This is a genomic window from Geodermatophilus arenarius (genome assembly GCF_042654585.1).
In the GTDB taxonomy this organism is placed as follows: domain Bacteria; phylum Actinomycetota; class Actinomycetes; order Mycobacteriales; family Geodermatophilaceae; genus Geodermatophilus; species Geodermatophilus arenarius.
The window spans coordinates 1-55470 of record NZ_JBHSGR010000023.1; the positions used below are offsets into that span (position 1 = coordinate 1).

Genomic DNA, 55470 nt, shown 5'->3' on the forward strand with positions numbered 1-55470 from the left:
GCACACGACGGCGCCCGTCCCCTCCGGCCGGAGGGGACGGGCGCCGTCGTGTGCGCTACTGCTGGTCCGGGCGCGGGACGTCGCCGCGCCAGGCACCGGTCTCGGTGCCGCGGCTCTCGATGAACTCCTTGAACCGCTGGGCGTCGGCCTTGACCTGGCGGTCGTCGAAGCCGAGCGCGGCGCCGGCCTTCTCGATGACGCCCTGCGGCTCCCAGTCGATCTGGATCATGACCCGGGTCTTGTTGTCGTCGAGGCGGTGGAAGGTCACGACGCCGGCGTGCTTGGCCTCGCCGCCGGTGCTGGCCCAGGCCACCCGCTCCTCGGGGTGCTGCTCGGTGATCTCGGCGTCGAACTCGCGCTTGACGCCGTCGATGTTGGTGACCCAGTGGGTGAGCGTGTCGTTCACCTGGGTGATGCGCTCGACCCCGCCCATGAACTGCGGGAAGGACTCGAACTGCGTCCACTGGTCGTAGGCGACACGGATGGGGACGTCGACGTCGACGGATTCCTGCACGCTGGCCACGGGAACGCTCCTCCTTGCTCGGGACTCGTTGCGGTCACGGCTGGCCTACCCATGCCCGCTGGAGTGGACACACCGAGGTCAGCGCAGTGCCGCGGCCACGCTCCCCCGCACCGGGGCGCCCTCGAGCAGCAGCATCTGCGCCAGGTGGTAGGCGTCCGGCTGCCCGGCCCAGGTGCCGGTGGCCACCTCGCCCGACGGCGTGAGCTCGTGGTGCCAGTTGCCGGTGGCGGGGTCGGCGAAGCGCTCCTCGCCGTGCGCCCGCCAGGCCGCGGCCAGGTCGGCGTAGCGGTCCTCGCCGGTGACCGCGCCGAGCACGGTGGCCGCCGCCACCGCCTCGCACAGCACCCAGTGCATCCGCGCGGTCACCACCGGCCGGTCGTCCCAGTCCAGCGTGTACGGGAAGCCCGGCTGCCCGTCCGCGGCCCAGCCCCGGCCGGCGGCCGCCTCGAACAGCCCGACCGCGTCGTCGAGCAGCCAGGCCGGCGCGCCGTCGCCCAGCGCCGCGCGCAGGTGCAGGCACAGCCGCGACCACTCGAACTGGTGCCCGACGGTGACCCCGTAGGGCCGGAACGGGTCGGCCGGGCGGTCCCGGTTGTGCTCGGGCAGCGGCGTCCAGGCGGCGTCGTAGTGCTCGGGCAGCCGCCAGTCCCGCTCGCGGGCCCAGCCGTGCACGATCCGCTCCGTGCTGCGCAGCGCGTGCTGCCGCAGCCGGGGGGCCTCCGCACCGCCGAGGGCGTCGGCCGCGGCGAGGGTCGCCTCGACGCCGTGCATGTTGGCGTTGGCGCCGCGGTAGTCCGACAGCCGGGACCAGTCCGCGGTCCACTCCTCGACGGCGAGGCCCGCGTCGTCGTCCCAGAAGTGCCGGTCCCACACCGCCAGCGCCTCGTCGAGCAGCGCCGGGCCCCCGTCGACGCCCGCGGCGGTGGAGGTCGCGCCCGCGAGCACGGCGAAGGCGTGCACGTACGCGCTCTTCGTGTCGTCGTCCTCCGCCGCCCGCCAGCCGCCGTCCGTGCCGTCGTGCAGGGGCCCCTCGCGCAGCGCCGTGAGGCCGTGACGGGCCAGTTCCTCCGCGCCCGGCCGGTCCAGCAGGTGCGCCAGCGCGAAGACGTGGGTCATCCGCGCGACGATCCAGGTCTGCTGCGGGCGGTCGGGCACGAGGGCGCCGTCGGCGCCGAGGTAGCCGAACCCGCCCTCGGGCACCCGGGCGCGGGCGGCGGCGGTGAGCAGCCGGTCGAGGTCGGTCACCGGCGCACGGTAGCGCCGTTCAGCCGCCGGGGCGGACGAGTCCGGTCTCGTAGGCGCGCACGACCGCCTGCACCCGGTCGCGCACGCCGAGCTTGGCCAGCAGGCGGGTGACGTGCGCCTTGACCGTGGCCTCGGTGACGACGAGCGTGCCGGCGATCTCGGCGTTGGACAGCCCCCGCGCGACGAGCAGCCACACCTCCCGCTCCCGCGGGCTGAGGTCGGCGGCGGGGTCCGGCCCGGTCGCCGGCGCCGGCGCGCGCAGGTGTCGCTCGACGAGCCGGCGGGTGACGGCGGGGGCGAGCAGCGCGTCGCCGTCGGCGACGGTGCGCACGGCGTCGACCAGCCGGCCGGGCGGCGCGTCCTTGAGCAGGAACCCGGCGGCGCCCGCCTCCAGCGCCCGGAAGACGTACTCGTCGAGGTCGAAGGTGGTGAGCACGAGCACCTGCGGGCCGGCCGGGTCCCGGCGCAGCCGGCGGGTGGCCTCGATGCCGTCCAGGCGCGGCATGCGCACGTCCATCACCACGACATCGGGCCGCACCCGCAGCGCCACCTCGACCGCCTCCACGCCGTCGGCGGCCTCCCCGGCCACCTCGACGTCGCCCGCCTCGAGCAGGCCGGTGATGCCCGACCGGACCAGCGCGTGGTCGTCGGCCACGACGACCCGCAGCCGGCGCGGCGCCGTCACGACGACCCCACCGGGAGGACCGCGCGGACCAGCCAGCCGCCGTCCGGCTCCGGACCCACGGCCAGCGACCCGCCGTACACGCGGACCCGCTCGCGCATGCCCGGGATGCCGTAGCCGCCGGAGCTCAGGCCGGACGGCGCCGGCGGCGCGTCCCCGGACGCCGCGCGGCGACCGTGGTCGCGGACCGCCACGGTGAGCTCGTCCCCGGTGCGGCCGACGGTGACGGTGGTCCGGGCGCCCGGCGCGTGCCGCAGGACGTTGGTGAGGGACTCCTGCACGATCCGGTAGACGGCCAGGGAGGGCCCGTCGGGCACGGTCCCCGCGACGTCCACGGTGAGCGCCACGTCCAGGCCGGCGCCGCGCGCCTCGTCGACCAGGTCCGGCAGCCGCTCGATGCCCGGCTGCGGCAGGTAGACGGCCTCGCCCTCGCGCAGGACGTCGAGCAGGTGGCGCATCTCCGCCATGGCCTCGGTGGCGGTGCGGCGCGCCGTGCCGATGTGGTCGCGGGCGCGGTCCGGGTCGCGGCCGACGAACAGTTCCGCGGCGCCGGTCTGCAGCACCACGACCGACACGGCGTGCGCGACGACGTCGTGCAGCTCCCGGGCGATGCGGGCCCGCTCCTGCGCCACGGCCCGGTCGGCCGCGGCGGCCGAGCCGGCCTCGGCGCGCAGGGCGGCCAGCGCCCGGTGGTGGACGACGCGCCCGCCGGTCCAGGCGCCGGCGACGAAGAAGAACAGCAGGACCAGCGCGCGGGGACGGGACGCCTCGACGCCGAAGTAGCCGAGCTGCCCCGCCGCCGCCATGGCGGCCACCGGCAGCGCGCCCAGGCCCACGGCCGCGGGCAGGGAGCGGACGTGCACGGCGACGGTGAAGGCGGCCAGCAGCAGGCTCGGGAAGGGCGTGAAGGTCGCCGCCGCCTCCGCGGTCGCCGCGTGCACGACGAGCGCGGCCGCGACCACGGCGGTCACCGAGCCGGGGAACCGGCGGCGCACCGCCAGCGGGAGGGTCGACACCAGGACGAACAGCGCGCCCGGGACCGGTGCCAGGCCGGGTGAGAGGACCACCTCGACCAGCCCCCACACGGCCAGGCCCGCGGCGACCGCCAGGTCCAGCCCGCTGGTCCAGCGGGGCACCGCCGCCGCCGCGACCGCGGGGTGCCGGGCGGTCCCGGCGGTCGTCGTCACGGCACGGGAACCTACGGGTCCCGGAGCCGGCCGCGCGTCCCCCGGAAGGCGACACGGGGGTTCGACCGAGGTCGACACCGCGGTCGCGACCCGCCGCCGCCGGATGTGGACCGCAGGCCGACGCCGGCGTGCCCCGGCCGTTCCTAGCGTCCTCGGCGACCGCCTGACCAGGCGTCCCCACCGAGCCGAGGAGCCCTCGTGACCACCACGCTGCCCACCCCCGCCCCCGCCGCGACCCGGCCCCGGACCGGCGCCCGGGCCGGCACCCGGGCCGGCGCCGCCGCCCTCGTCGCCGCCGGCATCTCGGTCGCCGTCGGCGTCACCCAGCTGCTCCACCCGCAGGACACCGACCCGGCGATCGAGCCGCGCACCGCCGCCATCCTCGTCGGCACGGCCGTGATGCTCTGGGCACTGCCGGTCCTCCACCTGCACCTCGCCGCGCTGGCCGGCACCCGCTGGCCGGCCATCGCGGCCTCCACCGGGACGGTGCTGCTCAGCGGCGGCATGCTGTCCAGCGTCGTCAACGGCGAGGACCTGGCCTTCTTCCCCGCCGTGGCGCTGGTGGCCAACGCGCTGTGGTTCCTCGGCTCGGTCGCCCTGGCCGTCGGCCTGTGGCGCTCGGGGCGGGTGTCCCGCCCGCTGGTCGCGCTGCTGCCGCTGGTGACGCCGGTCTTCCTGTTCCTGTCCCAGACGGGCGGGGGTGTGCCGGTGGGCGCCTACCTCGCCGTCGTCGGCTGGCTGCTGCTGCGCGGGCAGCTCGACCGCCGCGCCTGAGCCCGGGTCGAGGGCCTGCCGACCGGTGTCGGCAGGCCCTCGGCCCGTGCCCGGGGTCAGAACGCGAGCGCCAGCCCGGGGTCGGCCAGGAGCGCGCCGACGTCGGCGAGGAACCGGCTGCCGAGCTCGCCGTCGATGATCCGGTGGTCGAACGACAGCGCCAGCTGCGTCACCTGCCGGACGGCGACCCTGCCCTTGTGCACCCAGGGCATCTCGCGGACCGCGCCGAAGGCCAGGATCGCCGACTCACCGGGGTTGAGGATCGGCGTCCCGGTGTCGACGCCGAACACCCCGACGTTGGTGATCGTGATCGTCCCGCCGGTCATGTCCGCCGGCGCGGTCCGCCCCGCCCGCGCCGTCTCGGTGAGCTCGGTGAGCGCCCGGGCGAGCTCGGCCAGCGACAGCCGCCCGGCGTCCTTGACGTTGGGCACGACCAGCCCGCGCGGGGTGGCCGCGGCGATGCCGAGGTTGACCTGCCCGTGGACGACGATCTCCTGCGCCGCCTCGTCCCACGAGCTGTTCACCACCGGGTGGCGCTGCGCCGCGAGCAGCAGCGCCTTCGCCACGAACAGCAGCGGGCCGACCTTGACCCCGGCGAACTCCGGGCGGGCGGCGACCCGCGCGCGCAGCTTCATCGTCCGGGTGACGTCGACGGTCAGGAACTCCGTGACGTGCGGCGCGGTGAACGCGCTGGCCACCATCGCCGCCGCCGTCGCCTTGCGCACGCCCTTGACCGGGATCCGCTGGTCGCCGGCGGCGGGGGCCACGGGCGCGGGCGCCGCGGCGGGGGCCGACGGCGCGCTCGCGGCGGCGGTGACGTCCTCCCGGGTGATGACGCCGCCGGCGCCGCTGCCGGTGAGCGCCGCGAGGTCGACGCCGAGGTCGCGGGCGAGCTTGCGCACCGGCGGCTTGGCCAGCGGGCGCACCGATCCCCGGCCGGGCGCGGCCGGCCGGGACGGGGCGGCCGCCTCGGCGCGGGCGTGCGCCTCGGCCTGCCGGCCCACCTCGAGGCCGCCGTGCCGCACGGGCTTGACCGTGGCGTCGGGGGCGGTGGCCAGCAGCGGCGGCCGCTCGAGGTCATCGGCCGCCCGGGAGTGGTCGGTGCCGGCCGGCGCGGGCGCGGCGGCGGGCTCGGCGGGCGCCGACCGGCGCGAGCGCCGGCGGGCCTCGGTGTTGCGCGGCCCGTAGCCGACGAGCACCGCCGTCCGCCCGCCCGGGGCGGCCCCGCCGATCAGCCCGGCCCCGGCCTCCCCGCCGTCCGCGGGAGCCGCGGGGGCGGGGGCGTCCTCGCCGCCGACGTCGATCGTGATGATCGGCGTGCCGACGTCGACGGTCGTGCCCGCCTCGTGCAGCAGCTCGGTCACCGTGCCGGCGTACGGCGAGGGCAGCTCGACGGCGGCCTTGGCGGTCTCCACCTCGCACAGCGGCTGGTTGACCGTGACGGTGTCGCCCACGGCCACCAGCCACTGCAGGATCTCGCCGTCGGTCAGCCCCTCCCCGACGTCGGGGAGCCTGAACTGGCGCAGCTGCCCCATCAGGACGCCACCACCCGGTCGACGGCGTCGAGCACGCGGTCGAGGTCGGGGAGGTACTCCTCCTCCAGCTTCGACGGCGGGTAGGGGGTGTCGTAGCCGCCGACCCGCAGCACCGGCGCCTCCAGCGAAAAGAAGCACTCCTCGGTGATCCGCGCGGCGATCTCCGCGCCGAGGCCGAGGGTCACCGGCGCCTCGTGGACGACGACGCAGCGGCCGGTGCGGCGCACCGACTCGAACACCGGGTCCAGGTCCAGCGGCGAGAGGGTGCGCAGGTCGACGACCTCCAGCGAGCGGCCCTCCTCGGCGGCGGCGTCGGCGGCCTGCAGCGCCGTCTTCACCATCGGGCCGTAGGCCAGCACCGTGACGTCGTCGCCGCCGCGGACCACCCGGGAGGCGAACAGCGGGTCGGGCGTGGCGTCGGTGTCGACCTCGGCCTTCTCCCAGTACCGCCGCTTGGGCTCGAGGAAGACGACCGGGTCGGGGTGGGCGATCGCCTGCTGGATGCCCCAGTAGGCGTCGACCGGGTTGCTGACCGCGACCACCTTGAGCCCGGGGGTGTGCGCGAAGTACGCCTCGGGGCTCTCGCTGTGGTGCTCGACGGCGCCGATGCCGCCGCCGAACGGGATGCGGATGACGATCGGCACGGCCAGCTTCCCGCGGGAGCGGGCGTGGATCTTGGCGACCTGGGTGACGATCTGGTTGTAGGCGGGGAAGACGAACCCGTCGAACTGGATCTCGCAGACCGGCCGGTAGCCGCGCATGGCCAGGCCGACGGCGGTGCCGAGGATGCCGGCCTCGGCCAGCGGGGTGTCGACGACGCGGTCCTCGCCGAAGTCCTTCTGCAGGCCGTCGGTGATGCGGAAGACGCCGCCGAGGCGGCCGATGTCCTCGCCCATGAGCACGACCTTGGCGTCGTCCTCCATGGCGCGGCGCAGGCCGAGGTTGAGGGCCTTGCCGATGGTGAGCGTCTCGGTGCCCATCAGGAACCCGCCCCCTCGAAGCTCGCCTGGTAGGCCTCGAAGGCCTGCTGCTGCGCGGCCAGGTGCGGCGTCTGCTCCGCGTACACCCGGTCGAACATCGCCGTGCCCGGCGGGTCGGGCATCTCCAGCGTGCCCTTCCGGATGCGCGCGGCCAGCTCGTCGGCCTCGGCCTCGACGGCGTCGAAGAACTCCTGGTCGGCGGTGCCGCTGCGGGACAGGTGCGCCTTCACCCGCGCGATCGGGTCGCGCAGCTTCCACTCCTCCAGCTCGCTGGCCAGCCGGTAGCGGGTGGGGTCGTCGGAGGTGGTGTGGGCGCCCATCCGGTAGGTGAACGCCTCGACGAACGTCGGGCCCTGGCCCTCGCGGGCGGCCTGCAGGGCGGCCCGGGTGACGGCGAGGACGGCGAGGACGTCGTTGCCGTCGACGCGGACGCCGGGGAAGCCGAAGCCGGCCGCGCGCTGGTACAGCGGGACGCGGGACTGCCGCTCCAGCGGCACGCTGATGGCGTACTGGTTGTTCTGGCAGAAGAAGACGACCGGGGCCGAGAAGCTGGCCGCCCAGATCATCGCCTCGTTGACCTCGCCCTGGCTGGTGGCGCCGTCGCCGAGGAAGGCGAGCGTGGCGGTCTCCGCGCCGTCGCGCTGCAGGCCCATCGCGTAGCCGGTGGCGTGCAGGGTCTGCGCGCCGATGACGACGGTGTAGAGGTTGAAGCCGGTGGCCACCGGGTCCCAGCCGCCGTTGTCGACGCCGCGGAACAGGCTGATGACGTGCAGCGGGTCGACGCCGCGCACCCAGGCGACGCCGTGCTCGCGGTAGGTGGGGAAGGCCATGTCGTCGGCGGCCATCGCGCGGCCGGCGCCGATCTGCGCGGCCTCCTGCCCCAGCAGCGAGGCCCAGATGCCGAGCTCGCCCTGGCGCTGCAGGGCGGTGGCCTCGACGTCCCAGCGGCGGACCAGCACGAGGTCGCGGTAGAGCCCGCGCAGCTCCTCGTCGCCGATCTCGAGGGGGTAGTCGGGGTGCTCGACCCGCTCGCCCTCGGGGGTCAGCAGCTGCACCAGGTCCGGTTGCTGGGGCAGGTGCGGCGCCGCTGCCCCGGGTACCGGGTCCACCGCCTCCGTGGTCACGCTCGGCACGCTCACGCGCTCCTCCTCGCCGTCGGCCGCGGCTGCCGGGGTCGCCGGCCGGTCGCGGTGCTGGACGTCCTGTGTGCGCCGGGGTGTGGCGGCACTCACACATCGTGGCACGACCGACCCCGTCCGGAGGAGATCACCCCCCTCCCGGATTGCGCAAGGTCGGGACGGCGGACTGCGCAGGATGACGACTGGTAGGACGTCCGAACGTGTCAGACTGAGCAGATGCCGCCCGGTCCGGACCGTCTGGACGCCACCGACGCCCGCCTGGTGCAGGCGCTGACCGACGACCCCCGCGCCACGGTCATGGCCCTGTCCCAGCGGCTGGGGCTGGCGCGCAACACCGTGCAGGCGCGGCTGGCCCGGCTGGAGTCCGGCGGCTTCCTGGCGCCGTTCGACGCCCGGGTGCGGCCCGAGGCGCTCGGCTACCGGCTCGGCGCCTACGTGACCGTGCAGGTCGTGCAGCGCAGCCTCGAGGAGGTCGCGGCCGCGCTCGCGGCGCTGCCGGAGGTGCTCGAGGTGACGGCGCTGTCCGGGGCCGCCGACCTGCTCGTGCGCGTGGTCGCGGTCGACGCCGACGACCTGTGGCGGCTCACCGAGCAGGTGCTCGCGGTCCCCGGCGTGGAGCGCACCGACACCGCGCTCGCGCTGCGCCGCTACGTCGACCACCGGGTCGCCCCGCTGCTGGAGCGGGCTGCGGGGGCGGACCCGGCGCCGGGCGGGTAGGACGGGTCGGACCGCCGTCACCGACCCGAGGAGCCCCGTGGCCACCCCGCTGCCCGACCTGCTCGACGAGCTGCTGCGCACCTACGGCCCCTGCGGGGAGGAGCAGTCGGTGCGCGACCTCGTCCGCCGGGAGCTCGAGCCGCTGGCCGACGAGGTGTCGGTGGACGCCGCGGGCAACCTGGTCGCGCTCCTGCACGGGCGGGACCGGTCGGCCCCGGCCGTCCGCGTCATGGCACACCTGGACGAGCTGTCGATGATGGTCAAGCGGGTCGAGCCCGACGGCTCGCTGCGGGTGAGCTCGCTGGGCGTCATGTACCCGGGCAACTTCGGCCTGGGCCCGGTCGCCGTCCTCGGCCGGCGGGAGACGCTCACCGGCGTGCTCACCCTCGGCTCGGAGCACACGACCACCGACAGCCCGCGGATCTGGGAGACCAAGCCGGACCAGGGCGACAAGGCCATGGACTGGTCGCACGTGTACGTCTTCACCGGGCGCCTGGCCGACGAGCTGGCCGCGGCCGGCGTGCACCCCGGCACCCGGGTGTGCGTGCACGCCGACCGGCGCGGGCTCACCCGCTTCGGCGACTTCGTCGGCGGCTACTTCCTCGACGACCGCGCCGCGCTGACCGCCCTCGTCGGCGCCGCCCGGCTGCTGCGCGGGCGCCCGCACGGCGACGTGCACCTGGTCGCGACCACCAGCGAGGAGATGGGCGGCATCGGCGCCTCCTACGCCGCCCGCACCCTGCCCGGCGACCTCACCGTCGCCCTCGACGTCGGCCCGGCGGAGGCCGAGTACCAGGTCACCGTCGACGGCGGCCCCGTGGTCGCCTACGCCGACGACGCCGTCGTCTACGACCGGGCCGTCGCCGACGCGCTGGTCGACACCGGCCGCGAGCTCGGCGTGGACCCGCAGACGGCGGTGTGGCAGTCCTTCGACTCCGACGCCTCGCAGGCGAAGGCCTCGGGCCAGACGGCGCGGGCGGCGCTGCTCAGCCTGCCCACGCTGAGCACGCACGGGTACGAGGTGCTGCACACCGGCACCGTCGACCGGACCGCCCGGCTGCTCGCCGCCTTCCTCGCCCGCCCGCTGCCGGTCAGCTGACCCGGCGGACGCGCACCGGGCCGCGGGCGGTGGCGACGTCGACCACCGCGCCGCGCTGGGTCACCTCGACCGCGCCCCGCCGTGCGAGCCGGCCCGCGGCGGCGCGGGCCTGCGGCATCAGGTCGCGCCAGCCCTCCGGGTCGACCGCGCGGGCCGCCTCGGAGGGGCAGATCGTGGCGCCCGGTGCGCGGGCGTCGAGCAGCGCGTCGATGGCCCGCTCGAGGGCCGCGCCGGCGTCGTCCACTCCCCCAGGATGCGCCCGTTTGCCCTGGTGAGCGCGGCGGGTACCGCGGGCGGCATGGCGAGACGCACCCCGGTGGGGACGTTCGGCAAGGGCAGGCGGGGCATCAGCACGCTCGGCTGGGCGCTGCGCGGTGCGGCGGCCGGCGCGGCGGGCTCCACTGCGCTCAACGCCGTCACCTACCTCGACATGACCGTCCGTGGCCGCGGGACCAGCTCGACGCCCGAGCAGACCGTGGAGAAGCTCGCCGAGAAGGCGCACGTGCCGATCCCCGGCGACGAGGAGCACCGGCAGAACCGGGTCCAGGGGCTCGGGCCGATGACCGGCCTGGTCGCGGGCGTCGGCGTGGGCGTCGTCGTCGGGCTGGCCCGCGCCTCGGGCTTCCGGTCGCAGCCGCTGGTCGGGACGCTGCTCACCACGCTCGGCGTCCTGGTGGCGGCCAACGGCCCGATGACGGCGCTGGGCATCACCGACCCGCGCACCTGGTCGGCCACCGACTGGGTGAGCGACCTCGTGCCGCACCTGGCCTACGGCGCCGTCGTCAAGACCACGATGGACGCCTTCGACCGGCCATGAACGGCATGGGGAGCTCTCCGCGCGTACGGGCCGTCGACACGTGCGGATCGCTTCCTACGCCTCGCCGGCCGTCGCCGACCAGCCGCGGGGGTCGACGTCGCCGGGGACGGGGGCGGCGGGGTCGTAGGGCGAGCGGGTGAAGACGAACGTGCCCAGGTCCAGGTGGTCGCCGGCGATCCGCAGCGGCTCGCCGGCGTAGTAGCCGTCCAGGCCCACCCAGGTGCCGTCGGCGTCGCGGCGGAAGCGGCTGGCCCGCCCCGACCGGCCGGGCAGCGGGCCGAGGTGCAGCAGGCCGCCGTCCACCGCGCGCAGGGCGTGCGGCGCGGGGCCCCAGTACCAGACGCCGAGCTGCTCCAGCGGCACCGGCGGCTCGGCCGGGCGCCACGGCTCGGCCACCCGCGGCTCGGCCGCACGGAGGTCGGCCAGCAGGCCGGGGACGAGCACGTCCAGGCCGCTGGTGGTGTTGGCCAGCGAGACGCCGCCGGTCCCCTCCTCGCGGTCGACGAAGACGCCGGCCAGGAAGCCGGGCATCGAGCCGCCGTGGCCGGTGAGCGTGCGGCCGTCGACCCGCAGCACCTGCAGGCCCAGCCCGTAGGCCGACCAGGCCGGTGAGGAGCCGTCGACGCCGGCCGGCACGGCCATCTCCTCGAGCGTCGCCGGGGACAGCACGTCGCCGGTGTCGCCGAGCAGGAAGGCGGCGAAGCGGGCGAGGTCGGCCAGCGTCGCCCACAGCTGCCCGGCGGCGGCCATCACGCCGGCGTCGTGCTCGGGCTCGGGCAGGACGACGTCGGCCCACGGGTGGACGGCGTAGCCCTGCGCGGCGCGGCCGGAGGGGCGCGGCGTCGTCCGGGTCATGCCCAGCGGCCCGAGCACCTCGGCGGTGACGACGTCCTCCCACGACCGCCCGCGCAGCCGGGCCACGAGCTCGCCGAGCAGGCCGAAGCCGAGGTTCGAGTAGTGGAAGCGCCGGGCCTCGCCCAGGACGACGTGCTCCCCGGACAGCCGCAGGTCGGCCAGCGGGCCGCCGGGCACCCGCTCCCACCAGCCGCCCGGGCTCTCCGCGGCGGCGCCGGCCAGGTGCGAGAGCAGCTGGCCGACCGACCGGTCGCCGAACGGCGTGCCGGGCACGTGCCGGTCCAGCGGGTCGTCCAGCGCCAGCCGGCCCTCGTCGCGCAGCCGCATGACCGCGACGGCGGTGACGGTCTTGCTGATGGACCCGAGCCGGTACTGGACGTCGGTGTGCGGCTCGGCGACGTCGCCGCGGCCGGCCGACCAGGCCAGCCCGCCGTCCCGGACCACCCCGGCGACCAGGCCGGGCGCCCGCCCCTCGCGCTGCACCCGGGCGGTGCGGGCCAGCAGGGTGCGGGCGGTCGAGGGCAGCACGGGCTCCGGCATGACCGGAACGGTAGGTCAGGCGCGGACGGGCGCCGCCAGCCGCCCGGTGCGCCCGGCCCAGCGCTCGAACACCACGGTGACCAGCGGCGGGATGGAGGCGGCCAGCGCGAGCAGCGTCGTCCACCGGGACCAGCCGAGCACCCGCGCGGCGACCAGCGCCACGACCACGTAGGCGATGAACACCGCGCCGTGGACCGGCCCGAACACCTGGACGCCGGCCTCCGAGGTCTCCGGCACGTACTTGACGTACATGCCGGCCAGCAGGCCGATCCAGGAGAGGGCCTCGGCGACGGCGACGACGCGGAAGGCCAGGGCGACGGTGCGGGGGTTCATCGGTGCGCGGTCCTCGGGTCGGGGGCGGTTCCGGAGGGTCAACGCGGCAGCGGGCGCCGGCGTCCCGGTCGCGGGGTGTGAGGTGCGTGGCAGGGTCGGGTCGTGCGGGGTCCGGCGCAGCGGGGGTCCCGTCCGGTCCTGCTGCGCCGGCTGGCCGACCTGCGGCCGGACCCGGTGGCCGCGGCGCTGCCCCGGCTGAGGCGCGACCCGCGTCAGCCGATGCGGCGGGCGCCGGCGTAGCCGCCCATCGCGTCGATGCTGGCGACCTTGACGACGTCGCCCGACGTCGGCGCGTGCACCATCTGGCCGTTGCCGATGTAGATGCCGACGTGGCTCACCGGGCTGTAGAAGAAGACCAGGTCACCGGGCTGCAGGTTCGCGCGGGAGACCGCGGTGCCCATCGTCGACTGCATCCTGCTGGAGTGCGGGAGGCTGATCCCCGCGGCGCGGAAGGCGTACTGGGTGAGGCCGGAGCAGTCGAACGAGCTCGGGCCGGCGGCCGCCCACACGTAGGGCTTGCCGCGCTGGGCCATGGCGGTGGCGACGACGGTCCCGGCGACGCCGCTGGCCGGCGCGGCCGCCGCGGCCGGCTCCTCGGCGGAGGAGGACGCGGAGGACGACGCAGTGTCCTCGCGCTCCTCGTCGCGGCTGGCGCGGGAGTCCTCGGCGGCGTGCGCCGCGGCGGCGGCCTCGAGGGCGGCGCGCCGCTCCTCGGCGCTCAGCCGGGCGTAGTCGGTCTGGTAGGCGGCGATCTGCGCCTCGAGGTCTGCCTGCTGGGCGGCGACGGCGTCGTACTGGCGCTGCGCCTCGGCGGCGGCCTCGGCGGCGGCGGCCTGCGCGGCGGTGGCGGTCTCGGTGGCGGCCGCGGCCTGGCCGAGCAGCTCGCCCTGGTAACCGGCGACGCCCTGCAGCAGGGTGACGCGGTTGACGAACTCGTCGGCGTCCTCGCTGGTCATGAGCGCCTGCAGCGAGCCCATGCTGTCGCCGGTGTAGGCCGACCGGGCGATCCCGATCACCTGCTGCCGCGCGGTGTCCACGGCGGCCTGGGCGGCGGCCAGCTGCGCGGCGGCGGCGTCGGCGGCGGCCTGCTGGGCGACGAGCGCCTCGCGGGCCTCGTTGAACTGCTCGGTGACGGCCTCGAGCTCGTGGCCCCGGGCGGCGACCAGCTGCGCGGCCTCGGCGGCCGACGTCGGCTCCTCCGCCCGGGCCGGCGCCGGGACGGCCCCCAGCCCGAGACCGATGCCGAGGGCGCCGACGAGCGCGAGGGCGGCGCGGCGGCCGCGGCCGGTCGCGGGCGTGCCGGGGACGGACGTGCGCAGGGACGCCACGCGGCGGTCTCTCCTTCTCCCAGGCCGCCTACCGGGTTAGCTGACGGGTTCGGGCGTGGAGTCGCCCGGCGCGTGCGGACACGCGCTACACCCCAGGACTGCGATGGGTCCCCGGCCCGGTCTCCGCTGCGGGAGGACCGGCTCGACGGCGTCCACGGGGTGTCACCCGGACTGGTGACGGAGCGCCCCGTTGGACACACTCAGCGTAAGGTCCGTGACCGGCGTGTGACAATCACCCCGGTGTAATTACATCAGTCACGGACGGTGACCAGGCGACTCCGGGAGGTTCCCGACCCCCGCCGGTTTGCGCGGCCGTGGGGACGTGTACCGATTGCTGCATGTCCTCTTCCACGCGGATGCGCCTGGCCCGGCCGCTCGTCGTGCTCGCCCTGCTCGGCTCCCTGGTCGCCTGTGGCGACAACACCGACTTCTCCCGCGGCCCGACCAACTGCGACTCCGCCGGCGGCAACGCCAGCAACGAGAACGACGCCAGTTGCCAGGAGACCGGCCAGAACCCGGGCAACGACGCCCCCACCACCGACGACGCGAGCACCGACGACTGAGCGCCGTCCGGTCCCCGGCGGGCGCCGGGCCGCCGGGACTGGTGGCATGGGCGGGTGAGCCCGGCACGCAGGTGGACGGCGGCCCGGTTGCGGGTCGAGACGCGCGCGCTGCTGGCCGGTGCCCGGCGCCTGCTGCGCGGCCGTGACCTCGCGCTGATCGGCGCGGGCCTGACCTTCTACGCCGGCATCGCGGTGGTGCCGCTGGTGCTGGTCTCCGTCCGGCTGACCGCGCTGGCCACCTCGGCCGGGGAGGTCCGCGGGCGCAGCGAGCGGCTGGCCGAGCTGCTGCCGGAGTCACTGGGCGCGCCGGACGCGGTGGCCCGGCTGGTCGACGCCGGCGTCCGGCTGGACCTGCTGGGGTTCGCGCTGGCGCTGCTGCCGCTGTCGCTGTACGGCGAGGGGCTGCGGCGGGCGCTGATGCGGTTCAGCCAGCGGCGGGAGAACCTCACCGGCTGGCGGGGCCGGCTGCTCACGCTGCCCCTGGTCGTGGTGACGCCCCTGCTGCTGTACCCGCTGCTGCTGGCCGCCACGGCCATGGCCGACCTGGCCCGCGAGGACGGCGCCGGGCCCCTGATCGGGCGGTTCGCCGTCGGCTACTACTCGGTGCTGTTCGTGCTGACCGTGCCCATCCTCTGGGGCTACGGCGTGGTGGCCGGCGGCCGGCGCCGGTGGGGCGCGCTGGTCAGCGGCGCGCTGTTCACCGCGGCCTGCCTGTCCGGCTTCCTGCAGGGCTTCGTGCTGTTCCTGTCGCTGCCCCTGGACCTCGGCGCGCCCTTCGGCGGCCTGGTGGTCGTCGGTGCGGTGGTCGCCATCGGCCTGTGGCTGTTCCTGCTGCACCTGGTCCTGCTGGCCGGGTGGCTGCTCACCCAGTCCCTCGACGCGCGGCTGGGGCGGCGTCAGGCCGTCGGCCGCCAGGGGGAGCCGGGCGGCGGGGCCTCCGTGGCGGGCGCGGCGGGCGGGGGCGGCGGCGTGGCCGGTGCGGTCGGCGGCTCCGTGGCCGGTGGCGGCGGCTCCGGCGTCTGGGGCGGCTCCGGCGCCGGGGGCGGCGGCGGGGACGTCGGCGGGGACGTCGTCGGCGGCCTCGTCCCGGGCGCGGGCGGCGGCCCGGTCGGGGGCGCGGGCGCCGGCTCCGTGGGGGGCGCGGGCTCGGGCGCCGGTTCCACGTAGTCGCTGCCGTTGCTCACCAGGATCGACACCAGCTGGCCCGGCACGGCGCGGCCGCCGCGCGGCGGGCTGGTGCCCAGGAGGGTGCCGGCCGGCTCGTCGCTGTCGACGCGCACCGTCCGCGCGGTGAACCCGGCGTCGGTGAGGGCCCGCTCGCAGGCCCGGACGCCGGAGCAGCCGGGCACCGGGCGGGTGTTGCCGTTCTGCACGGTCTCGTCCGCGGGCGGGAACTCGCCGCTGCCGCGCGCGGTGAGGATCGGCTCCATCGCGTCGTGCCAGATGGTGGCGCCCTTGCCGCCACCGAAGCCGCCGACGTCCTCGTTGCGCTTGGGGTTGAGGACCATGACGCTCGCGGTGATCTCGGGCGTGTAGCCCACGAACGCCACCGAGTAGTTGTCCTGCGAGGTGCCGGTCTTGCCGGCGATCTGGTGGCCGCGGACGTAGGCGCGCGCCCCGGTCTGCCCCGGGTTCCCCGGCTCGACGTCCTTGCGCAGCATCTGGTTCATCGTGTTGGCCACGCCCGGTGGGATCGCCTCGGGCGTGCACCGGTCGCCGACCGCGAGCGGTTCGCCGTCGGCGCCGACCGCCGGCTCCCCGTTCCGGTCGAGGACGGCGGTCACCGGGACGACGTCGCACTGCGTGCCGCCGGCGGCGAACGTCGAGTAGGCGCTGGCCAGGGCCAGCGGGCTGGTCGCCTCGGCGCCGAAGGTGAACGACCCGCGGTTCTCGTCGATGATCTGCTGGGCCAGCCCCGGCGGGCTGAACTGGAACAGCCCCGCCGCCTCGGCCATGCGCACCGGCTCCTCGACGCTGCCCAGGGCGTCCTCGAGCGCGAGGAAGTAGGTGTTGGAGGACTGGTACAGCGCCGTCGTCAGGTCCAGCGTCGAGCGGTAGCCCGACCCGGCGTTGCGGACGCAGTACCGGCCGTCGGTGTCCCGGCCCTCGCACGGGCCGGAGTAGACCCGGGAGACGTAGGGGTCGGGCGCGGTGAGCGTGTAGTAGGACGAGTAGCCCCGGGCCAGGGCCGCGGCGGCGACGAACACCTTGTACGTGGAGCCCGAGCCCTGGCTGGGCGCCACGTTGAGGTTGAACGACTCCTGGGTGCGGTCGGCGAGGTCGTAGCCGAAGGTCCGGTTGACGCTCATCGCCAGCAGGTGGCCGGTGCCGGGCTCGACGGCGGTGAACATCGCGGCCAGCGAGTCCTCCCGCGGGAGCGTCTCGAGCACCGCGGCGTCGCCGGAGCGCTGCAGCTCGGGGTCCAGGGTGGTCTGCACGGTGTAGCCGCCGTTGTCCAGCTGTTCCTGGCTGAGCCCGAGCTCCTGGATCAGGTACCGCTGCACGAAGTCGCAGACGAACGGGCCGACGCTCGCCTGGACGCAGCCGCGGGGCGGGGCGGGCGCGGGTGCCAGCCCGAGCGGCGCGGCCGCGGCCGCCGCCGCCTCGTCGGCGGGGACGAGGCCCTGCTCGGCCATCCGGGACAGCACCTCGTTGCGCCGCGCGGTGGCCGCCTCGGGGTCGGTGAACGGGTCGTCGTTCACCGGGCTCTGCACGAGGCCGGCCAGCAGGGCCGCCTGCGGCAGGGTGAGCGCCGCGGCGTCGACACCGAAGAAGGCGCGGGCGGCCGGCTGCACGCCGTAGGCGTTCTGGCCGAAGTAGACGGTGTTGAGGTAGCGGGTGAGGATCTCGTCCTTGCTGTAGAGGTCCTCCAGCGCCAGGGCCAGGCGCGCCTCGCGCAGCTTGCGGCCCACCGTCTGCTCGGTGGCGGCGGTCCGCTCCTCGGGGGTGTCGGCGGTCTGCAGCAGCGTCTGCTTGACCAGCTGCTGGGTGAGCGTCGAGCCGCCCTCGGCCACCTCGCCGGCGGCGATGTTGGTGACCAGCGCGCGCAGCGTCCCCTGCACGTCCAGACCGCGGTGGCCGTAGAAGCGGGAGTCCTCGATGGCCACCATCGCGTCCTTCATGACGTCCGCGATCTCGGCGGGCTCCACGGGGTCGCGGTTCTCGTCGTAGAAGTACGTGATCGGCTCGCCGTCGGCGGCGAGCAGCACGGTGTTCCCCGGCGGCGAGGGGTCGGTGAACTCGGTGGGCAGGTCGCCGAGCAGCCCGGTGGACTGCTGGGCGGCGATCGCGGGACCCCCGATCCACGGGAGGAGCAGGCCCGCCACCAGTGCCCCGGCGACCACGATCGTCGCGGCCAACCGGAGCAACGTGCCGGCCCGGCTGTCCTGCCGGTCCATGGGCCTCCCTCCCGTGCGCGCACACTGCAACAGAGATCACGTCCGGCCACAACGACCCGCGCCGTGCGGTCCCGCGGTCGGGGGACGCTCAGCCCTCCAGCAGGGCGGGCAGGTCGTCGCGGTGCAGCACCACCAGCGTGCTCACCGCCCGGGTGAGCACGACGTAGAGCCGGGACAGCCCCCGCGGCTCGGCGGCCACGATCGCCGCCGGGTCGGCCACCACGACGGCGTCGAACTCCAGCCCCTTCGCCAGCGCGGCGGGCACGACGGCGACCCGCCCGGCCGCCGGGCCGTCGTCGGCGAGCACCGACGCCGGCAGGCCCGCGGCGGCCAGCAGCCGCGCCACCTCGGGGACCGCGGCGTCGGCGCAGACGACGCCGACCGACCCGGGGCCGGCCGCGAGGTCGGCGACCACCTCGGCCAGCGGCCCGGCGAGGTCGGCGACCGGGCGGACGGCGAGCGCACCGGGGTCCCGGCGCACGGCGGTGGCCGCGGGCAGGCCGGGCGCGATCGCCGGCAGCAGCCGGTTGGCGTAGTCGAGGACCTCCCCCGGGACCCGGTAGCCGCGGGTCAGCGGCCGGACGGCGGTGTCCGGGCGGCCCAGGCCCGCGAGCGTCGGCGCCCAGTCGGCCGGCGACCACGGGCTGGTGGCCTGCGCGAGGTCGCCGAGCACGGTGAGCGAGCCGGCGGCCAGCCGGCGGGCCACCGCGCGGCACTGCATGGGCGAGAGGTCCTGCGCCTCGTCGACGACGACGTGCCCGTAGCCCGCCGTCCGCTCGAGCAGCCCGGCCACCTCGTCGACCAGGACGGCGTCGGCGGCGGTCCACGGCGCGGTGCCGACCGAGCGCGGCGCCGGGCGGTGCAGCAGCGCCTGCTCGTCGTCGCCGAGCACGCCGCGGGCGGCGCGGGCCAGGACCGCGGGGTCGCCGAGCAGCTCCAGGACCAGGCCGGCCGGGTCGCGGGCGGGCCAGACGGCGTCGCAGAACGCGCGGACCTCGGGGCTGCGTGCGGCCCGGCGGGTCTCGGCGTCGGTCGGGCTGCCGCCGGCCTCCTCCTGCTGCCGGCGGGCGTCCTCGGCGAGCAGCAGCGCCAGCCGCTCCCGGCCGGCGGTGTGGTGCAGCCGCTGCCGGTCGTCGGGCACGCGGCCGCGCCGCCGCAGGTCGTCGACGTACCGCTTGAGCCGCTCCACCGGCACCCGGTAGCGGCGGCCGGCCAGCGGCACCAGGACGTCGTCGGCGGGCTTGGCGATCGCGCCCCACAGCGCCCGCTCCAGCACCTGCGCCATGCGGGCGTCGCCCTTGAGGGCGGCGACCTCCGGGGCGTCCTGCGCCCGCACCGGCACCCGGCCGGTCAGCTCGGCGACCGTGGTCTGGTCGACGTCGACCTCGCCGAGGGTGGGGAGCACCTGCTCGACGTAGCGCAGGAACGCCCGGTTGGGCCCGACGACGAGGACGCCGGTGCGGGCCAGCTGCCCGCCGTGCGTGTAGAGCAGGTAGGCGGCGCGGTGCAGGCCGACGGCGGTCTTGCCGGTGCCCGGCGCGCCCTGCACGCACACCGACTCGGCCAGCGGGGCCCGGACGATCTCGTCCTGCTCGGGCTGGATGGTGGCGACGATGTCGCGCATGGGGCCGGAGCGCGGGCGCTCGATCTCCTGGAGCAGGACCCGGCTCGACGTCTCCGCCCGCGGCAGGGCGCCGTCGCCCTCCTCCCCCGCCCCGAGCAGCTCGTCCTCGTAGGAGGTCAGCTCGCCCCCGGAGAAGCCGAACCGGCGGCGGCGGACCAGGCCCTGCGGATCGGCGGCGCTGGCCCGGTAGAACGGCCGGCTCATCGGCGCGCGCCAGTCGATGACCACCGGCCGCCCGGCGGCGTCGCGCACGTGCCGCCGGCCGATGTGGAAGGTCTCCCCGTCGCCGTCGGTGCGGCCGAAGAACGGCGGCACGCCGGGGTCGGCGGCCAGCGAGCGCAGCCGCTCGGCGCGGGCGGCGCCGAGGCGCTCGGAGGCCCAGGCGTCGACGCCGGCGTCCACGACGGCGGAGGCGGCGGCGCGCATCCCGGCGAGGCAGTCCCCGGCGAGGGCCAGGTGGGCGCGCTCGGCGGTCAGGACGGGGTCGGCCCCCGCATCGCTCGGAGTGGCGGTCACGCTCGTGTCGGTCGGTGTCGCTGACACGGCCGGTGGACGTTACGCCGTCGTGTGCCGTGGGTCACGTCCGCCCCCGGGGTCGTGCGACTCCGCGGGCGTGCACCGGAGGCGGCGGTGTGGTCCCGCGGGCCGGTGGGGAGGATGCGGGACATGCCCGACTCGATGCTCGCCGGCCGGCTCAACGTGCGCACCAAGCAGTTCGAGGTCAAGGAGGTGCCGCGCCCGGTGCCCGGGCCGGGGCAGGTCCTCGTCGAGGTCCGCGCGGCCGGCATCTGCCTGTCCGACGTCCACCTCGTCGACGGCACGCTCAACCCGCTGTTCCTGCAGGGCGAGGAGGTCACGCTCGGCCACGAGGTGGCCGGCGTCGTCGCCGGGCTCGGGGACGGCGTGACCGGCTGGCAGGCCGGGCAGCGGGTCCTCCTGCAGGCCGGCGAGGAGGTCGACGGCTGGATCCACACCCGCGGCGTCGACTACGACGGCGGCTGGGCGCAGTACGCGCTGGCCACCGTCGAGACCCTGGTCCCCATCCCCGACGAGCTGCCCTTCGAGCAGGCGTGCATCGTGCCCGACGCCGTGTCGACGCCGTGGGCCTCGATCGTCAAGACGGCCGGGGTGCGCGCCGGGGAGCCGGTGGGCGTGTGGGGCATCGGCGGTCTCGGGGCGCACGCGGTGCAGCTGCTGCGGCTGGCCGGCGCGGCGCCGATCGTCGCCGTCGACCCGGTGGAGTCCGCCCGGCAGCGGGCCCTGGACCTCGGCGCCGACCTCGCCCTGGACCCGTCCGAGGACGTCGCCGGCGGGGTGCGGCAGCTCACCGGCGGCGCGGGCCTGTCCTGCGCGTTCGACTTCGCCGGCGTGGCCGCGGTGCGCGAGCAGGCGGTGCGCTGCCTGGAGCGCGAGGGCAGGCTGGTGCTCGTCGGGCTCACCGACCAGCCGCTGACCATCCGCAACGGCACGCAGTTCAGCTACTTCTCGCAGCAGGTCCTCGGCCACTACGGCTCCGAGCCCGGGCACGTGCAGCAGCTGGTCGGCCTCGTCCGGCACGGCCGGCTGGACCTGTCCCGCTCGATCTCCGGCACCCTGCCGCTCGAGGACGCGGCGAAGGGCATCGAGATGCTCGAGCGCAAGGAGGGCAACCCGATCCGCCTGGTCCTGCTCCCGAACGGCTGAGCTCAGGGCCGGTCGCCGGGTTCCACGACGTGCACCCGCACGGCGCGGAACCGGGCGGGGGTGGCCAGCAGGACCTCCTTCGTCGGCTCGCCGACCTCCAGCGCCGGTTCCCGGCGCAGCGCCGCCAGCGGGGCGAGCCGGGGGTCGGCGAGCACGGCGTCGACCATCCCCCGGTCCCCGCCGGTGAACAGGGCGTCGACCCCGCCGGCGTGCGGCAGCAGCACCCGGGCCGCGGTGTCGGCGGCCGCGGCGACCACGGCGTCGGCCTGGTTGCCGCGGCGCCGGGCGAAGCGCTGCTGGCTCCAGCCGCCGGCCGCGCTGCGGCCCTGCACCAGCCGGCTGTCGACCTTGGAGACGACGAGGTCCGCGCCGTCGAAGACGCCGGTGGCCCAGCGGCCGCGGCGCACCAGCAGGACGGCGGCCCGCCGCGGCCGGCGTGCGGCGGCGGTGAAGGTGGCGAGCGGCGCCGGGCCCGGGGTCCAGCCGAACGGCGCGCGCAGCGTCACGGTCGTGCCGTCGGCGCAGGTGACCCGCACGGTGCCGTCGTCGTCGACGGCCGTGTCGAAGGCGCCGTGCCGGGTGGCGACGCCGTCCAGCCACCGGCCGAGCCGCTCGGGCGCGACGCCGAGGACCCGGCCGCCGCCCGCGGCGGGACGCGGCCGGGTCAGCGCGCCATCGCCGGCTCGGCGGCGTGCTCGGCCGGCACGTGCAGCAGCCGCTGCGCGGCGAGCACGACGACGGCGGCGATCCCGGCCGAGACCGTGGCGACGAGGAACGCGGCGTTGGCGCTGACGGTGTCGACGACCTTCCCGGCGATCGAGGTGCCGACGGCGACGCCGAGGCCGAGCGCGGTGCCGATCCAGGTGAACGCCTCGGTCACCGCCACCCGCGGCACGATGAGCTCGGCGAGGGTGAACGAGCTGATCAGCGACGGCGAGACGGCCACCCCGGCCACGACGACGAACGGGATCATCACCCAGACGTTGCCGATGAGGACCAGCGGCACGGTGAGCACGGTCAGCGTCGCGAGCACGACCAGCAGCCGGTGCCGCAGCGGGTGCCGCCAGTGCACGGCGCCCCAGCCGATCCCGCTGATCATCGAGCCGAGCGCGAGGCCCGCGATGAGCACGCCGGACAGGCCCATCGCGCCGACCTCGTCGGCGAAGGCGACCAGCGCGATCTCCAGCGTGCCGAGGATCGACCCGACGGCGGCGCCGACGACGAACAGCACCCGCAGGCCCGGCGTGCGGATGGCCGAGGGCCCCTTGCGCGCCTCGTGCCCGTGCGGCGGCGGCTCGGTGCGCCCCTGCGCGGCGAACAGCAGCGCCCCGACGACGGCGAGGGTGAAGGCGGTGACGACGCCGGAGGTCGAGTGCCCGGTGGTGGACAGGAAGGTCACCAGCACCGGCCCGACGATGAACACCAGCTCGTCGACGACGGACTCCATCGCCAGCGCCGTGTGCAGGCGGTGGGTGCCGCGCAGCAGGTGGGTCCAGCGCACCCGGATCATCGAGGCGACCGGCGGGATGCACGCCCCCGCGACGCCGGCGGTGACGAAGAAGGTCCACCGCGGCCAGTCCTCCTTGACCGCGGCGAGGAACAGCGCCCCGGCCGCCGCGAACACCGCGACGACGGGCAGCAGCGTCCGGCGCTGGCCGAAGGTGTCCGCCAGCCGGCCGATGACCGGGCCGGCCAGGGCGGTGGTGACCGCGCCCGCGGCGGCGACCACGCCGCCCAGGCCGTAGGAGCCGGTCTCGTCCGCGACCAGCAGGACGCACCCCAGGCCGACCATCGACAGGGGCAGCCGGCCGATGAAGGCGGCGAGCACCATGGGCAGCGCGTGCGGCGTGCGCAGCACGTGCAGGTAGGGATTGGGCACCGGGGAGCGAACCTGTCGTCAGGGGGACGCGGGACCGCCAGCCACGCTAACCGACGTCCGCACGCTCGGCTGGCAGACGGCTCCGTTCCGTGCACGGACCGGCACGGACGAGCACGGGCCCCGCCCCGGACGACGCTGTCCGGAACGGGGCCCTGGACCCGCGCGGGTGGCCCCCCTGCAGGCGCCCGCCGCGGGCGTGCGAGCGGCGGGGGCAGGGGGTCCTCCTCCTAGGCGAGCCGGCTCTTGAGGATCTCCAGCTCGTCCCACATGGTGCTGGGCAGCTTGTCCCCGAACTTCTCGAACCACTCGGTGATCTGCGGGATCTCCGCGCGCCACTCGTCCTTGTCGACGGCGAGCGCCTTGCGCACCCGGTCCTCGGTCACGTCCAGCCCGGAGACGTCGAGCGAGCCGGTCGTGGGCACGTGGCCGACGGCGGTCTCCTCGGCGGCCGCGGTGCCCTCGATGCGCTCGACGACCCACTTGAGCACCCGGCTGTTCTCGCCGAAGCCCGGCCACAGGAAGCCGCCGTCCTCGTCGCGGCGGAACCAGTTCACGTAGAAGATCCGCGGCAGCTTGGTCGAGTCGTGCGCCTTGCCGGTCTCGACCCAGTGCCGGAAGTAGTCACCGGCGTTGTAGCCGATGAACGGCAGCATGGCGAACGGGTCGCGGCGGACGACGCCGACCGCGCCGGTGGCCGCAGCGGTCGTCTCCGAGGACAGCGTGGCCCCCATGAAGACGCCGTGGTTCCAGTCCCGCGCCTCGGTGACCAGCGGGATCGTGGTCTTCCGGCGGCCGCCGAAGAGGATCGCCGAGATCGGCACGCCCCTCGGGTCCTCGTACTCGGGCGCGAGGATCGGGCACTGCTCGATCGGGGTGCAGAACCGCGAGTTCGGGTGCGACGAGGGCTCGTCGGAGTCCGGCGTCCAGTCCTGCTTCTTCCAGCTGGTGAGGTGCGCCGGCGGCTCCTCGGTCATGCCCTCCCACCAGACGTCGCCGTCGTCGGTGAGCGCGACGTTGGTGAACACCGAGTTGCCCTTGTCGATGGTGCGCATCGCGTTGGGGTTGGTGTCCCAGCCGGTGCCCGGCGCGACGCCGAACAGGCCGAACTCGGGGTTGAGCGCGTAGAGCCGGCCGTCCTCGCCGAACCGCATCCAGGCGATGTCGTCGCCGAGGGTCTCGACCTTCCAGCCGGGGATGGTCGGCTCGAGCATCGCCAGGTTGGTCTTGCCGCAGGCGCTCGGGAAGGCCGCCGCGACGTAGTACGTCTTCTGCTGCGGGCTGGTCAGCTTGAGGATCAGCATGTGCTCGGCGAGCCAGCCCTCGTCGCGGGCCATCACCGAGGCGATCCGCAGCGAGTAGCACTTCTTGCCCAGCAGGGCGTTGCCGCCGTAGCCCGAGCCGTAGGACCAGATGGCCCGCTCCTCGGGGAAGTGCACGATGTACTTGGTCTGGCTGCAGGGCCAGGGCACGTCCTCCTGGCCCGGCTCGAGCGGGGCGCCCAGGGAGTGCATGGCCGGCACGAACGGCCGGTCGGTGCCCATCGCCTCGAGGATCCGCGAGCCGATGCGCGCCATGACCCGCATGGAGACGACGACGTACTCGGAGTCGGTGAGCTCGACGCCGAACATCGGGTTCTCGGCCTCGACCGGGCCCATGCAGAACGGGATGACGTACATCGTCCGGCCGCGCATGCAGCCCCGGTACAGCTCCGTCATGATCGACTTCATCTCGTCGGGGGCCATCCAGTTGTTGGTCGGCCCCGCGTCGGCCTCGTCGACCGAGCAGATGAAGGTGCGGTCCTCGACGCGCGCGACGTCGCTGGGGTCGGACGCGGCCCAGAACGAGTTGGGCTTCTTCGCCAGGCGGGTGAAGGTGCCGGCGTCGACCAGCCTCTGGGTGAGCCGCTCCCACTCCTCGTCGCTGCCGTCGACCCACACGACCTCGTCCGGGGTGGTCAGCTCCGCCATCTCACGCACCCAGGCGAGCAGCCGGGCGTGCGTGGTGGGGGCGTTGTCGAGACCGGGGGTGGTCACGGAGGTCACGGCGTCTCCATCCTCTGGGCACGCCGGGTGTCGGGACACCGGCGCCGGTGCGTGCTGTCTCCCGGGCCGGCGGAACGGGTCCGGCCGTCGGGTTCGGGAAGCGTACAAGCGGGGACACCCGCCTGTAACGGTGAGAGATGTTACGTCTAGGACGTCTACGTCCGCGCAGGGTCGGCACCGGGAACACCGCAGGTGGGAGCGGTGTTGGTTCCATGGCGTGACCAGTCTCACGAACGGCTCCGCGCCCTCCCCGGCCCTGTTCACCCCCCTGACGCTGCGCCGGGTGACGCTGCCGAACCGGCTCGTCGTCGCCCCGATGTGCCAGTACTCCGTGACCGACGGGCTGGTCGGCGACTACCACCTCGTGCACCTCGGCCGGTTCGCGCTCGGCGGCTTCGGCACGGTCGTCGTCGAGGCGACGGCGGTGACGCCGGAGGGGCGGATCAGCCACGGCGACGTCGGCCTGTGGTCCGACGCGCACGTGCCCGGCCTCGCCCGCGTCGCCGGCTTCCTGCACGCCGCCGGCGCGGTCGCGGGCATCCAGCTCGCCCACGCCGGCGCCAAGGCCAGCAGCCACCGCCCGTGGGAGGGCGGCGGCCCGGTGACGGCCGACGACGCGCGACCGGGCGAGCAGCCGTGGCCGACCGTCTCGGCCAGCGCGGTGCCCGCCGGCCCCGGCTGGCCGGTGCCGCACGAGCTCACCGTCGAGGAGCTGGCCGGGGTCCGCGAGGCGTTCGCCGCGGCCACCCGCCGGTCGCTCGACGCCGGGTTCGACGTCGTCGAGGTGCACGCCGCGCACGGCTACCTGCTGCACCAGTTCCTCTCGCCGCTGTCCAACCGGCGCACCGACGGCTACGGCGGCTCGCGGGAGGCGCGCTGGCGGTTCCCCCTGGAGGTGGTCGAGGCCGTCCGCGCCGCGTGGCCCGCGGACCGGCCGCTGTTCGTGCGGGTCTCCGCCGTCGACGGCACGCCCGACGGCATCACCCTCGAGGACACGATCGCCTTCGCCCGCGAGCTGCGCGCCCGCGGGGTCGACGTCGTCGACGCCTCCGGCGGGGGCCTGGGCGGCTGGGAGCACCCGCTGGGCTACGGCTACCAGGTGCCCTTCGCCGCCGGCATCCGCGAGGGGGCGGACGTCGCCACGATGGCGGTGGGGCTGATCGTCGACGCGCGCCAGGCCGAGGCCGTCGTCGCCGGGGGCATGGCCGACCTGGTCGCCGTCGCGCGGGAGGCACAGGAGGACCCGAACTTCGCCGTCCACGCCGCGCGGGACCTCACCGGCGCCTACGACGCCTACCCGGTGCAGGCCGGCCCGCGGCTGGGCCGGCGCGACGCCCTCCTCGGCACCCTGGGGCCGTGGACCGGCCCGGCGCCGGTGCAGGTGCATGAGCGCGCCCGGTGACGGGCCGCCGCGGGGCGCTGCTCGCCGCGTCCGCCGTCCAGCTGGCGGCGAGCCTCGCCGGGACGGCGCTGTCGCTGCGCCGGCGGCACGCGTTCGACACGCCGGTGCTCTCCGGGCGCGCGGCGACCGTCGGCCGCGACGCCTGGTGGGCCGGGACGGCGCTCGGCCCGCCGGCCTGGACCCTCGCCGTCCACGGCTGGGCGCTGGCCCGCCTCGCCGCCGGCGACGACGGGCGCGCCCCGCGGGTCCTCGCCGCCACCGGCGCCGCCCTCGTGCCCGGCTACCTCGCGGAGCGGCTGGTGCGGCGGCGGCTGACCCCGGCCGGCGCCGAGCCCGTCGAGACCGCGGTGGTCGCCGCCGGGCTGGTCACCGCCGCCGCCATGGCGGCGCTCGGCGCTCAGCCCTCCGGCGTCCGCCCGTAGTCGGGCCCGACCCGGGCGAGGAAGGTGTCCCAGTCGCCGGGGTCGGGGTGCCCGCCCATCTCGGCGTCGAGCTTGTCGAGGTACCAGTGCCAGCCGAGCGCGTGGTCGGTGACGTCGGTGCCGGCGGCGAAGTCCTGGGTGAGGTGCAGCGTCGTCCGGCCGCTCTCCACGACGACGGCGAGCCCGACCCGCCAGTCCTGCTGCTCCGGCCACTCGACGACGAGCTCCCGCGGCGGGTCGCACTCGGCGATGCGGGCCTCCGTCGCCGCCGGCTCCGGCTCGTGGGTCATCGTCAGCGTCCCCCGGCCGCCGGGGACCCGCTCGCCCTCGTAGGTGCCGAACCAGCGGGCCAGCCGGTCGGGCTCGGTGAGCGCGGCCCAGACGGCGTCGGGCCCGTCGCCCCAGGAGCGGCGGAACTCCAGCCGGAGGCGGCCGTCGGGCAGCTCGGCGACCGCGCCGGTGCGGTGCGTCGGCGGGTCGACGGGGGTCGCGGGGTCGGTCACGGGGCGTCTCCGTCCGTCGGGGGACCCGTCGCGCCGACCCTGCCGCACGTCGCGCGGGGTTGCCAGCCCGCCGCCCCGGGCAGGGACGGGCCATGACCGTCACCGACCCCGACGTCCCGGACCCGCTGAACGACCCCCGGACGACGCAGGCCGACCCCGGCGCCTACGCCCAGGGCGCGGACCTGGCCTCGACCGACGACGACCCGGCGTCCACCGGCGAGGAGGAGCTCGCGGCCGACGACGCGGAGACGACGGCCGGGCGGACGCTCGCCGACGACGCCGGCGGCGGGGACGTCACGGGAGGCGCGGTCACCGGCGCGTCGTGACGGACCGGCCCGTTTCCGTTGCCGGCCTGCGGGGAACCCGTGCGGACGCCACTCTCCGACGACGAGGAGGTCCGACATGGCCACGGGTGAGACCGGATTCGAGGACGTCGCCTACGACCTGATCTCGGTGCAGTACCACTCGCTGAAGGCCGGGCACGACTACGGCCAGTACGTCCGGGACGCGGAGAACGCGGGCCTGGACGACATCGCCGGCTTCTTCCGCGAGGTGATGGAGCAGGACTCGGAGCGCGCGAAGCGCTGCCACGAGTTCCTGAGGAACCTGTCGGGCACCGAGCAGGGCGGCCCCGCGATGGGTTGACCCGCACGACGACGGAGGGCCCCTCACCGCAGCCGGTGAGGGGCCCTCTGTCGTGGCGGGCCTAGACCGCGCAGGAGCCGTCCTCGCAGCCCTCGGCGGCGGGGACGGTGACCAGCGGGTGGGCGTCGGCCCAGGCCCGCTCCAGCACCTGCAGCAGCAGCTCGGCCGGCTGGGCGCCCGCGGCGCCGTACTTCCGGTCGACCACGAAGAACGGCACCCCGGTGGCGCCGAGCGCCTGGGCGGTGGCGGCGTCGGCGAGGACCGCGGGACGGAACCGGTGGTCGGCGAGCGCCGCCCGCACCTCGGCCTCGTCCAGGCCGACCTCGACGGCCAGCGCGGCCAGCGCGTCGACGTCGAAGACCGAGCGGCCCTCCTCGAAGTGGGCGTGCAGCAGCCGCTCCTTCACCGCGCCCTGCAGGCCGCGCTCGGCGGCCAGGTGGAGGAGCTCGTGGGCGAGCAGCGTGTTGCCGCTGACGCCGTCGGCGAGGTGGTACTCCAGGCCCTCACCGGCGGCGGTCTCCTCGACGTGCCGCATCACCGCGCGCATCTCCTCGACCGGGCGGCCGTACTTGGCGGCCAGCGCCGGGAGGGTCGCGTGGGTCTCGCCCTCGGGGATCGTGGGGTCGAGCTGGAAGGACCGCCAGACCACCTCGACCTGGTCGCGGTGCGGGAACCGCTCCAGCGCGGTCTCCAACCGGCGCTTGCCGATGTAGCACCACGGACAGACGACGTCGGACCAGACCTCGATGCGCACGGCATCCCCCAACTCCGGGCCGGCCGCCGTCATTCCGGGCGGTGGGCCTCCGCGCGGGCGCGCCCGTCGCCGGGGGTCGGGTCGAGGAAGACGAAGCGGACGCCCCCGTGGCGGGCGACCAGCCGCCGCTCGGCCTCGTCGGAGGCCCGCTCGATGTCGGCCACGGTCGCGCTGTCGGCGAAGTCGACCTTGGCCATGACGGCCAGCTGCCCGGGACCGATGACGGTGGTGAGCAGCACCGGGACGTCGTCGACCTGGGGCAGCCCGGCGATCTCCTCGCGGAGCTGGTCCTGCAGCCGGCGCGGGATCGACTGGCCGATGAGCAGCGAGACGTTGGCCCGCGCCAGCGACCCGGCCACGAGGAGCAGCAGCACGCCGATGAGGATCGCGGCGATGCCGTCCCACACCGGGTCGCCGGTCACCTGCTCGAGGAACAGCCCCAGCGCGGCGAGGACGAGGCCGACCAGGGCCGCGCTGTCCTCGAACGTCACGGCCTTGACCGTCGTGTCGGTGGTCTCGGCCAGGTAGCGGCGGGGCGTCGTCCCCCACGTGCGGGCGGCCCCGCGGACCTGCCGGACGGCCTTGAGCCAGGAGGCGCCCTCGAGGACGAAGGAGACCGCCAGGACGACGTAGGCGATCAGCGGGGAGCCCTGCTCCTCGCCCTCGAGGATGGTCTCGATCCCCTGGTAGAAGGAGAAACCGGCGCCGAGGGTGAAGGTCGCGAGGCAGGCCAGCAGCGCCCAGAAGTAGGTCTCCCGGCCGTAGCCGACCGGGTGGCGGGCGTCGGGCGCCTTGTCGCCCCGCTTGAGCGCGACGAACAGCAGCACCTCGGTGATCGTGTCGGCCAGCGAGTGCGCGGCCTCGGACAGCATGGCCGAGGAGTGGCTGACCAGCCCGCCGACCAGCTTGGCGACGGCGATGCCGAGGTTGGCCAGGCCCGCGACGACGACGGTGCCGGTGGACTCGCCGCCCGTCTCGCCGCCGGCGCCCTGCTTCGCGCGGACGTGCTCACGGGTGGGGACCGGCTCGCTCATGGCCGCACCGGTGCCCCGCGGTTGTCCGGCGCAACCACGTGCCGGTCAGCGGCGGGTCGTGCCCTGCCCCGAGCGGAGCGGGGCACGACCGCGCGGAGGACTCAGCGCACGCCGACGAGGTCGACCACGAAGACGAGCGTCGCGCCCGGCTTGATGACCCCGCCGGCGCCGCGGTCGCCGTAGGCCTTGTGCGGGGGGATCGTCAGCCGGCGGCGGCCGCCGACGCGCATGCCCTGGATGCCCTCGTCCCAGCCCTGGATGACCATGCCGACGCCGAGGCGGAACTCCAGCGGGTCGCCCCGGTCCCACGAGGCGTCGAACTGCTCGCCGCCGTCGTGGGTGACGCCGACGTAGTGGGCACTGACCAGGACGCCGGCGGTGGCCTCGGGGCCGTCGCCGACGACGAGGTCCTCGATCACCAGGTCGTCGGGCGCGGGCCCGGTGGGCGGCTCGACGTCGGGGCGGCTCAGGGGCTCGGCCATCGGTCCTCCTCGGATCAGGGGTGCCGGGGAGTCCCCCGACGGGTCCCGACCATCCAAGCAGCGGGCCCTCGGGGCCGCGCAGGTGCGGAGCGGGGCCAGGGGTGCTGGGCTGGTCCGGTGACCCCCGCTGACGCGCCGTGGTGGACGCGTGCCGTCGTCTACCAGGTCTACCCGCGTTCCTTCCAGGACTCCGACGGCGACGGGATCGGCGACCTCGGCGGGGTCCTGCAGCGGCTGGACCACCTCGCCGACCTCGGCGTCGACGTCGTCTGGCTCTCCCCGGTCTACCCCTCGCCGCAGGCCGACAACGGCTACGACATCAGCGACTACCAGGACGTCGACCCGCTGTTCGGCACGCTGGAGCAGCTCGACGAGCTGGTCGCCGGGCTGCACGCCCGCGGCGTGAAGCTGGTGATGGACCTGGTGGTCAACCACACCAGCGACGAGCACCCGTGGTTCGTCGAGAGCCGGTCGTCGCCGGACTCGCCGAAGCGGGACTGGTACTGGTGGCGGCCGCCCAGGGCGGGCCTGGCGCCCGGCGACCCGGGCGCCGAGCCGACGAACTGGCACGGCTTCTTCTCCGGCTCGACCTGGGAGCTCGACGAGGCCAGCGGCGAGTACTACCTGCACCTGTTCGACCGCAGGCAGCCCGACCTGAACTGGGAGAACCCCGAGGTCCGGCAGGCGGTCTACGCGATGATGCGGTGGTGGCTCGACCGCGGGGTCGACGGGTTCCGCATGGACGTCATCAACCTGATCAGCAAGGACGTCGGCCCGGACGGCGAGCTGCACGACGGCCCGCCGCTGCCCGGCCTGCCCTACGGGGACGCGACCGCGTCGGTGGTGTGCGGCCCCCGCATCCACGAGTTCCTGCAGGAGATGCACCGCGAGGTCTTCACCGGCCGGCGCGAGCAGCTGCTGCTGGTCGGGGAGACGCCGGGCGCGACGGTGGAGGACGCGCTGCTGTTCACCGACCCGGCACGCGGGGAGCTGGACATGGTGTTCCAGTTCGAGCACGTGGGCCTGGACTTCGAGGGCTCGAAGTTCCACCCGCGGCCGCTGCGGATGCGCGACCTCAAGGCCTCCTTCGGCCGCTGGCAGACGGGGCTGGCCGACGTCGGCTGGAACTCCCTCTACTGGGACAACCACGACCAGCCGCGGGCGGTGTCCCGCTTCGGCGACGACTCGCCCCGCCACCGCCGGGACTCCGCCACCTGCCTGGCCACGCTGCTGCACCTGCACCGCGGGACGCCCTACGTCTACCAGGGCGAGGAGATCGGGATGGCGAACTTCCCGTTCACCGACCTGGCCCAGTTCCGCGACGTCGAGTCGATCAACCACCAGGTCCAGGCCGTGGCGCACGGCGCCGACCCCGACGAGGTGTTCGCCGCGCTGCGCCGGATGAGCCGGGACAACGCGCGCACACCCGTGCAGTGGGACGCCTCGCCGAGCGCCGGGTTCACCACCGGGACGCCGTGGCTGGAGGTCAACCCCGACCACGCGGAGTGGAACGCCGCCGCCCAGCGCGACGACCCCGCCTCCGTGCTCGCCCACCACAGGCGGCTGATCGCGCTGCGGCACGAGGACCCGGTGGTGGCACTGGGCTCCTTCACCATGCTGCTGCCCGACCACGACCAGGTGTACGCGTTCACCCGCGGCCTCGACGGCGACACGCTGCTCGTCGTCTGCAACCTCGGCGCCGAGGAGCAGGACCTCGCCGGGCTGCTGCCGGAGACGGTCGGCGCGGAGGTCGTCCTCGGGAACCTGCCCGAGGACGACCCCGCCGTGCTCAGGCCCTGGGAGGCCAGGGTCCTGCGCCTGCCGTAGGCAGTTCCTCCGGCTCGTCGACCGTCCCGGGCCCCGCCGGCTCCTCGGCGGGGACGTCGAGCGGGTGGGCGACCTCGTCGGCCGGCAGCCGCCAGTACAGGATCGCCGCGATCGCCAGCAGCGGCGGCACCAGCCCGGTGAGCAGGAACGTGCCGGTGAGCCCGACGACCTCGCTGACCGGCCCGGCCAGCGCCATCGACAGCGGCATGAACGCCAGCGAGACGAAGAAGTCGAGGCTGGACACCCGGCCGAGCAGCGCCGGCGGCACCCGCCGCTGCAGCAGCGTCCCCCAGATGACCGTGCTCGACTCGAACGCCGCGCCCAGCACCCCGGCCGCGGCGATCATCACCCACAGCGACGACGTCCAGCCGAAGACGACCATCGGCACGCAGCCGAAGCCCCACAGCAGGTTCATGACCGTCAGGTAGCGCCGCGGCAGCCGCAGCGAGGCGACGACCGCCGACCCCAGCGCACCGCCGATGCCGAACGCGGCCAGCACCCAGGCGTGCTCGGTCGGGCCGCCGCCGGTCCGGTCGCGGACCGCGAAGGGGACCAGCACCTCGAACGGGCCGATGAACACGAGCACCATGAGCGAGGCGAACAGCAGCGTCGCCAGCAGCCACGGCGTGCGGACCATGTAGGCGACGCCCTCGCGGACGTCGGCGAACAGGCCCGAGCCGACCTCGTCGCGGCGCACCGGCACCGTCGGCAGCGCCGCCACGCACGCGGCCGAGACCGCCGAGGTCAGCGCCGTCGCGAGCAGCGCCGCGCCGGGTGAGAACGCGCCGACCAGCACGCCGCCGGCGGCGGGCCCGATCGCCATCGCCAGCGCCGGGCGGACGACGCCCTCGAGGCCGTTGGCGGCGAGCAGGTCGCCCGCCGGCACCACGCTCGGGACCAGCGCCGAGTAGGCCGGGTAGTACAGCCCCGTCGCGACGCCCTGGGCCAGGGCGGCCGCGGCCAGCGGACCGAGCGCCAGCGCCCCGGCCAGCGACAGGACGGCGACCAGCCCGACCGCCGCCGTCTGCAGCAGCGCCACGCCGAGCAGGATCCGCCGCTGCGGCACGCGGTCGGCCAGGGCGCCGCCGAGCAGCGTGCTGGCCAGCATGCCGCCGGCGGACAGGGCGGTGGCGAGGGAGAGCGCGGCGGGCCCGCCGCCGAGGTCGACCACCTGCCAGACCAGCGCGACCGTCCACAGCCCCTGGGCGAGCAGCGACAGCCCCATCGAGGCGGCCAGCAGGCGGTAGTCGCGGTGCCGCAGGGGCGCGAGCGCGCGCGGCAGGCCGGCCATCTCGGGTCCTCCTCGGGAGTCGGCGCACCGTCGGCGCCGCAGGCCCCATGCTCGCCGACGGGGCCGACAGGAGTCAGCCGGATTACCGGGAGACCGCAGGAACGGTCACGTCTACAGTCCCGTTCCCGTGGGCCGGGTGGTCGAGGCGGTGCTGCCCGCCCGGATGGGGACGTCGTTCCGCTGGCTGATGGCGTCGTCGTGGGTGAGCAACCTGGGTGACGGCGTGGCGCTGGCGGCCGGGCCGCTGCTGGTGGCCGCCCGGACCCAGGACCCGCTGCTCGTCGCGCTCGGCGCCCTGCTGCAGCAGCTGCCGTGGCTGCTGTTCGGCCTGCACGCCGGCGTCCTGGCCGACCGGGTGGACCGGCGGCTGCTCGTCGCCGCCGTCGACCTGGCCCGCGCCGGGGTGCTCGCCGTGCTGGCCGCCGCCCTGTTCACCAGCGACGTCGGGCTGGTGCCCGTGCTCGCCGCGCTGTTCGTGCTGGGCACCGCCGAGGTCTTCGCCGACACCGCGGCCGGCACGCTGCTGCCGATGGTCGTCGACCGCGCCGACCTGGGCATCGGCAACGCGCGCCTGACCGCGGGCACGCTGACGATGAACCAGCTCGCCGGGCCGGCCGTCGGGGGCCTGCTGTTCGTCGCCGGCGCCGCGTGGCCGTTCCTCGCCCAGGCGGTGCTGGTGGCGCTGGGCGCGGTGCTGATCACGCGGATGCGGGTCCCGCCGCCGGAGCGGCCGGCACGGCGGGGACGGATCGGCCGGGACGTCGCCGAGGGGCTGCGCTGGACCTGGGGCCACCCCGCCGTGCGGACGCTGACCGTCACGATCGTCCTGTTCAACGTCACCTACGGCGCGGCCTGGTCGGTGCTGGTGCTCTACGCCGACCAGCGGCTGGGCCTGGGCGCGGCCGGCTACGGCCTACTCACCACGGTCGGCGCGCTGGGCGGCATGGTCGGGACGGCGTCCTACGACTGGCTCGAGCGGCACGTCGGCATCGCCACGCTCATGAAGGCGGGCCTGCTGTTCGAGACGCTCACCCACCTGCTCCTGGCGCTGGCCACGACGCCGTGGGTCGCCGTCCCGGTGCTGTTCGTCTTCGGCGCGCACGCGTTCATCTGGGGGACGACGTCGCGCACGGTGCGGATGCGCGCCGTGCCGGCCGGGCTGCAGGGCCGGGTCGGGAGCCTCTACGCGATGGGCGTCTTCGGCGGCATCCTGGCCGGCCAGGCCGTCGGCGGGGTCGTGGCCCGCGCCTGGGGCGTGACCGGCCCGTTCTGGTTCGCGTTCGCCGGGTCGGCGGTGCTGCTGGCGCTGATCTGGCGAGAGCTGGACAACGTCGCGCACGCCGAGGAACCCGCCGTCGCCGTGGCCGGGTGAGGCACGTGGCGGCGTCCGGTTCCGCCTTCCGCGCGCGGAAGGCGGAACCGGGTGGCTCAGGTGAGCGGTGACCGGGGCAGCAGGCGGTCGCTGATGATCCGCTTCTGGATCTCGCTGGTGCCCTCGAAGATCGTGGTCAGCCGGGCGTCGCGCCAGTGCCGCTCGACCTGCCGCTCGGTGGTGTAGCCGTTGCCGCCGTGCAGCTGCATGGCCTGGTTGGTCACCTTTACCGCCATCTCGGTGGCCTCGAGCTTGACCATCGAGGCCTCCTTCTCGCAGCGCACCCCGAGGTCGACGAGGTGGGCGACCTGCCGGTAGAAGGCGCGCGACTGCTCGATCTGGGCGGCCATCTCCGCGACGGCGAAGCGCAGCGCCTGGAAGTCGCCGATCGGGTGGCCGAACTGCTCGCGCTCCTGCAGGTAGACGATCGAGTCCTCGAGCGCGGCGCGGGCCAGGCCGACGGCGCGGGCGGCGGTGTGCACCCGCGCGGTGTCGAGGAATCTCTGCGCCTGCGCCCACCCGGCACGCTCGGCCGCCTCGCCCTGCTCGTCGCTGGCCGCCGCCTGGTCGACGACGTTCCCCCGCGGGATGCGGACGCCGTCGAAGACCAGGTCCCAGGTGAGGAAACCGTGGTAGCCGATCTTGTCGATCGGGGTCCCGGTGAGTCCGGGCGGGAACGAGCCGCGCTCCTTCTCCAGCAGCAGGTTGACCAGCCCGGCGGAGCGCGACTCCCTCGGCCCGGGGTCGCGCTCCCGGACGAGGACCTGGATGAAGTCGGCGGCCTCGGCGTTGCCGCACCAGCGCTTGTGGCCGGTGACCACCCACTCGTCGCCGTCGAGGACCGCCCGGGTGGAGACGCCGGCGAGGTCGGAGCCGGCGTCGGGCTCGGACAGCGCGATCGCGCCGATCCACTCGCCCCTCGCGCTGCGGCGCAGCAGCTCCCTGCGCCGGGCGGGGTCGGCCACCGCCGTCCCGAGACCCTGCGCGCGGGCGAGGATGCTCGCGCTGCTCATCCAGGCGCGGGCCAGCTCCTCGGAGACCATGCAGTACTCGAAGACGCCGAGGCCCAGGCCGCCGTGCTCGGCGGGCACCGTGATGCCGAACCAGCCGAGCTCGGCCATGCGGGCCAGCAGCGCCTCCGGCAGCAGCCCCTTCTGCGGGTCCAGCTCGTTCGCGACCGGCAGCACCTCGTCGTGGGCGAACCGGCGGGCCCGCTCCTGCAGCGCCTGGCGCTCGGGGGTGTGCCACGGCGGCAGCAGCGCGGGCGGCTGGGGCTCGAGCAGGTCGGCGGGGCGCTCCTGGGTCGACGTCATCGTCGCGGGGCCTCTCTCCGTCGTCGGTGGTCGGTCCCGGTCCACCTTGCGGGCCGCTCCCGTACCCCGCACGGCGCCCCCGCGGGAGCGTGACCGACGGCACGCCCGTCCGGGCACATCGCACAACGTCTTCACAGACCTCACATGAGCCTGGTAGGAATCCGCCGTGGCCGTCCCCGACCGACTCGACGTGACGCTGCGGCTGGTGCGCAACGCCGGCCGGGCCTCGCTCGGCGACCTCGCCGCCCGCCTGGGCGTCTCCGAGATGACCGTGCGGCGCGACCTCGACGCGCTGCAGGCCCGCGGCCTCGTCGAGCGCGTCCGGGGCGGCGCGGTCGCCGTCGCGGGGCCGGAGAGCTCCGCGGGCTTCGGCGCGCGGGCCGGCTGGCAGGCCGGGCTCAAGGACCGGATCGGCCGCGCGGCCGCCGCCCTGGTCGAGCCGGGCGCGACGGTGCTGCTCGACGCCGGGACGACGACGGTGCACGTGGCCCGCGCGCTGGCCGACCGGGCGGCCGCGGGCGAGGGACCGTTCACGGTCGCCGTCGTGAGCCTGCCGGTGGCCGACGCGCTGGCCGACCGGCCGGGGATCCGCCTGCTCGTCGTCGGCGGGGAGTCCCGGCCCGGCGAGCGGAGCCTGGCCGGCCCGCTGACCGCCGCGGTGCTGCGGCAGCTCACCTTCGACGTCTTCGTCATGTCGATCGGGGCGGTGAGCGCCGCGGCCGGCTGGTCGGAGTTCACGCTCGAGGACGCCGCGGTCAAGCAGGTCGGGCTCCAGCAGGCCCGCAGCGCGTTCGTCGTCGCCGACGCCTCGAAGCTCGGCGTCCGCGCCTTCGCCTCGGTCGCCCCGCTCGACGCGGTCGGCCGCCTGGTCACGGACGCCAGCGCCCGCGACCCCCAGCTCACCCCCGCGGCGCAGGAGACCCTCGCCGCGCTCGACGACGCCGGCGTGGAGGTCGACCTCGCATGAACGGACAACCCCTGATGATCCTGGTCGCCGGCCCGTACCGCGGGGGCACCGGCGACGACCCGGAGAGGATCGCGGCCAACCACCGGGCCATCCAGCGGGCCTGCCTGGAGCTGTTCCGCGCCGGCCACCTCGCCGTCAACGGGGAGGACCTCGCGCTGCCGCTCGCCGAGCTGGCCGGGTCGACGCGGGTCGGCGACGCCGCCTTCGACGAGGTGTTCCACCCGATGGGCCGGCGGCTGGTCGCCCGCGTCGACGCCGTGCTGCGGCTGCCCGGCGCCTCGGCCGGCTCCGACGAGATGGTCGCGCTGGCCCGCGCCCGCGGCGCCGCGGTCTACACCAGCGTCGACGAGGTGCCGGCGGTGGCCCGGTGACCGGCGTCCTCGGCGTCGACGTCCCCGACGCGCGGGGGCGGACCGGGCTGGACCGGGCCGGGCGCGACCTCACCGGCAACCCCGACGTCGTCGTCCGCGACGTCGAGGTGCTGTCCAGCGCCTGGTACGTGAACCGGCGGACGACGTTCGCCCGCCGCGGCCGCGACGGCGTCTGGCGCACCGAGCAGCGCGAGACCCACGACCGCGGCAACGGCGCGACGGTGCTGCTGTACGACGCCGCCCGCCGCGCCGTGCTGCTCACCCGGCAGTTCCGCTTCCCCGCCTACGTCAACGGCTCCCCCGACGGGATGCTCGTCGAGACCGCCGCCGGGCTGCTCGACGAGCAGGACGCCGAGGCCGCGGTCCGGCGCGAGGCCGAGGAGGAGCTCGGCGTCGCCGTCGGGGCGCTCGTCCGGCTGCCCGACCTGTTCATGAGCCCCGGGTCGGTGACCGAGCGGCTGGCGTTCTTCGCCGGGCCCTACACCCCGGCCGACCGGGTGTCGGCCGGGGGTGGGCTGGCCGAGGAGGGTGAGGACATCGAGGTGCTCGAGCTGCCGTTCGACGAGGCGCTGGCCATGGCCGGCGACGGCCGGATCGCCGACGCCAAGACCGTCCTGCTGCTGCAGTGGGCGGCGCTGCGCGGACCGTTCTCAGCGGGCGCCGCGCTCCCGGGCCAGGGCGACGTAGTGCTCGACCAGTGACGCGTCGTCGACCGCCCCGGGGTTGACCGCCTTCTCCGGCGGCACCCCCTGGAACAACCGCTTGAGCGGCACCTCCAGCCGCTTGCCGGTCCGGGTGTGCGGGACACCGGGGACGACGAGGATCTCGTCGGGCACGTGCCGCGGGCTGGCCGAGCTGCGGATCGCGGCCCGGATGCGGTCGGCGAGCTCGCCGGTGAGCTCGGCGCCGGGCGCCATCTGGACGAACAGCGGCATCCAGTAGCCGCCGTCGCGCTGTTCGACGCCGAGGACGACGCAGTCGGCGACCTCCGGGAAGCTCTCGACGGCGGCGTAGATGTCGGCGGTGCCCATGCGCACGCCGCCGCGGTTGAGGGTGGAGTCCGAGCGGCCGGTGATGACGCAGGTGCCGCGCTCGGTGACCTCCATCCAGTCGCCGTGCCGCCACACCCCCGGCCACGGCTCGAAGTAGGCCTCGCGGTAGCGGCTGCCGTCCGGGTCGTTCCAGAAGTACAGCGGCATCGACGGCATCGGCTCGGTGATCACCAGCTCGCCGAGCTCGCCGGTGACCGGCTCGCCGTCCTCGCCCCACGCCGCCGCGGCGACGCCGAGCATCGGCCGCTGCAGCTCCCCGGCGGTCACCGGCAGCAGCAGCGTGCTGCCGATGAAGCCGGTGGCGACGTCGGTGCCGCCGGAGACCGAGGCGAGGAAGACGTCGCGGCCGACCGCGTCGTAGACCCACTCGAACGCCGAGGCGGGCAGCGGGGAGCCGGTGGACCCGATCGTCCGCAGCGCCGAGAGGTCGTGGGTCTCCCCCGGCCGGATCCCGGCCTTCTCGCACGCGACGAGGTAGCCGGCGCTGGTGCCCAGGTAGGTCAGGCGCGTGCGCGCGGCGAGGGCGAACTGCGCGTCGACCGAGGGGTACGCCGGGGCGCCGTCGTGGACGACCACGGTCGCGCCGCGCAGCAGCGCCGAGGTGGCGATGTTCCACATGATCCAGGCGGTGGAGGCGTACCAGTAGAAGCGGTCGCCGGGGCCGACGTCGCCGTGCAGGCCCAGCTGCTTGTGCTCCTCGAGGACCACGCCGCCGTGCCCGTGCACGATCCCCTTGGGCAGCCCGGTGGTGCCCGACGAGTAGACGATCCACAGCGGGTGGTCGAACGGCAGCGCCTCGAACTCGGGCTCCTGCCGGTCGGCGACGGCGTCGGCCCAGCCCAGCGCGCCGTCGGGCAGCTCGCCGGGGAACAGCCGGGGGACGGCGATCGTCGCCGTCACGGTCGGCAGGGCGGCCCGGAGCTCGGCGACGACGCCGCGCCGGTCGTAGGGCCTCCCGTTGAAGCGGTACCCGTCGACGGCGACCAGCACGGTCGGCTCGATCTGGGCGAACCGGTCGAGCACCGCGCGGGTGCCGAAGTCCGGCGCGCAGGAGGACCACACCGCCCCGATCGACGCCGCGCCGAGGAACGCGACGACCGCCTCGGGGACGTTGGGCAGGTAGCCGGCGACCCGGTCGCCGCGCCGCACGCCCAGCCGGCGCAGGGTCGCGGCGAACGCGCCGACCTGCGCGCGCAGCTCGGCCCAGGAGACCTCGACCGGCTCGGCGTCCTCCGCCACCGCGATGAGCGCGGGGTGCTGGTCGGTGGCGTGCCGCAGCGCCTGCTCCGCGTAGTTGAGGGTGGCGTCCGGGAACCACTCGGCGCCGGGCATCTCCCGCCGGGTGAGCACCCGGTCGTCGGGGACGCCGGGCAGCACGCCGGACCACGCGGCGACGTCGGCCCAGAACTGGTCGAGGTGCTCGACCGACCAGCGCCAGATCGCGTCGTAGTCGGTGGCGTCCAGGTCCAGCCCGCGGCGGGCGGCCACCTCGCGCGCGAAGGCCGCCAGCCGGGTCGCCTCCCGGACCTCCCGGGTGGGCTGCCAGAGCACCGGTGCGGGAGAGGTGTCAGCGGTCACAGCGGCACCCTGCCACTCCTCCCGCGTCCCCGGACCGGGTGGGTCGCCTCACGGGACGTGACCGTCCGGTCCCGTCTCCACCCGATCGGAGGACGGCGTTCGCCTGGCCACTTCTGTGACGGACCGGTTCCAATGAGTGAGCACTGTGTCGGACGACACCGGGGGGAGGTGCGATGGACGAGCGTTCTCCGCTGCCGTGCCGTCGCACCCGCCTGCGCCGGTGGGGCGGCCGCCTGGCGGTCCTCGCCGGGACCGCCGCCGGGATCTGGCTGGCCGGCGCGTCCGCCGCCTCGGCCGACGAGCCCCCGCCCGCCGGCCTGCTGGGCGCGGTCACCGCGCCGGTGGGTCAGGTGGTCGAGTCCGTCACGCAGCCCGTCGTCGCGCCCGTCGCGGACGCGGTCACCCCTGTCGCGGACGCGGTCGCCCCTGTCGCGGACGCGGTCGCGCCCGTCCTGACGCCGGTCGCCGAGGCGGCCGCGCCGGTCACCGCGCCGCTGCGGGACGTCGTCGCGCCGGTCGGCCGGGCCCTCGAGCCGGTGACCGACGTCGTCGCGCCGGTGACGCAGGCGCTGTCCCCGGTGACCGGGGCGCTGCGGCCGGTCCTGGCGCCGGTCACCGAGGCGCTGTCGCCGGTCACCGGGGCCCTGGCGCCGGTGACCGGTGCGCTCCCGCCGGTCCCGGACGTGCCGGCCCCCGTGACCGACGTCCTCGCACCCCCGGCCGCCGGGGTGGTCGACACCCCGGCCGGCGCTCCCGCGGCCGGCGCCGGTGCGCCCGTCGTGGCCGCCCCGGTCGTCCTCGCCCCCGGCACCGACGTCGCGGGCGCGAGGGTCCCCGCCGCGGCCGAGCGGTCCGCGGACGTCACCGGTCCCGCGCCCGCCGCGCCGCCGGTCGCCGTCCCGACGCCGTCCGTGCCGCTCCCCCCGCTCGCGCCCGCCGTCCCCGCGGTGCCGGCCCTGCCGGCGTCCGCGGGCACCGCCTCCGGCACCGCCGGTGCCGACCAGCCCACCGCCGACCTCGGCGCGACCGTCCCCGTCGCGCAGCAGGCGGCCGCCGTGGCGGCCGCTGCCGAGGCCCGGGACGCCGCCGCCGGCGACCCGGTCGACCCCGCCACCTCCCCCGACTGAGGACGCGCCTCCCGGCCACGGGCCGGGCGAGCGCAGTCCCCGCCGTCCCGTCCGGGACGCGGTCCCGTCCTCAGTCAGGAGTCCTCCCATGCACCCCTGGGCCACCCGCGCCGTGCGCGTGGCACTGATGACCGGCGGCCTGCTGGCCGCCGGCACCGGTGTCGCCGCCGCGTCCGACGACCTCGACGTGACGGTGCCGGTCACCGTCACCGACAACGCGCTCGGTGTCCTCGACACCGGCACCCCGATCGGCGGGCTGGAGCTGCCCGCCGTCTCGCAGGACCTCTCCCTCGACGTGGGCCCGGTCGACGTCTCGGTGCCCGTGACGATCGGCGGCAACGACGCCTCGGTCGCCGGCGGCACCGCCACGCAGGAGCCGGCCGCGCCCGCCCCGGGCAGCACCGACCCGGCCGACGTCGTCGTGCCGGTGACCGTCGTCGGCAACGGGATCGGCGTGCTCGGCGACGCCGCCGCCGAGGGCACCGCACCTGCCGCTCCCGAGGGCGCGGTGACCGTGCCGGTCACCGTCTGCGGCAACGGCGTCGGCGTGCTGGGCGACGCGCTCGGGGGCTGCACCGCCACGGAGCCGGCTCCCGCCCCCGTCGACGGTGGCCCGCTCGGCGACCTGCTCGACGTCGACGTCCCGGTCTCCGCCTGCGGCAACGGCGTCGGCGTGCTCGGCGACGCCGCCGGGGAGTGCACCCCCGCGGTGCCGACCGGGAACCCCGGCACCGGGGCCGACGGCGGCCTGCTCGACGTCGACCTGCCGGTCACCGTCTGCGGCAACGGCGTCGGCCTGCTGGGCGACGCGCTCGGCGGGTGCTCCTCCGAGGGCACGGAGGGCCCCGGCGGCCCCGGTTCCGGGGACGACGGCTCCGACGGCGGCACCGACGTCGACGTGCCGGTGACCGTCTGCGGCGCGGGCCTGGGCCTGCTCGGCGACGCCCTCGGCGACTGCACGCCGCCGACCCGGCCGGTGGACCCGACCGACCCCACGGACCCGACCGACCCGGCGGACCCCACGGACCCGACCGACCCGCAGCACCCGGGCGCGCCGCAGGACTGCCCGGGCCACGGCACGGGCCACGGCACGGGTGACGGCACGGGCCACGACCGGGGTCACGGCCCGGGGAACGCCTGGGCCCACGGGGCCACCCGCCCGGCGTCGGCGGCCGGCTCCTGGACGGCCGGCTCCTGGACGGCGTCCGACCGCTCCGCGGGCACCGGGGAGCTCGCCTACACCGGCACCGAGACGGTCACCGCCCTCGGCGCGGCCCTGCTGGCCCTCGCACTGGGGACCGGGCTGACCCTCGCCGGCCGGCGTCGTCGCGAGGACGCCGTCTGACCGGCACCGGCTGACCGCCCTCCGCAAGCCCGGCCGGCAGCGCCGCCGGCCGGGTCCGCGGACGGGCGCGTCCGCGAGCACCTCTGCCACGATCCCGTCGTGACCGAGCCGGAGCCGGGGACCGAACGCAACGTGCTGGGCGGTCCCCTCGACCCCTGCGGCACCGAGCCGCTGACCGGCTTCTACCGCGACGGGTCCTGCCGCACGGGCCCGGACGACGCGGGCAGCCACACGGTGTGCGCCGTCGTCTCCCGCGAGTTCCTCGCCCTGCAGCGCGAGCTCGGGAACGACCTCACGACCCCGCGGCCGGAGTTCGGGTTCCCCGGGCTGCGGCCCGGCGACCGCTGGTGCGTCGTCGCCACCCGCTGGCTGCAGGCCTACCGTGCCGGCGCCGCGGCCGGGGTGGTCCTCGCGGCCACGAACGCGCGGTCGCTGGAGGTCGTGCCGCTCGCCGCGCTGCGGCAGCACGCCGTCGACGTCCCCGACGACATCAGCGACCTGGAATGAGCCCGGCACCCCGCGCGCTGGTGCTGTCGACCCGCCCGGCCCGCGAGGAGTGCCCGTGACCGACCTGCTCGACCTGCCCGTCTCGACCCTCCGGGGCGAGGACACCACGCTCGGCGCGCTCACCGGCCGCCGTCCGGCCCTGGTGGTCAACGTGGCCAGCCGCTGCGGCCTGACCCCGCAGTACACCGGGCTGGAGGAGCTGCAGCGGGAGTACGGCCCGCGCGGGTTCACCGTCGTCGGCGTGCCGTGCAACCAGTTCGCCGGGCAGGAGCCGGGCAGCGCCGAGGAGATCGAGTCCTTCTGCTCGGCCACGTACGGCGTCACCTTCCCGATGACGGGGAAGGTCGACGTCAACGGCGAGGGCGCACACCCGGTCTACCAGCGGCTCACCGAGGCCCCCGACGCCGCCGGTGAGGCCGGGCCGGTGCGGTGGAACTTCGAGAAGTTCCTGGTCGACGGCGACGGTGCGGTCGTCGCGCGGTTCCGCCCGACGACCGAGCCGGGCGCGCCGGAGGTCCGGACGGCGATCGAGGCGCTGCTCGCCGGCTGACCCGGGGCCGCTCCGGCGGCGGATGCCGGGGTCGCGCGGGCGGGGCAGCATCGGGCCATGGCCGACCTGCACTTCTACTTCGACCCGGTGTGCCCGTTCGCGTGGCTGACCAGCCGGTGGGTGCGCACCGTCGCGTCCCGGCGCGAGTACGACGTCGACTGGCGGTTCATCTCGCTGCGCCTGCTCAACGCGCACGTCGACTACGACGCCCACTTCCCGCCCGAGTACGAGGCCGGCCACACCGCGGGGCTGCGACTGCTGCGCGTGGCCGCCCGCACCCGCGAGGAGCACGGCCGCGCGGCGGTGGGCACGCTCTACGAGGCCCTCGGCCGGCGGGTCTTCGAGACCGAGCCCGACCGGCCCGGCACGGCCGGCGAGCGCGGCACGCGGGCCTACCTCGAGCCGGTGCTGGAGCGCGCCGGGCTGCCGGCCGACCTCGCCGACGCCCTCGACGACGACCGCTGGGACGACACGATCCGGGCCGAGACCGACGAGGCGCTGGCGCTCACCGGCAAGGACGTCGGGACGCCGATCCTGCACTTCGAGCCGCCCGGGGGCGTCGCCTTCTTCGGCCCGGTCATCAGCCGGCTGCCCGCCGACGACGACGCGGTCGAGCTCTGGGACGCCGTCGTCCGCCTGGCCCGCTTCCCCGGTTTCGCCGAGCTCAAGCGCAGCCTGCGCGAGCGCCCGCAGCTCCTCGCCGCGGGGGTGCAGCCGGACGAGGTCGGGGTACAGGAGGACTGGCACGGCGGGAGCCGCCGCACGAAACGGTGAGCGTGACCCGCACCGGAGCGGGTACTAAGGTGAGCCTTGCCTGATCTCGACCCGTCCGGAGCTGCCCGGTGTCCGTCCCCAGCGTCACCCGCGCTCCCGCGGCGACCCGGGCCACCCCGGCGCGCCCGGCAGGGACCGCCCGGACGCGGCGCCGCGTGCTCGGCCTGGCCGGGCTCCTGGTCCTCGTGGTCGCCGCCTGCGCGGCCAGCATCGCGATCGGCACCCGCCCGCTCGGCCTGGGCACCGTGTGGGAGGTCCTCACCGACCGCTCGCTGCGGACCGAGGAGGCGGTCATCGTCTGGGACCTGCGGGTCCCGCGCACCGTGCTCGGGCTCCTGGTCGGGGCGTCGCTCGGGGTCGCCGGCGCCCTGATGCAGGGCCACACCCGCAACCCGCTGGGCGACCCCGGCCTGCTGGGCGTCACCGCCGGCGCCTCCTTCGCCGTGGTCCTGGCCATCGCGCTGCTGGGGATCAGCACGCCGTCGGGGTACGTGTGGTTCGCCTTCGCGGGGGCGCTGGCCGGGACGGTCGCCGTGTACGTCCTGGGCGCGGCCGGCCGCGGCGGGGCCACCCCGGTCACCCTCGCCCTGGCCGGCTCCACGCTGTCCGCGCTGCTGTACGCCCTCGTGCGCGCCGTGCTGGTCAGCGACTCGAACTCGCTGGACGCCTTCCGCTTCTGGGTGGTCGGCGCGCTGGCCGGCCGCGGCGCCGACATCGCCTGGCAGGTGCTGCCCTTCGTCGTCGCCGGCCTGGTGCTCGCCCTGCTCAACGCGCCCGCCCTGGACCTGCTCGGCATGGGCGAGGACGTGGCCCGCGGCCTCGGCCAGCGGGTGTGGCTGGCCCGCGCCGTCGGCCTGGTGGCCATCACGCTGCTGGCCGGCGCCGCGACGGCGGCCTGCGGGCCGATCGCCTTCGTCGGGCTGGTGGTCCCGCACGCCGTCCGGGCGTTCACCGGGCCGGCGCACCGGTGGCTGGTCCCCTGCGCGGCGCTGGCCGGGGCGTTCCTGCTGCTGACCGCCGACGTCGTCGGCCGGGTGATCGCGCGTCCCGGCGAGGTGCAGGTCGGCATCGTGCTCGCCCTGCTCGGCGGGCCGTTCTTCATCGCGCTCGTGCGCCGGCGGCGGAGCGCGACGCTGTGAGGGCCGCCGCGTGACCGCCACCGTCGACACCATCCGCGAGACGACCCCGCCCGACCCCGGCGGGCGCGCGGCCGGCCGCGCGGTCGTCCTGCGCCACGGGCCGGTGTCGGTGCGGTTCCGGTGGCGGTCGGTCGTCGTGCCGCTGGTCGCGCTGGCCGTCGTCGTGCTGCTCGGGGCGGTCGCGCTGGGCCGGGGCGACTACCCGATCGCGGTCACCGACGTGCTGCGCACGCTCGTCGGAGCCGGCGAGCAGGGCCAGCGGTTCGTCGTGCTGGAGCTGCGGGCGCCACGGGTCGTCGTCGGCGCGCTGGTCGGGCTGGCGCTCGGCGTGGCCGGCGCCCTGTTCCAGACCTTCGCGCGCAACCCCCTGGCCTCACCGGACATCCTGGGGATCACCTCGGGGGCCTCGGTGGGCGCCGTCGTCGCGATTGTCGCCACCGGCACCTCGTCGGCCGGCGCGGTCCTCGGCGGCGTCGGCGTCCCGCTCGCGGCCCTCGCCGGGGCGCTGGGGGCCGGGCTGCTGCTGTTCCTGCTGGCCTACCGGTCCGGCGTCGACGGCTACCGGCTGGTCCTCGTCGGCGTCGCGGTGTCCTCGATCTCGCTGGCGGTGGTCGACTGGCTGCTCACCCGGGCGGCCATCTACGACGCCGCGGCCGCCTACGTCTGGATCGTCGGCTCGCTCAACGCCCGCACCTGGGGCCAGGCCGTGCCGCTGGCCGTGGCCCTCGCGGTGCTGGTGCCGCTGGCCCTCGCGGCGGGGCGGGTGCTCGGCGTGCTGCAGTTCGGTGACGACACCGCGCGCGGGCTGGGCGTCCGCCTGGCCGCGGCGCAGGCCGCCGTCGTCCTCGTCGCGGTCGTGCTGGTCGCCGCGTCGGTCTCGGCGGCCGGGCCGATCACGTTCGTCGCGCTGGTCGTCCCGCAGATCGCCGTCCGGCTGACCGGCGGCTCGCGCCCGCCCCTGCTGGCCTCGGGCCTGCTCGGCGCGGCGCTGGTCGTGCTGGCCGACCTGCTCACGCGCACCGTCCTGCCCGAGGCCCTGCCGGTGGGCATCCTCACCGCCGTCGTCGGCGCCCCGTACCTGCTCTGGCTGCTCGTCCGCGGGAGGCGGACCATCGCATGACGACTCCCACCACCGACGCGCCCCCGGTGCCCGCCGCCGCCGGCGAGGGCCGGGTGCGCCTGGCGGCCGAGGGGCTGCGCCTGGCCTACGACGACCGCGTCGTCGTCGACGGGCTGGACCTCGCGCTCACCGACGGCTCGTTCACCGCCATCGTCGGGCCGAACGGCTGCGGCAAGTCCACGCTGCTGCGGGCGCTGGGCCGGCTGCTGCGCCCGGCGGCGGGTCAGGTGCTGCTCGACGGCCGGGCGATCGCCAGGACGCCGACCCGCGAGGTCGCCCGCGTACTCGGGCTGCTGCCGCAGACGCCGGTGGCCCCCTCGGGGCTCACCGTCGCCGACCTCGTGGCCCGCGGCCGCCACCCGCACCAGAGCTGGCTGCGGCAGTGGTCGACCGAGGACGAGGCGGTCGTCGCCGAGGCGCTGACCTGGACCGACATGGGCGACCTCGCCGACCGTCCGGTGGACGAGCTCTCCGGCGGCCAGCGGCAGCGGGCCTGGATCTCCATGGCGCTCGCCCAGGGCACCGACCTGATCCTGCTCGACGAGCCGACGACCTACCTGGACCTGTCGCACCAGATCGACGTCCTGGAGCTCGTGGCGCGGCTGCACGCCGAGCGGGGACGGACGGTCGTCGTCGTGCTGCACGACCTCAACCTCGCCGCCCGCTACGCGCAGCGGCTGGTGGCCATGCGCGACGGCGTCCTGGTCTCCTCCGGCACGCCGCACGAGGTGCTCACCGAGCAACTGCTCGCCGACGTCTTCGACCTCGAGGCCCGCGTGGTGCCCGACCCGGTGGCCGGCACCCCGATGGTCGTCCCGGTCCGACGGCTCCCCCGGTGAGCTGATGGAGCGGCCCCGCTGCAGGGGCCCGCCGCGAGCGTGCGAGCGGTGGGGGGGGCAGCGGGGTCCTCCCTCAGTTCTCGGCGCGGCCCTCGCGCCAGTAGCCCATGAAGGCCACCGAGCGCCGGTCGACGCCGAGGTCGCCGACCAGGCGGCGGCGCAGCTGCTTGACCATCCCGGCCTCGCCGGCCAGCCAGGCGTAGCAGCCCGCCCCGGCCGCGGGGTCCTCGGGGACCTCCCACAGCAGGCCGGTGTCGAGGTCGACGTCCTCGGGAGTGGGCGCCGGCGCGGCGCAGATCCCCAGGTCCACCAGGGCGGCGTGCACCGCGGGTACCAGCAGCTCGCCGCGGGGGCGGTCGGCGCGGGCCAGCCAGCGCACCTGCACGCCCTCGGGCAGCCGCAGGTCCTGCAGGTCCCCGGCCTCGGGCACCTCGAGGACGGCGACGGCGCGGCGGCCGGGCGGCAGCGCCTCGAGGATCGCGCCGACGGCGGGCACCGCGGTCTCGTCGCCGGCGAGCAGCAGGCAGGAGGCCGTGGCCGGCGGTGCCCACTCGACGCCCCACGCGCGGCCGCGGCCGGGACGGTCGGGGCCCATGAGCACCATCGGGTCGCCCGGGCGGGCCTGCGCGGCCCAGGTGGCGGCCGGGCCGGCGTGCCCGTCGGCGACACCGTGCAGGACGACGTCGAGGTCGACCTCGGACCGCTCGGGGCGGGCCGCGCGCACGGTGTAGGTGCGCAGGACCGGTCGCCGCTCCTCGGCCAGCGCGCAGTAGGCGGGGTACCACTCGGCGCCGGCGGCCTGCAGCTCGGCCAGCGCGGTCGGGTCGGGGGCGAGGACGAGCTTGACCCGCTGGTCGTCCCCGGCCACGCCGAAGCCCTCGAGCTGCGGGCCGGTGAGCGTGATCCGCACCATCGACGGACCGAGGGAGCGGACGCGGGCGACGACGGTCTCGAAGAACAGCCACTGCGGCAGCTCGGCCACCGCCGCTGCCGGGGCCTCGGTCGTCGTCACGCGGGTCTCCGCTCCGCTCGGGGACGGCCCCTGCGGACCGCTTGTAAGGCAAGGCTAACCTCCCCTCGCCCGCAGGGGGAAGCCCCCTGCCCGAACCGGAGGAGGACCCCCGGTGTCCCGACCCCCGCGCCTGCTCGGCGCCTCCCTCGCGCTGGCGGCCCTGCTCGCCGCGAGCGCCTGCGCCGGATCCGGCACCGACGACGAGGCGGAGGCCGCGACGGGAGGCTGGTCGTTCACCGACGACGTCGGCACCACCGTCGAGCTCGACGCCGCGCCGGAGCGGGTGGCCGGCCTGAACGACGTCGCGTCGTCGCTGTGGAACCTCGGCATCGAGCCGGTGGCCACCTTCGGCCAGACCTCGGCCGCCGACGACGTCCAGTTCGAGGGCCGCGACCTCGACGGCGTGGAGATCGCCGGCGAGAGCTACGGGCAGATCGACCTCGAGGCGCTGGCCGCCGCCGACCCCGACCTGATCGTCACCACCGTCTACCCGGTGGACTCCGAGGGGACGCTGGACGACACCCAGCCCCTGTACGGCTTCGAGTCGCTGGAGCAGCAGGAGCAGGTCGCGCGGATCGCGCCGGTCGTGGCGATCGCCTGGCGCGGCTCGGCCGCCGACGTCATCGAGCGCACCGCCGAGCTCGCGGAGGCCCTCGGTGCGGACGTGGACGGCGACGAGGTGAGCGCGGCCCGGCAGGACTACGAGGACGCCTCCGCGGCGCTCACCGAGGCCGCGTCCTCCGGGGTCACCGTGCTGCCGGTGGCCGCCTACCCGGACGAGGGCTTCTACGTGGCGAAGGCCAACGACGACCCGTCGCTGCGCCTGTACCAGGACCTCGGCGTGCAGTTCGTCGACCCGGGCGGCGACGGCTACTTCTGGCAGACCGCGAGCTGGGAGCAGGTGCCGCAGTACCGCAGCGACGTGATCCTCTACTCGCTGCGCGGCGCGATGACCCCCGAGGAGATGGCCGGCCAGCCGACCTACGGTCTGCTGCCGGCCGCGCAGGCGCAGCAGGTGTACCCGTGGGAGTACGTCGGCATGGACTACGCCGCCCAGGCCCGCTACATGGAGCGCCTGGCCGGCTGGCTGGCCGACTCCGACAAGGTGTCCTGAGGCGCGAGCGGCGCCGGCGTCTCGGGGACGGGCGCCGGCGCCGGGGTCGGCCGCGCGGCGGTGCGGGCGGTCTGGGCGAGCGCGATGCCGCCGAGCACCACCAACCCGCCGGCCACCTGCCAGCCGGTGAGCACCTGCTCCACCCACAGCCAGGCGACGACCGAGGCGAACACCGGCTCGACGGTGGCGACCAGCCCGGCCGTCGTCGGCGGCAGGTGGCGCAGCGCGGCGATCGACAGCCAGAACGGCGTGATCGCCCCGAGGACGACGATCCAGGCCACGAGCACCCACAGCGGCAGCTGCGCCGAGCCGAGCGAGACCGGCACCCGCTCCCCCAGCACGCCGGCGCCGAACGACGCGGTGAACGGGGCGACGACCGCCCAGAACAGCGCGGCGGCGACGAACGTCCAGGTGGTGAGCGCGACCGGGTCGCGGGTGGCCGTCCCGCGCTCGCCCATGAGGTAGTAGGTCGCCAGGCAGACGGCGGCGGCCAGGCCCGCGGCGACGCCGAGCGGGTCCAGCGAGCCGCCGCCCTCCCACACCTGCGCGACGAGGACCAGCCCGGACAGCGACAGCGCCAGCGCCACCCAGATCCGGGGGCGCACGGGTTCCCGGCGCACCAGCCGGACCCACAGCGCGATCCCGACCGGCGCGGTCATCTCGAAGACCAGCGCGATGCCGACGGGCAGCCGGCCGATGGCCACGTAGTAGAGGAACTGCGTGAGCGCGACGCCGACCACGCCGAACACCGCGAGGAAGGGCACCTCGCGCCAGGTGAGCCGCAGCCGCCGCGGGGAGACGAGCGCCAGCGCGGCCAGCAGGCCGACCGCCGCCCCGCCGCAGCGCATCGCCGTCAGCCAGGTGGGCGGGACGCCGGCCTGCAGCGCGAGCGTGGAGACGGTGCCGTTGACGGCGAACAGCCCCGCCGCCGCCACGGTGGTCAGGTAGCCGATGGCTGGGCGGCGGGTGTGCGGCACCCGTCCGAGCGTAGTGGTCGTCGAGTCGTACGCCACCTACCGACGCGTCACTGGGCGTACGCCGGGTCCATCCACACGACCTCCCAGACGTGGCCGTCCGGGTCGGTGAAGCTCGAGCCGTACAGGAATCCGTGGTCCTGCGGCGGCATCCACTTGTCCCCGCCGGCACCGAGGGCCCGCTCGACCATCGCGTCGACCTCCTCGCGGCTGTCGCACGACAGCGCGTACAGCGCCGCCGTCCCCTGCCGCGGGTCGGCGATCCGCGTGCCCTCGGGGACGAAGCCGGCCATCTTCCCGCGGCTCAGCAGCTGCAGGCGGATCGTGTCGCTGACGACCACCGAGACCGACTCCTCGTCGCTGAACTGCTCGTCCACCGTGAACCCGAGGGCGGTGTAGAAGGCCCGGCCGGCCGCCACGTCGGCCACCGGCAGGTTGAGGAAGACCATGCGCACGGTCGCGCTCCCGTCGTCCGGGGCCCTCGGCCCGGGCCCGTCGAGGGGGGAGACGGCGCGGCCGGGCGGAACTCATCGGCCGCGCGTGGCTCCCGGGGAGGGCGGGCACCCTCGACGGCGTGACCGAACCCCGCCCCCCGTGGTCCCGACGGCGCCGCCGCCTGCTCCTCTGGCTGGGCGCGGGGGCCGTCGTCGGCGGGGTCGGGGCGCTCGTGCTGCCCGCGGAGTTCGGTGTCACCGCGGCCTACCTCGGGGCGCTGTGCGCGTTCCTGCTGGTCGCGGCGGCGGTGGTCTTCGTCGCCTTCCCCGGGCCGGACACCGCCGGCGCGCTGCTGCGGTCGACGCCGGTGGCCGGCGCGGTCCTCGTGGTGGGGGTCCTGATCTCGCTGTCGGCGGAGGGGCAGCCGCTGTGGTGGGTGGCCGCGGGAGTGGGCGCGGTGTGGCTGGTCTCCGCGCTGTGGCTGGCCCGCTCCGGCTGACCCGCGGGAGGGCCCCGACTCCGGCCGGGCGAGACTGCGGGACGTGCACCTGCCCTCCGCCTGCTACCTCCCGGACGGCGACGGCTACGTCGCTACCGCGCTGACCATCGGGCCGTGGGACCCGGGCCTCCAGCACGCCGGGCCACCGGCGGCGCTGCTCGCCCGCGAGGTCGAGCGCACCGGCGGCATCCCCGGCGGGCAGACGGTGCGGCTGGCCTACGACGTCCTCGGGCCGGTGCCGGTGGGACCGGTGCGGGTGGAGGCGCGGGTGCTGCGCCCGGGCCGGCGGATCGAGCTGGTGGAGGCCACGCTCACCGCGGGCGGGCGCACGGCGATGCGGGTGACCGCCTGGCGGATGCGCAGCCGCGACGCGGCGGACACCGCCACGCCCCCGCAGCCGGCCGCCGTCGGCCCGGAGGACGCCCGCCCGGCGGTGTTCGACGTGTTCCGCGAGGAGGTCGCCTACCACCGCGCGCTGGACTGGCGGGAGGCGTCGGGCTCGCTCACCGGCACCGGGCCGGCCGCGGCCTGGACCCGGCCGCTGTGCGCGCTGGTCGAGGGCGAGCCGATGACGCCGCTGGAGCACCTGCTGGTCATGACCGACGCGGCCAGCGGCATCTCCGCCGAGCTCCCGTGGGACCGGGCGACCTTCGCCAACGTCGACCTCGTCGTCGCGCTGTTCCGGCAGCCGGCGGGCGAGTGGCTGGGCATGGACGCGACGACGACGATCGGGCCCGGCGGCGTCGGGCAGTGCTCGGCCGAGCTGCACGACACCACGGGGCGGATCGGCCGCTCGGTCGCCTCGCTGTTCGTCGAGCCGAGGTAGCGGCAACTCCGAGCCGCACCGGGTTGGATGGGCACCGACCCCCACGAGCCACCGGAGGACCGGATCCCGCATGGCACCGTTCACCGACCTGCTCGACTGGCTGGCCGGCCGCGGCCTGGAGATCGTACTGATCATCCTGGGCTCGGTCCTGGTGGCCCGGTTCGTCAGCTGGGTGGGCGACCGGATCACCAGCCGCATCGACGCCCGCTCCACCGGGGGTGACGTGCTGGTCCGCTCCGAGGCGGCCAAGCACCGGCACTCGCTCACCCAGGTCGTCACCTGGACGCTCATCGTGATGGTCTACGCGGTGGCGGCGTTCTACGTGCTCGACCGCCTCGGCGTGCCGGTCACCGGCCTGGTCGCCCCGGCCACCGTGCTCGGCGTGGGGCTCGGCTTCGGCGCGCAGCGGATCGTCGGCGACGTCCTGGCCGGGTTCTTCCTCATCACCGAGCGGCAGTACGGCTTCGGCGACGTCGTCTCGATCCAGGTGGTCGGCGGCGGCGACCCGGCCGACGGCACCGTCGAGGACGTCACGCTGCGGATCACCCGGCTGCGCTCGGCCGACGGCGAGGTGGTCACCATCCCGAACGGGCAGATCGTCAAGGTGGTCAACCTGTCCCGCGACTGGGCGCGCGCGGTGGTCGACGTCCCGGTGCCGACGACGGCCGACGTCACGCGGGTCAACGAGATCCTCCGCGAGGTGGGCCGGCAGGCCTTCGCCGACCCCGACCTGCGCCGCCTGCTGCTCGACGAGCCGAGCGTGATGGGCGTCGAGAGCATCGACCTCGAGCAGGTCAACGTGCGGGTGGTCGCCCGCACGCTGCCCGGCCGGCAGTTCGAGGTGAGCCGCGACCTGCGCGCCCGGATCGTGCTGGCCTTCGGCCACGCCGGCCTCAACGTGACCCCGGAGCCGGCACCCGCACCGGCGCCCGCCCCGGTCCGGCAGGGGGCGCAGCAGTGACCGTCCCGGGCGCGCCGCGTCCCGAGGAGACCGGCGGCGGCGACCCCGCCGGCCGCGGCCGCTTCGGCCTGTCGAACGTCTTCCGCCGCTCACCCGGGCACATCGGCCGGGCGCGCACCTCGACGCTGGTGCTGGCCGCGCTCTTCGTGGGCCTGGGCGTGCTCTACCTGTACGTGAAGCCGCCGGACCCGGCGACCGTCCCGGCCGGCGGCACGACGGAGGTCACCACGCCGGCGCCCGCGCCCGCGCCGGAGACGACGGCACCCCCGACGACTCCCGAGCCGGAGCCGACGACGCCGGAGGAGACGACGACGCCCGAGGAGACGACGGCGCCGACGCCGGTCCCGACGACCACCGCGCCGGCTCCCCCGACCCTGCCGACGACGACCACCCCGCGGACGACGGAGCCCGCGACGGAGACGCCGACGACGCAGCAGCCGCCGTCCCCCGCCGAGGAGCCCCCGCCGACGACGGACACCACCCCGACCACCTGACGCGGCGCGTGGACAGCCGATGTGAACGACGGTTAACGTCCGGGGCGGAGATCCCACACAGGAGGCACAACATGGCGGTGGCCGCGCCGGAGTCGTCGCGCGCCCGGCACGAGGACCTGGTCGCCGAGCTGCGCGAGCGGCTGGCCCGGCGCGCGCTCGGCGGCTCCGAGGCCGCCCGCGCCCGGCACGTCGAGCGCGGCAAGCTGCTCCCCCGCGACCGCGTCGCGCACCTGCTCGACCCCGGCAGCCCGTTCCTCGAGCTCTCGCCGCTGGCCGCCGAGGACATGTACGACGGCGACTCCCCCGGCGCCGGGATCATCACCGGCATCGGCCGGGTCGCGGGCCGCCCGTGCGTCGTCGTCGCCAACGACGCCACGGTCAAGGGCGGCACCTACTACCCGGTGACGGTGAAGAAGCACCTGCGGGCGCAGGAGGTGGCGCTGCAGAACCGGCTGCCGTGCGTCTACCTCGTCGACTCCGGCGGCGCGTTCCTGCCGATGCAGGACGAGGTCTTCCCCGACCGCGAGCACTTCGGCCGGATCTTCTTCAACCAGGCCACGATGAGCGCCCGCGGCATCCCGCAGGTGGCCGCCGTCCTCGGCTCCTGCACCGCCGGCGGCGCGTACGTGCCGGCGATGGCCGACGAGTCGGTGATCGTCCGCGAGCAGGGCACGATCTTCCTGGGCGGGCCGCCGCTGGTGAAGGCCGCCACCGGCGAGGTGGTCAGCGCCGAGGACCTCGGCGGCGGCGACCTGCACAGCCGCGTCTCCGGCGTCACCGACCACCTGGCCGACGACGACGAGCACGCGCTGGAGATCGTCCGCGGCATCGTGTCCACGCTGGCCCCGCCCGCGCCGCCGGCCTGGGAGGTGGCCCCGCCGCGGGACGCCGTCCGCCCGCAGACCGACCTCTACGACCTGGTGCCGGTCGACCCCCGCACGCCCTACGACGTCCGCGACGTCGTCACCACGCTGGTCGACGGCGGCGAGCACCAGGAGTTCAAGGCCCTCTACGGGCCCACGCTGGTGACCACCTTCGCCCGGCTGCACGGGCACCCGGTCGGCATCGTCGCCAACAACGGCGTGCTGTTCGGGGAGTCCGCGCTCAAGGGCGCGCACTTCGTCCAGCTCTGCGACCAGCGGCGCATCCCGCTGCTGTTCCTGCAGAACATCACCGGGTTCATGGTCGGCCGCGACTACGAGGCCGGCGGCATCGCCAAGCACGGCGCCAAGATGGTCACCGCCGTCGCCTGCGCCCGGGTGCCCAAGCTGACCGTCGTCATCGGCGGGTCCTACGGCGCGGGCAACTACTCGATGTGCGGCCGGGCCTACTCCCCCCGCTTCCTGTGGATGTGGCCCAACGCCCGCATCTCGGTGATGGGCGGCGAGCAGGCCGCGTCGGTGCTGGCCACCGTCCGCCGCGACGGGCTGGCCGCCCGCGGCACCGACTGGCCCGCCGAGGAGGAGGAGGCGTTCAAGGCGCCGATCCGCGGCCAGTACGAGGCCCAGGGCAACCCCTACTACTCGACGGCGCGGCTGTGGGACGACGGCGTCCTCGACCCCGCCGACACCCGCACCGTCCTCGGCCTGGCGCTGTCCGCGTGCGCGCAGGCCCCCCTCGACGACGTCGCCTACGGCGTCTTCCGGATGTGACCGCCGTGTTCGACACCGTCCTCGTCGCCAACCGGGGCGAGATCGCCGTCCGCGTCGTCCGGACGCTGCGCCGGCTCGGCATCCGCTCGGTCGCGGTCTACAGCGACGCCGACGCCGGCGCCCCGCACGTCCGCGCCGCCGACGTC

The 55470-nt window shown here is 76.1% G+C and carries 56 protein-coding genes, 1 pseudogene and 1 riboswitch (1 of these 58 only partly in view); of the genes and pseudogenes, 31 read left to right on the forward strand and 26 right to left on the reverse strand.

Annotated features, from left to right (window positions below; all coding sequences use genetic code 11):
- Positions 1-55: 55 nt before the first annotated feature.
- From ACFO3M_RS18410 to ACFO3M_RS18425, 4 genes are all read right to left on the reverse strand, one after another.
- Positions 56-523, reverse strand: a complete 468-nt coding sequence (locus ACFO3M_RS18410; protein ID WP_387992170.1) for an SRPBCC family protein — start codon at positions 521-523, stop codon at positions 56-58.
- 78 nt (positions 524-601) lie between these two features.
- Positions 602-1768, reverse strand: a complete 1167-nt coding sequence (locus tag ACFO3M_RS18415) for an AGE family epimerase/isomerase (protein ID WP_387992172.1) — start codon at positions 1766-1768, stop codon at positions 602-604.
- 19 nt (positions 1769-1787) lie between these two features.
- Positions 1788-2453 (reverse strand): response regulator, encoded by a 666-nt coding sequence (locus tag ACFO3M_RS18420; protein ID WP_387992175.1) that lies wholly within the window; start codon positions 2451-2453, stop codon positions 1788-1790.
- Positions 2450-3637: a sensor histidine kinase gene (locus ACFO3M_RS18425; RefSeq protein ID WP_387992178.1), complete on the reverse strand. Its 1188-nt coding sequence runs from the start codon at positions 3635-3637 to the stop codon at positions 2450-2452. Before ACFO3M_RS18425 ends, ACFO3M_RS18420 begins: the two co-directional genes overlap by 4 nt.
- A 198-nt stretch (positions 3638-3835) precedes the next feature.
- Here ACFO3M_RS18425 and ACFO3M_RS18430 point away from each other — a divergent pair, with 198 nt between their 5' ends.
- Positions 3836-4411 (forward strand): hypothetical protein, encoded by a 576-nt coding sequence (locus ACFO3M_RS18430; RefSeq protein WP_387992181.1) that lies wholly within the window; start codon positions 3836-3838, stop codon positions 4409-4411.
- 56 nt (positions 4412-4467) lie between these two features.
- On the opposite strand, the gene ACFO3M_RS18435 is transcribed toward ACFO3M_RS18430, so the two are convergent.
- The 3 genes from ACFO3M_RS18435 to pdhA are packed head-to-tail and all read right to left on the reverse strand — an operon-like array spanning position 4468 to position 8065.
- Positions 4468-5946, reverse strand: a complete 1479-nt coding sequence (locus ACFO3M_RS18435) for a dihydrolipoamide acetyltransferase family protein (RefSeq protein WP_387992184.1) — start codon at positions 5944-5946, stop codon at positions 4468-4470.
- On the reverse strand, positions 5946-6926 hold the full coding sequence (locus tag ACFO3M_RS18440) for an alpha-ketoacid dehydrogenase subunit beta (protein ID WP_387992187.1): 981 nt from the start codon (positions 6924-6926) through the stop codon (positions 5946-5948). The genes ACFO3M_RS18435 and ACFO3M_RS18440 overlap by 1 nt, the downstream gene beginning before the upstream one ends.
- A complete protein-coding gene (pdhA, locus tag ACFO3M_RS18445; RefSeq protein WP_387992190.1) occupies positions 6926-8065 on the reverse strand; it encodes a pyruvate dehydrogenase (acetyl-transferring) E1 component subunit alpha in 1140 nt (379 codons plus the stop codon). The genes ACFO3M_RS18440 and pdhA overlap by 1 nt, the downstream gene beginning before the upstream one ends.
- A gap of 216 nt (positions 8066-8281) precedes the next feature.
- Between pdhA and ACFO3M_RS18450 the strand changes: the two genes are divergently transcribed.
- Both ACFO3M_RS18450 and ACFO3M_RS18455 read left to right on the forward strand, forming a co-directional pair.
- Positions 8282-8782, forward strand: coding sequence for an Lrp/AsnC family transcriptional regulator (locus tag ACFO3M_RS18450; RefSeq protein WP_387992192.1), 501 nt, complete (start codon positions 8282-8284; stop codon positions 8780-8782).
- Positions 8783-8819: 37 nt separating this feature from the next.
- The gene (locus tag ACFO3M_RS18455) at positions 8820-9881 is read left to right on the forward strand and encodes a M42 family metallopeptidase (RefSeq protein ID WP_387992195.1); all 1062 of its coding nucleotides are present in this window, start codon (positions 8820-8822) and stop codon (positions 9879-9881) included.
- On the opposite strand, the gene ACFO3M_RS18460 is transcribed toward ACFO3M_RS18455, so the two are convergent.
- Positions 9874-10125, reverse strand: a complete 252-nt coding sequence (locus tag ACFO3M_RS18460; RefSeq protein WP_387992198.1) for a DUF3253 domain-containing protein — start codon at positions 10123-10125, stop codon at positions 9874-9876. The genes ACFO3M_RS18455 and ACFO3M_RS18460 overlap by 8 nt on opposite strands.
- Positions 10126-10179: 54 nt before the next feature.
- On the opposite strand from ACFO3M_RS18460, the gene ACFO3M_RS18465 reads away from it, so the two are divergent.
- Positions 10180-10698, forward strand: coding sequence for a hypothetical protein (locus tag ACFO3M_RS18465; RefSeq protein ID WP_387992201.1), 519 nt, complete (start codon positions 10180-10182; stop codon positions 10696-10698).
- A gap of 54 nt (positions 10699-10752) precedes the next feature.
- Here ACFO3M_RS18465 and ACFO3M_RS18470 read toward each other — a convergent pair whose 3' ends face one another.
- The 3 genes from ACFO3M_RS18470 to ACFO3M_RS18480 all read right to left on the reverse strand — a co-directional run bounded on the left by ACFO3M_RS18470 (position 10753) and on the right by ACFO3M_RS18480 (position 13754).
- On the reverse strand, positions 10753-12093 hold the full coding sequence (locus tag ACFO3M_RS18470; protein WP_387992204.1) for a serine hydrolase domain-containing protein: 1341 nt from the start codon (positions 12091-12093) through the stop codon (positions 10753-10755).
- 15 nt (positions 12094-12108) lie between these two features.
- Positions 12109-12426, reverse strand: a complete 318-nt coding sequence (locus tag ACFO3M_RS18475; protein ID WP_387992207.1) for a DUF3817 domain-containing protein — start codon at positions 12424-12426, stop codon at positions 12109-12111.
- Positions 12427-12638: 212 nt separating this feature from the next.
- A complete protein-coding gene (locus ACFO3M_RS18480; protein WP_387992210.1) occupies positions 12639-13754 on the reverse strand; it encodes a C40 family peptidase in 1116 nt (371 codons plus the stop codon).
- A gap of 11 nt (positions 13755-13765) precedes the next feature.
- Positions 13766-13898, reverse strand: a riboswitch (cyclic di-AMP (ydaO/yuaA leader).
- A 194-nt stretch (positions 13899-14092) separates the two neighbouring features.
- Here ACFO3M_RS18480 and ACFO3M_RS18485 point away from each other — a divergent pair.
- On the forward strand, positions 14093-14317 hold the full coding sequence (locus tag ACFO3M_RS18485; protein ID WP_387992213.1) for a hypothetical protein: 225 nt from the start codon (positions 14093-14095) through the stop codon (positions 14315-14317).
- A gap of 54 nt (positions 14318-14371) precedes the next feature.
- Positions 14372-15187 (forward strand): annotated as a pseudogene (locus tag ACFO3M_RS18490) (YhjD/YihY/BrkB family envelope integrity protein); the annotation flags it as partial.
- Between the two features lie 26 nt (positions 15188-15213).
- On the opposite strand, the gene ACFO3M_RS18495 reads toward ACFO3M_RS18490, so the two are convergent.
- Both ACFO3M_RS18495 and ACFO3M_RS18500 read right to left on the reverse strand, forming a co-directional pair.
- Positions 15214-17715 (reverse strand): transglycosylase domain-containing protein, encoded by a 2502-nt coding sequence (locus ACFO3M_RS18495; protein ID WP_387992216.1) that lies wholly within the window; start codon positions 17713-17715, stop codon positions 15214-15216.
- Between the two features lie 88 nt (positions 17716-17803).
- Entirely contained in the window at positions 17804-19855 is a 2052-nt protein-coding gene (locus ACFO3M_RS18500) for a HelD family protein (protein WP_387992219.1), read from the reverse strand.
- A 150-nt stretch (positions 19856-20005) separates the two neighbouring features.
- Between ACFO3M_RS18500 and ACFO3M_RS18505 the strand changes: the two genes are divergently transcribed.
- Positions 20006-21022 carry a zinc-binding dehydrogenase gene (locus tag ACFO3M_RS18505; RefSeq protein WP_387992221.1) on the forward strand — a complete coding sequence of 339 codons (1017 nt, stop codon included), beginning with the start codon at positions 20006-20008 and terminating at the stop codon, positions 21020-21022.
- A gap of 2 nt (positions 21023-21024) precedes the next feature.
- Here the strand turns inward: ACFO3M_RS18505 and ACFO3M_RS18510 are convergent, their stop codons facing one another.
- From ACFO3M_RS18510 to ACFO3M_RS18520, 3 genes are all read right to left on the reverse strand, one after another.
- The gene (locus ACFO3M_RS18510) at positions 21025-21690 is read right to left on the reverse strand and encodes an acVLRF1 family peptidyl-tRNA hydrolase (RefSeq protein WP_387992423.1); all 666 of its coding nucleotides are present in this window, start codon (positions 21688-21690) and stop codon (positions 21025-21027) included.
- On the reverse strand, positions 21687-22901 hold the full coding sequence (locus ACFO3M_RS18515) for an MFS transporter (RefSeq protein WP_387992224.1): 1215 nt from the start codon (positions 22899-22901) through the stop codon (positions 21687-21689). Before ACFO3M_RS18515 ends, ACFO3M_RS18510 begins: the two co-directional genes overlap by 4 nt.
- Positions 22902-23128: 227 nt before the next feature.
- A complete protein-coding gene (locus tag ACFO3M_RS18520; RefSeq protein ID WP_387992227.1) occupies positions 23129-24943 on the reverse strand; it encodes a phosphoenolpyruvate carboxykinase (GTP) in 1815 nt (604 codons plus the stop codon).
- A 217-nt stretch (positions 24944-25160) separates the two neighbouring features.
- On the opposite strand from ACFO3M_RS18520, the gene ACFO3M_RS18525 reads away from it, so the two are divergent.
- Entirely contained in the window at positions 25161-26345 is a 1185-nt protein-coding gene (locus ACFO3M_RS18525; RefSeq protein WP_387992230.1) for an NADH:flavin oxidoreductase/NADH oxidase, read from the forward strand.
- Positions 26342-26767, forward strand: coding sequence for a hypothetical protein (locus ACFO3M_RS18530; protein ID WP_387992233.1), 426 nt, complete (start codon positions 26342-26344; stop codon positions 26765-26767). The genes ACFO3M_RS18525 and ACFO3M_RS18530 overlap by 4 nt, the downstream gene beginning before the upstream one ends.
- On the opposite strand, the gene ACFO3M_RS18535 is transcribed toward ACFO3M_RS18530, so the two are convergent.
- On the reverse strand, positions 26743-27270 hold the full coding sequence (locus tag ACFO3M_RS18535) for an SRPBCC domain-containing protein (RefSeq protein WP_387992236.1): 528 nt from the start codon (positions 27268-27270) through the stop codon (positions 26743-26745). The two genes, ACFO3M_RS18530 and ACFO3M_RS18535, sit on opposite strands and share 25 nt — an antisense overlap.
- A 92-nt stretch (positions 27271-27362) precedes the next feature.
- Between ACFO3M_RS18535 and ACFO3M_RS18540 the strand changes: the two genes are divergently transcribed.
- Positions 27363-27596, forward strand: coding sequence for a hypothetical protein (locus tag ACFO3M_RS18540; RefSeq protein WP_387992239.1), 234 nt, complete (start codon positions 27363-27365; stop codon positions 27594-27596).
- Between the two features lie 76 nt (positions 27597-27672).
- Positions 27673-27915, forward strand: coding sequence for an acyl carrier protein (locus tag ACFO3M_RS18545; protein WP_387992242.1), 243 nt, complete (start codon positions 27673-27675; stop codon positions 27913-27915).
- Positions 27916-27976: 61 nt separating this feature from the next.
- Here the strand turns inward: ACFO3M_RS18545 and ACFO3M_RS18550 are convergent, their stop codons facing one another.
- The 3 genes from ACFO3M_RS18550 to ACFO3M_RS18560 all read right to left on the reverse strand — a co-directional run bounded on the left by ACFO3M_RS18550 (position 27977) and on the right by ACFO3M_RS18560 (position 30185).
- Positions 27977-28669, reverse strand: a complete 693-nt coding sequence (locus tag ACFO3M_RS18550; RefSeq protein ID WP_387992245.1) for a DsbA family oxidoreductase — start codon at positions 28667-28669, stop codon at positions 27977-27979.
- Positions 28670-28698: 29 nt separating this feature from the next.
- Complete coding sequence (locus ACFO3M_RS18555) at positions 28699-29703, reverse strand: cation diffusion facilitator family transporter (RefSeq protein WP_387992248.1); 1005 nt, start codon at positions 29701-29703, stop codon at positions 28699-28701.
- Positions 29704-29804: 101 nt separating this feature from the next.
- Positions 29805-30185, reverse strand: coding sequence for an FKBP-type peptidyl-prolyl cis-trans isomerase (locus ACFO3M_RS18560; RefSeq protein WP_387992251.1), 381 nt, complete (start codon positions 30183-30185; stop codon positions 29805-29807).
- Positions 30186-30302: 117 nt separating this feature from the next.
- On the opposite strand from ACFO3M_RS18560, the gene ACFO3M_RS18565 reads away from it, so the two are divergent.
- Positions 30303-32012 (forward strand): glycoside hydrolase family 13 protein, encoded by a 1710-nt coding sequence (locus ACFO3M_RS18565; RefSeq protein WP_387992253.1) that lies wholly within the window; start codon positions 30303-30305, stop codon positions 32010-32012.
- Here the strand turns inward: ACFO3M_RS18565 and ACFO3M_RS18570 are convergent.
- Positions 31975-33303 (reverse strand): MFS transporter, encoded by a 1329-nt coding sequence (locus ACFO3M_RS18570; protein WP_387992256.1) that lies wholly within the window; start codon positions 33301-33303, stop codon positions 31975-31977. The two genes, ACFO3M_RS18565 and ACFO3M_RS18570, sit on opposite strands and share 38 nt — an antisense overlap.
- 127 nt (positions 33304-33430) lie before the next feature.
- Between ACFO3M_RS18570 and ACFO3M_RS18575 the strand changes: the two genes are divergently transcribed.
- The gene (locus ACFO3M_RS18575) at positions 33431-34675 is read left to right on the forward strand and encodes an MFS transporter (RefSeq protein WP_387992259.1); all 1245 of its coding nucleotides are present in this window, start codon (positions 33431-33433) and stop codon (positions 34673-34675) included.
- Positions 34676-34731: 56 nt separating this feature from the next.
- Here the strand turns inward: ACFO3M_RS18575 and ACFO3M_RS18580 are convergent, their stop codons facing one another.
- Positions 34732-35988: an acyl-CoA dehydrogenase family protein gene (locus ACFO3M_RS18580; protein WP_387992262.1), complete on the reverse strand. Its 1257-nt coding sequence runs from the start codon at positions 35986-35988 to the stop codon at positions 34732-34734.
- 166 nt (positions 35989-36154) lie between these two features.
- Here ACFO3M_RS18580 and ACFO3M_RS18585 point away from each other — a divergent pair, with 166 nt between their 5' ends.
- Genes ACFO3M_RS18585 through ACFO3M_RS18595 form a run of 3 tightly spaced genes read left to right on the forward strand, consistent with a single transcriptional unit; the run spans position 36155 to position 38027 of the window.
- Positions 36155-36955: a DeoR/GlpR family DNA-binding transcription regulator gene (locus tag ACFO3M_RS18585; protein WP_387992265.1), complete on the forward strand. Its 801-nt coding sequence runs from the start codon at positions 36155-36157 to the stop codon at positions 36953-36955.
- Complete coding sequence (locus ACFO3M_RS18590; protein ID WP_387992268.1) at positions 36952-37326, forward strand: DUF4406 domain-containing protein; 375 nt, start codon at positions 36952-36954, stop codon at positions 37324-37326. The genes ACFO3M_RS18585 and ACFO3M_RS18590 overlap by 4 nt, the downstream gene beginning before the upstream one ends.
- Positions 37323-38027, forward strand: a complete 705-nt coding sequence (locus ACFO3M_RS18595; protein ID WP_387992271.1) for an NUDIX domain-containing protein — start codon at positions 37323-37325, stop codon at positions 38025-38027. Before ACFO3M_RS18590 ends, ACFO3M_RS18595 begins: the two co-directional genes overlap by 4 nt.
- Here the strand turns inward: ACFO3M_RS18595 and ACFO3M_RS18600 are convergent.
- On the reverse strand, positions 37977-39956 hold the full coding sequence (locus ACFO3M_RS18600; RefSeq protein ID WP_387992274.1) for an acetoacetate--CoA ligase: 1980 nt from the start codon (positions 39954-39956) through the stop codon (positions 37977-37979). The two genes, ACFO3M_RS18595 and ACFO3M_RS18600, sit on opposite strands and share 51 nt — an antisense overlap.
- 173 nt (positions 39957-40129) lie before the next feature.
- On the opposite strand from ACFO3M_RS18600, the gene ACFO3M_RS18605 reads away from it, so the two are divergent.
- From ACFO3M_RS18605 to ACFO3M_RS18640, 8 genes are all read left to right on the forward strand, one after another.
- Complete coding sequence (locus tag ACFO3M_RS18605; RefSeq protein WP_387992277.1) at positions 40130-41083, forward strand: hypothetical protein; 954 nt, start codon at positions 40130-40132, stop codon at positions 41081-41083.
- A gap of 88 nt (positions 41084-41171) precedes the next feature.
- Positions 41172-42428, forward strand: coding sequence for a hypothetical protein (locus ACFO3M_RS18610; RefSeq protein WP_387992280.1), 1257 nt, complete (start codon positions 41172-41174; stop codon positions 42426-42428).
- Between the two features lie 99 nt (positions 42429-42527).
- Positions 42528-42935 (forward strand): DUF2237 family protein, encoded by a 408-nt coding sequence (locus ACFO3M_RS18615; protein WP_387992283.1) that lies wholly within the window; start codon positions 42528-42530, stop codon positions 42933-42935.
- A gap of 55 nt (positions 42936-42990) precedes the next feature.
- On the forward strand, positions 42991-43485 hold the full coding sequence (locus ACFO3M_RS18620; protein ID WP_387992286.1) for a glutathione peroxidase: 495 nt from the start codon (positions 42991-42993) through the stop codon (positions 43483-43485).
- Between the two features lie 57 nt (positions 43486-43542).
- Complete coding sequence (locus ACFO3M_RS18625; protein WP_387992289.1) at positions 43543-44259, forward strand: DsbA family protein; 717 nt, start codon at positions 43543-43545, stop codon at positions 44257-44259.
- Between the two features lie 68 nt (positions 44260-44327).
- Positions 44328-45398, forward strand: coding sequence for a FecCD family ABC transporter permease (locus ACFO3M_RS18630; RefSeq protein ID WP_387992292.1), 1071 nt, complete (start codon positions 44328-44330; stop codon positions 45396-45398).
- A gap of 10 nt (positions 45399-45408) precedes the next feature.
- Positions 45409-46518, forward strand: coding sequence for a FecCD family ABC transporter permease (locus ACFO3M_RS18635; RefSeq protein WP_387992295.1), 1110 nt, complete (start codon positions 45409-45411; stop codon positions 46516-46518).
- Positions 46515-47357: an ABC transporter ATP-binding protein gene (locus tag ACFO3M_RS18640; RefSeq protein WP_387992298.1), complete on the forward strand. Its 843-nt coding sequence runs from the start codon at positions 46515-46517 to the stop codon at positions 47355-47357. The genes ACFO3M_RS18635 and ACFO3M_RS18640 overlap by 4 nt, the downstream gene beginning before the upstream one ends.
- Positions 47358-47430: 73 nt before the next feature.
- Here ACFO3M_RS18640 and ACFO3M_RS18645 read toward each other — a convergent pair whose 3' ends face one another.
- Entirely contained in the window at positions 47431-48369 is a 939-nt protein-coding gene (locus ACFO3M_RS18645; RefSeq protein ID WP_387992301.1) for a siderophore-interacting protein, read from the reverse strand.
- 112 nt (positions 48370-48481) lie between these two features.
- Here ACFO3M_RS18645 and ACFO3M_RS18650 point away from each other — a divergent pair, with 112 nt between their 5' ends.
- Positions 48482-49483, forward strand: coding sequence for an ABC transporter substrate-binding protein (locus tag ACFO3M_RS18650; protein ID WP_387992304.1), 1002 nt, complete (start codon positions 48482-48484; stop codon positions 49481-49483).
- Here ACFO3M_RS18650 and ACFO3M_RS18655 read toward each other — a convergent pair.
- Both ACFO3M_RS18655 and ACFO3M_RS18660 read right to left on the reverse strand, forming a co-directional pair.
- Entirely contained in the window at positions 49432-50460 is a 1029-nt protein-coding gene (locus ACFO3M_RS18655) for an EamA family transporter (protein WP_387992307.1), read from the reverse strand. The two genes, ACFO3M_RS18650 and ACFO3M_RS18655, sit on opposite strands and share 52 nt — an antisense overlap.
- 47 nt (positions 50461-50507) lie before the next feature.
- Entirely contained in the window at positions 50508-50906 is a 399-nt protein-coding gene (locus tag ACFO3M_RS18660) for a VOC family protein (protein ID WP_387992426.1), read from the reverse strand.
- Between the two features lie 125 nt (positions 50907-51031).
- Here ACFO3M_RS18660 and ACFO3M_RS18665 point away from each other — a divergent pair, with 125 nt between their 5' ends.
- From ACFO3M_RS18665 to ACFO3M_RS18690, 6 genes are all read left to right on the forward strand, one after another.
- A complete protein-coding gene (locus tag ACFO3M_RS18665; RefSeq protein WP_387992310.1) occupies positions 51032-51391 on the forward strand; it encodes a hypothetical protein in 360 nt (119 codons plus the stop codon).
- A 43-nt stretch (positions 51392-51434) separates the two neighbouring features.
- On the forward strand, positions 51435-52217 hold the full coding sequence (locus ACFO3M_RS18670) for a thioesterase family protein (RefSeq protein ID WP_387992313.1): 783 nt from the start codon (positions 51435-51437) through the stop codon (positions 52215-52217).
- Between the two features lie 70 nt (positions 52218-52287).
- Positions 52288-53178 (forward strand): mechanosensitive ion channel family protein, encoded by an 891-nt coding sequence (locus ACFO3M_RS18675; protein WP_387992316.1) that lies wholly within the window; start codon positions 52288-52290, stop codon positions 53176-53178.
- Positions 53175-53672: a hypothetical protein gene (locus tag ACFO3M_RS18680; protein ID WP_387992319.1), complete on the forward strand. Its 498-nt coding sequence runs from the start codon at positions 53175-53177 to the stop codon at positions 53670-53672. Before ACFO3M_RS18675 ends, ACFO3M_RS18680 begins: the two co-directional genes overlap by 4 nt.
- 71 nt (positions 53673-53743) lie before the next feature.
- A complete protein-coding gene (locus tag ACFO3M_RS18685) occupies positions 53744-55324 on the forward strand; it encodes a carboxyl transferase domain-containing protein (protein ID WP_387992322.1) in 1581 nt (526 codons plus the stop codon).
- Positions 55325-55329: 5 nt separating this feature from the next.
- Positions 55330-55470 carry the beginning of an ATP-binding protein gene (locus tag ACFO3M_RS18690; RefSeq protein WP_387992325.1) on the forward strand. It continues 1824 nt past the right edge of the window, so 141 of the gene's 1965 nt are visible here — the first part of the coding sequence; it begins with the start codon at positions 55330-55332; its stop codon lies beyond the right edge, outside the window.

Excerpts from the sequence above, each read along its gene's own strand:
- ACFO3M_RS18605 (WP_387992277.1), top strand. The coding sequence starts at position 40,130 with ATGGACGAGCGTTCTCCGCTGCCGTGCCGTCGCACCCGCCTGCGCCGG.
- ACFO3M_RS18465 (WP_387992201.1), top strand. The coding sequence starts at position 10,180 with ATGGCGAGACGCACCCCGGTGGGGACGTTCGGCAAGGGCAGGCGGGGC.
- ACFO3M_RS18640 (WP_387992298.1), top strand. The coding sequence starts at position 46,515 with ATGACGACTCCCACCACCGACGCGCCCCCGGTGCCCGCCGCCGCCGGC.
- ACFO3M_RS18610 (WP_387992280.1), top strand. The coding sequence starts at position 41,172 with ATGCACCCCTGGGCCACCCGCGCCGTGCGCGTGGCACTGATGACCGGC.
- ACFO3M_RS18495 (WP_387992216.1), bottom strand. The coding sequence starts at position 17,715 with ATGGACCGGCAGGACAGCCGGGCCGGCACGTTGCTCCGGTTGGCCGCG.
- ACFO3M_RS18660 (WP_387992426.1), bottom strand. The coding sequence starts at position 50,906 with ATGGTCTTCCTCAACCTGCCGGTGGCCGACGTGGCGGCCGGCCGGGCC.
- ACFO3M_RS18540 (WP_387992239.1), top strand. The coding sequence starts at position 27,363 with ATGACCGTCACCGACCCCGACGTCCCGGACCCGCTGAACGACCCCCGG.
- ACFO3M_RS18685 (WP_387992322.1), top strand. The coding sequence starts at position 53,744 with ATGGCGGTGGCCGCGCCGGAGTCGTCGCGCGCCCGGCACGAGGACCTG.
- ACFO3M_RS18435 (WP_387992184.1), bottom strand. The coding sequence starts at position 5,946 with ATGGGGCAGCTGCGCCAGTTCAGGCTCCCCGACGTCGGGGAGGGGCTG.
- ACFO3M_RS18470 (WP_387992204.1), bottom strand. The coding sequence starts at position 12,093 with ATGCCGGAGCCCGTGCTGCCCTCGACCGCCCGCACCCTGCTGGCCCGC.
- ACFO3M_RS18580 (WP_387992262.1), bottom strand. The coding sequence starts at position 35,988 with ATGACGTCGACCCAGGAGCGCCCCGCCGACCTGCTCGAGCCCCAGCCG.
- ACFO3M_RS18440 (WP_387992187.1), bottom strand. The coding sequence starts at position 6,926 with ATGGGCACCGAGACGCTCACCATCGGCAAGGCCCTCAACCTCGGCCTG.
- ACFO3M_RS18450 (WP_387992192.1), top strand. The coding sequence starts at position 8,282 with ATGCCGCCCGGTCCGGACCGTCTGGACGCCACCGACGCCCGCCTGGTG.
- ACFO3M_RS18485 (WP_387992213.1), top strand. The coding sequence starts at position 14,093 with ATGTCCTCTTCCACGCGGATGCGCCTGGCCCGGCCGCTCGTCGTGCTC.
- ACFO3M_RS18505 (WP_387992221.1), top strand. The coding sequence starts at position 20,006 with ATGCCCGACTCGATGCTCGCCGGCCGGCTCAACGTGCGCACCAAGCAG.
- ACFO3M_RS18625 (WP_387992289.1), top strand. The coding sequence starts at position 43,543 with ATGGCCGACCTGCACTTCTACTTCGACCCGGTGTGCCCGTTCGCGTGG.
- ACFO3M_RS18590 (WP_387992268.1), top strand. The coding sequence starts at position 36,952 with ATGAACGGACAACCCCTGATGATCCTGGTCGCCGGCCCGTACCGCGGG.
- ACFO3M_RS18560 (WP_387992251.1), bottom strand. The coding sequence starts at position 30,185 with ATGGCCGAGCCCCTGAGCCGCCCCGACGTCGAGCCGCCCACCGGGCCC.
- ACFO3M_RS18475 (WP_387992207.1), bottom strand. The coding sequence starts at position 12,426 with ATGAACCCCCGCACCGTCGCCCTGGCCTTCCGCGTCGTCGCCGTCGCC.
- ACFO3M_RS18675 (WP_387992316.1), top strand. The coding sequence starts at position 52,288 with ATGGCACCGTTCACCGACCTGCTCGACTGGCTGGCCGGCCGCGGCCTG.
- ACFO3M_RS18555 (WP_387992248.1), bottom strand. The coding sequence starts at position 29,703 with ATGAGCGAGCCGGTCCCCACCCGTGAGCACGTCCGCGCGAAGCAGGGC.
- ACFO3M_RS18570 (WP_387992256.1), bottom strand. The coding sequence starts at position 33,303 with ATGGCCGGCCTGCCGCGCGCGCTCGCGCCCCTGCGGCACCGCGACTAC.
- ACFO3M_RS18545 (WP_387992242.1), top strand. The coding sequence starts at position 27,673 with ATGGCCACGGGTGAGACCGGATTCGAGGACGTCGCCTACGACCTGATC.